This is a genomic window from Streptomyces sp. NPDC006733 (assembly GCF_040636125.1).
Lineage (GTDB): Bacteria > Actinomycetota > Actinomycetes > Streptomycetales > Streptomycetaceae > Actinacidiphila.
The window spans coordinates 1-56,753 of sequence record NZ_JBEYJD010000041.1; the positions used below are offsets into that span (position 1 = coordinate 1).

Consider the following 56,753-nt stretch of genomic DNA (forward strand, 5'->3'; position numbering starts at 1 on the left):
CCCTCCCACCGCGTCCGGTCACCCCACCAAGCCCCCCCCCCCCCCCCCCGACACCGGTCAGGGGCCCTCCCCGCACGGTGGTGATCGCAAGCCCGGTGACCCGTTCGCGGGGTCGCGGTGCGGGTGCAGTCCGGCGCGGTCGGAGCCAAGGCGGCCACGGGCTGGTCCTACGCGTCGTGACGGAGGAACTCCTCGACCGCAGGAAGGGCGGTGGGCCACTACTCCGGCCCGCTGCCCGTCCTGCGGTCACACCGGTTATTTGACGCCGAGCAACTGCTCCAGCGGGTCGATCGCGAAGTAGACACTGAACAGCGCGGCGACCACCCACACCAGGAGGTGGACCTCACGGGCCTTGCCGAGCGCCGCCTTGATGACGACGTAGGAGACGAAGCCCGCGCCGATGCCGTTGGTGATGCTGTAGGTGAACGGCATGACCGCAATGGTCAAGAACGCCGGGATGGCGACGTCGTACTGCGTCCAGTCGATGGTGCGAGCCTGCGTCATCAGCAGGAACCCGACGGCGACGAGCGCGGGTGCGGCCGCCTGGGAGGGCACCACCGTCGCGAGCGGCGACAGGAACAGGGCCACGGCGAACAGCGCCCCGGTGACCACACTCGCCAGTCCGGTGCGCGCGCCCTCGCCGACGCCCGCGGTGGACTCGACGTAGGCGGTGTTGGAGGACGCCGAGGCCGCGCCGCCCGCGATGGCCGCCGCGCCGTCGATGAACAGCACCCGCCCGAGGTGGGGCACCGTGCCGTCCTGGTCGAGCAATCCGGCCTCGCTGGTGACCCCGACGACCGTGCCCATCGTGTCGAAGAAGTCGCTGAGGATCAGGGTGAAGACGAACAGCGCCGCCGTCACGAAGCCGACCTCGGCGAAGCCCCCGAAGAGGCTGAAGTGGCCCAGCAGTCCGAAGTCGGGCGCGGCCACCACGTCGTCGGGCACCTTCGGGGTCGTCAGGCCCCAGGCGCCGGCGGGCAGGTCGGCGACGGCCTGCACCACGATCGCCAGCACGGTCATGGTCACGATGCTGATCAGGATCGCCCCCCGCACCCCGCGCGCCAGCAGAGCGACGGTCAGCAGGACACCGAGGCAGAAGATGAGGACCGGCCAGCCGGCCAGCACCCCGGAGCCGCCCAGTTGCACCGGCACCGTGGTCTTGGCGATGTCCGGGATACGGCTGGTGAACCCGGCGTCCACGAAACCGATGAACGCGATGAACAGGCCGATGCCCACCCCGATGGCCTGTTTGATCGACGGCGGGATGGCGTGCATGATCGCCTCGCGCAGCCCGGTCGCGACCAGGACGCAGATCAAGATGCCTTCCAACACCACCAGGCCCATCGCGTCGGGCCAGCTCATCCGGGGCGCGATCTGGAAGGCGACGACGGCGTTGAGGCCGAGGCCCGCCGCTATGGCCAGGGGCAGGTTGCCGCCCACCCCCATGATCGCGGTCATCACGGCGGCGACCAGCGCGGTGGAGGTGACCAGTTGCCCGGTCGAGAGGTGGTGGCCGTACTTGTCCGTAGCGCTTCCGAGGATGATCGGGTTCAGGACCAGGATGTAGGCCATCGTGAAGAAGGTGGCCAACCCACCGCGCAGTTCCCGGCCGATGCTGGAGCCGCGTTCCGAGATCCGGAAGTAGCGGTCCAGGGGGCTGGTGGGCGGTGGGGTGTCGGACGGCGGTTCCGCTGTCGTGACGGCAGGTCTGGACATGGCACTCCTCGGTGGCGCACCCGGGCGGGATGCAACATTTCGTGGAACGTGGGGCACACGGATTGTGCCTCTCGCCGTGCCCCCATGGGTTTCAGTCGGGTTACCCCACGTCACAGCCGCGTTGCGGCCGGCGGGACCGTCCCGGCGGTGCGGGCAGCGCCGGGACGCTGCCTTCGTCAACTCCGACCCCGGGCCACCTCGGCTGGGTAGATGGGGGCGATCGGGGCGTACGGGTCGTGCGGGGTGCGGATCGCCAGGCCGGCGGGGTGAAGGGGGCTGGGCTGCAACCGCGGGGGGTGGGGTCGGGTGTCCATCAGAAGGGTAGGAGAGGTCATGAATGCCGATACCGTCACCGCTATCTGTGCCACCGCTATTGCGTCCGCCTCCTTCGTTGTCTCCGTCCAACAAGGAGACTGAGGCGGCCCGCGGCGTTGCGGGTGACGTCGCAGGTGTTCCGGATCGGACGTGAGCCAAGCCCGCTGCAGGGGAGCGCAGGCGTGGTGCGGGCCCGGCGGCCGGCAGGACGCGACAATCGGCGCTTGCGTGGCCGTAGAACGGGTGCGTTGCCCGCAAAGCGGTTGGGTCAGCTCGGATGCATGACCGGTGCCGACGGTGGATCGTCGATCTGGGCGGGGGCCGTCCGGGGGCGGCAGTACAGGAGCTGCTTGGGTGAGGTGCTCGTGAACGGGGATTGATCGTAGTCTCCGTAGCGCTGCACGACGTCGAGGCCGGCCAGCCGGCAGAGCGCCGCGAGTTCCTCGGGAAAGAAGCAGCGCATGCTGACCTTCTTGGTGCGTACGCAGACGCCGCCGCTCAGGTAGTCCAGCGTGAAGCGCAGCACTTGGGTGGCGGCGTCGTAGCTGGTCCTCGCTTGTACGTCGAGCTGTGTCCCGTCCCGTTCCACGACCGACTTGTGGCGGTAGGGCGACTCGGGCAGCCGGCACAGCTTCGCCATGTCGGGGTTGAACACGTCCAGGATCAGGGTCCCGCCCGGTCGCAGCACCTTTCGCGCCGAGGTGAGGAACGCGACCACGGAATCCAGGTCGTGCAGGTGCTGCATCGCGTTGGTTGCTGAGAACACCAGGGCGAAGCGCCTGTCGGAGTGGATGGTGCGGCAGTCCTGTTCCAGCCACTCGACCGGAAGTTGCTCGTCCTGGGACCGCTGACGGGCCCGGGCGAGCATCGAGGGCATGATGTCCAGTCCGGTGACCTCGATGCCCGCCCGAGCGATCGGCAAGGTGATGCGCCCGGTGCCGCAGGCGACCTCCAGGACCGGGCCGCCCGCCTGGATCGCTTGGTCGAGGAAGAATGGGATGTCGTGGGTCCGGGCGGCGAACTCCTGATCGTAGAAGTCCGCGTCGTCGTACACGGCCAGGTCTTCCAGAGCTCTCATCGTGCCACCGCCGTCGTCGGGCCGAGTGCGTCGGTAAGGCTGGTCAGGACGGAGCCGGACCAGCTGCTGTCCCCGAAGGCGCTGACCGGCAGGGCCAGCACGCCGTACTCGTGCTGGAGTGTCTGCGCGGGGATGTCCACCGGGAAGAAGTAGTTGCCGCGGCAGGTCCGGCTCGCGGTGGGAATGGCCCCGAGCACGTCGTCCGGCAACCGTTCGAACAGGCGCTCCGCGCGTGCGGCCAGGTCGTCGGCGACCTGCCGGGGCAGGTCGCTGTGCTCGGTCAGCAGGTGGTCGGCGAGCCGGAGCTGGTCGGGCGTCGGCGGATCCGCCCGGAACGCGTCGGCCAGGTCGGTGTGGCCCGGATCGAGCAGGACCACGCCGAACGTGCGCGGCCACAGCCATCCTTTGGTGACCGAATGCAGCAGGATCGCGGCGCCGGTGTCCAGCAGTCGCCGGGTGCCGGGCGCGAACGGGGCTCCCAGGTCGTAGACGCTGTCGATCAGCAGGCGGCGGTGTGGGGATACCCGCAACCACGCCGTCAGCGCGGCGCACTCGGCATCGGACAGGTATCGGCCGAGCGGCTTGCTGGGGTTGGCGAGCAGCAGGTATTCGGGCCGGTGGTCCGCCGGCGACTGCGGCAGGGCCGGCGCCGGCAGCGTCGGGTAGGACGCGGGCGCCAGGCCCGCTGCGCCGGCCAGTTCGAAGTAGACCGGGTACACGTCGCTGGGCAGCCACAGCTTCGCTTGCTGGGTGTGCAGCCAGCGGAAGACCACGCTGAGCCCGTGGCGGACCCCGCGGCCGACCAGGGCGTGGCCGGACCACTCCTCCGGCAGCTCGAAGCGCCGCAGCCAGGCACGGGCGAGATCGCACCGGTACACCGGACCCACGTCGGTCGGCGGACTCGGTCGCAGCGGGGCCAGCGCCCGGTAGACGTTGGTCTCGGCGGCGTCCAGCAGCGACGCGGAGGCACTCAGTTGCTGCTGCCGGAATTCCTGGAACGCGTCGAACCTCATGCTGTGGCACCTTCCGGCACGATCTCGCTGGCCCGGTCTTCCAGGGAGGCGTAGCAGCGGCCGTCGGCCAGGACGTTCCAGCTGCGGGCGATGCCGTTGGTGCGTTCCCACAGCAGGCTGGGTTCGGTGTACGCGGCGATCCGCATCGGCTGTCCGTCCCAGCTGCCGTGGTAGACCGGCGCGCCCCAGGGCAGGCGGCTGGCCAGGTCGAAGCCGTGCTGCTCGGCGAACCGGGTGACGATGGACAACGACACCTGGTGCTCGCGGCTCCAGACGTTGGCGGCGCGGTCGAAGTAGAGCGACTCGGTGCTGGTGGAGACGTAGAGCTCTTTGAAGCAGACTTCCTCGACCCCGAGAGCCGCGGCCCACGAATGGTACTCGGCGACGCCGGCCGCGTCGGCGACGCCGCCGTGCTGGAGCACGCAGATCAGTCTCATGCGCAGCCCCGGCCAGCGGTCACGTTCCCCGCGCCAGGTGTCGATCACCGAGCTCACCGGGGTGCGCAGCATCATCAGCCGCTCGCTGACGGCGTCGTCGTGGTGGTGCCGGGAGACCGCCAGCACGCTCAGGCCGGCGGTGCTCAGGGCGGCGAGGCGGTCGGCCCGGTCCGCGTGCCGGCCCTTGGCCAGGGTGTGCGCGTTGGTGATCAGGACGACCTTCGGGAAGGCCGCCGAGCAGGCGGAGACCAGGCGCAGTTGCTGGTCGAACGGTATGAGCGTGGGCTCCCCGCCGCCGGTGATCACTGCCCGTTCGGCTCCGGCCGCTCGGGCGCGCTCCAGCCAGTGGGCGACCGCATCCCACGGGACCCGGGCCGGTGCTTGGTCGCTGGAGATCGAAGCCGAGGAGAAGCAGAAAGAGCAGCGAGCTTGGCAGGCGGAGGCGACCGGCAGAAGCGACACCGAGCGCGGTCGTGTGTCGGCGTAGCTGCGCTGCGCCGATGCGTGCAGGTGCAGGGAGGCTGCCATCGCATCCTCGACGGTTGTCGGGCGCAGGGTGACGTCGTTGTCCACGGGGTCGAGCTCGTGGACTGCTGACAGCCGGATGCGAGCCTCGTGCAGTTCCATGCCGAGGCCGGTCGATTCGTTGGGGACCAGCGTGGCGGGGTCCACTGCGGTTTCCAGCACCAGCAGCCGGTCACCGGGAATGGCCAGGCGGTCCAGCAAGCGGCGCGCCTTGCCGATGCCGATTCCCAGCTCCGCACGGGTCAGCAGGTGGAACCGGTCGGGATAGGTACTCTCCGGAATCCCCGCCTTACCGTAGGCGAACGCGTACTTGTCGAAGCCCTTCGCGAAGTTCGACAGGACGATCACGTGGAAGCGCTGGTCGCTATGGTTCATCCCGACATCATGCATGACCGGGCCCGGACGGCTTGGGCCGGACCGCAGGTGGGACGCGGTGCCCCGGTCCGAGCCGCGCTCAACGACGCACCCCGTCCCGTCGCGGCCTACGGCACGGCCACCGGTGACCTGCGGGCGACGGATGAGGATGCTCCGAGCCGAGCACTCTCCTGGTCGACCATGACCGGGTGAGGGGCGGAAGAGCCTGCGCCGACTTACCGACTTGGCCTTGCCCGGGGCCGCGCCACCCGCACGAGGGGCGTTGTCGAGGCGACTTCCGTGGCGACCGGCGTGCGGTCACAGGCTGAAGGGGGTTGCCGTTCACGGGGCTTGCGCCAGGCCTCCGGCGGAGCAGGAGGCCGTGTTGGCGCCACCTCAGCTGGTGCGGGCCGGACGATGCCTGGTCGCGGAGGGTTCCTGCTCGGCAGGTGTCGGCAGGACCGCCAGGGCGGTGTCGGCGATGGTGCGCAGCGTCTGCGGGGCCAGTCCGGCCTTGCCGACCGCCTCGATACCGCGCACTACCGTCAGCAGTAGGGCTGCCAACTGCTCCGGATCCGCCGCGCGGTCGATGTCGCCGTGGCGCTGGGCTGCGCTGATCTCCGTCTGCAGCAGGGTGAGCAGGGCGGTCATGGTGGCGGCCGACTGGGCGGCGACTGTGGGATCGTGCTGGGCCAGTTCCGCTGCGCCCTTGGCCACCAGGCACCCGCGGCGTTCGGTGTCGGCGGCGGCGTTCTCCGCCATCAGGTGCACGTATCCCGACAGCCGGGCCAGGGCTTCGGCGTCCGGGCCGCCAGCCAGCCGTTCTTCGGCCACCTCGACGACTGCGGTGCACCAGTCGTCGAACACCCGGTGGAACAGCTTGCCCTTGTCGCCGAACGCGCCGTACAGGCTGCCCTTGCCCAGGCCGGTCGCCTGGGCGATGTCGTCCATGCGGGTTCCGGCAAAGCCGGTCGTCCAGAACTGTTCCCGGGCCCGCTCCAGGACGTGGTGTTCGTCGAATGCGCGTGGTCTCGGCATGGTGCCAGCCTACTCATTCTTGACTCGATCGTCCAGAACCGCCTACGTTATGGACGATCCGTTCCACAACCGAAGGGGTTCGACATGCCAGGCGTGCTGCAGGAGAAGGTGGCCGTGATCACCGGAGGGAGCAGCGGGATCGGGCTGGCCATCGCCCACCGCTTCGTTCGAGAGGGCGCGCGGGTCTTCGTGACCGGCCGGGACGCCGACCGCCTCGACGCGGCGGTCAAGGAGCTGGGCCCCGCGGCCACCGGCGTACGGTCCGATGTCTCGGTCCTGGCCGACCTGGACGCGCTCTACGCACAAGTCCGCGAAGAGGCCGGACGCATCGACGTGCTGGTGGCCAACGCGGGCATCGTCGCGGACGCCGCGCTGGGCGCCCACACCGAGGCGAACGTCGACCTGACACTCGCCGTCAACCTCAAGGGCCCACTGTTCACCGTCCAAAAGGCGCTTCCGCTCCTGACGGAGAACGCCTCCATCCTGGTCGTCGGCTCCAGCAACAGCGTGCGGCCCAATGAGCACCTCGAGGTCTACAGCGCCTCCAAGGCAGCGCTGAGCAACCTCGTGCACAACTGGGCCCGGCAATCGCGCGAGCGCCGATTCCGGGTCAACGTCCTCAGCCCGGGACCCACGCGGACCCCGGCGCTGCTGCGCGCCGCGGGCCCGGACGCCGACCAGTTCGCCGAAGCCGTCGTGCCCCTGGGGCGGCTGGCCGACCCCGAGGAGATCGCCGAGGCCGCGCTCTTCCTGGCTTCGGACGCCGCATCGTTCGTCACCGGCGCCGAACTCTTCGTCGACGGCGGCTACACCCGGGTCTGAAAGACGGCCGGTGGTGCGCATCCGGCTCCCTCGAAGGGGCGGGGCGCACCTCCGGCCGCACGGGGCGTCGTCCGAGGCACCGCCCGGCCGAGGTGCCGGTCCTGCACCGTTCGACTTCCCGAGGGACAGGCGCCCCGGGCCCGGCAGGTCCCTGCGGCCGGACGCGCAGAGCGGTCAGGAGGTGCGGGGGATCCAGTCGCTGCCGCCCAGGGGGTAGTCGTAGCCGGGACGGTCGGCGGCGGTGCTGGTACGGAACGGGGTGCCGTTGTTGTCGGCGCGGACGGTGCCGTGGCGGCCGCCGCTCGACCAGTCGAGGGTCAGGCTCCAGCGCACGTCGTGCGCCTTGGTGTGGGCGGTGACGTAGAAGACCTCGGGATCGGACTGGCTGACGCTGTACGGGAACCCGCGCTGGCCGTTTTTGATCGTGACGGTGGGGCTACCGCTGTCCAGGTCGATGTCGAAGGACTTCGTCTCGACCCCTCCCCCGCAACCGACGCCCATCGCATAGTCGTTCCAGGCCAGCGGCGCGTTCCTGGACACGATGCTCACGTGCAGTGCTTCCAGGACGACGGTCTGCGCGCCGGTGCCCTGGACGGTGAGGGCGACCCGCTGCTCGTCGGCGGAGACCGCGCCGTACGAAGCCGCCCAGCGTGGCGCGTTCTCCTCGTTGGCGGGCGGGCCCATCTGCGCGGGGGCGCTGTCGACGAGGAAGCGCTGGCTGCACGGGCTGTCGTAGACGTAGGGGCGGGTGCGGACGGTGAGCGGAACCGCGCTGCTGCCCGGGATCAGCGCGGCCGAGGTGCGGGGTGCCGCCGTGCCCGGCGCGGTGGAGGTTCCGGCGGCGCCCTGGTCACCGGTCGCGCTACGCGCCTGGGGGGTCGATGGGCCCGGCGTGCTCGGCGTGGGGGCGCGCTGCGGGGCGGAGGCGTTCAGTGTCGTCTGGTGGGCCGGGCCCAGGTTTGCGGTCGCGCTCGTGCCGCCGTCGCCGGCCCACAGCGGACGCGCCGCGAGCACCGAGGCCACCAGCACGGCCGCGGCGGCGGACGCGACGAGCACCGGACGGCGCCGTCGCGGTCCGGCGGACGCGCCCGGGCGGGTGACGACGACCGGCTCGTCGGGCTCGTCCGGCGCAACCTGGGCGGCGGCTCCGGGTGCCCCGGCCGCCTCGCCGGGCTCGGCCGCGTCCGGCTCGCCGGGCGCGAGGCCCGCGGCCCCGGCTCCGACCTCCGCGCCGTCCCCGCTCTCGCGCCGCTCCTGCGACGCGGCCGCCCGGCCCGCGTCCGCCAGGATCCAGCGGCGGTGCAGTTCCACGAGTTCCTGCGGCGTCGCCTTGCACACCCGCGCGAAGCGCTCCAGTGGCGCGTAGTCGTTGGGGACCGCCGCGCCGTGGCAGTACCGGTGCAGCGTCGACGTGCTCATGTGCAGCCGCTTCGCGAGCGTCCCGTAACTCAGTTCCGAGCGGTCCTTGAGCTCCCGCAGCAGCGCCGCGAACCCCTCGGCCGACTCGGCCCCTGCCGACCCTGCCACGCGTTCCCCCATCCCGAAGCGATCCTCCCTGTCCCGTTCCAGCGTTCCAGGCGCCTCGTATTCGCCCTGCTCACAGCCTATTTCACCGTTTCAGCATCCCCAACTGCCCGGCGGGCGTGGCGGCTGGGACGGATCACCGCACAAGCTCCTGCCATCCAAGCACCACCCCAGGGTCACCAGCGAACGAGGTACACACCATGTCCGGTATCCGCACCCGCGCCATCCGTCTGGCCACCACCGCCGCAACCGTCGCGATCGCCGCGCTCTCCCTGACCGCCTGCGGCGACGACGGAGGGGGCGTGCGCGGTGAGTCCGGAGGGACGAGCCACGCGGGGTCCACCGCGCCCAGCGGCAGTGCTTCCGCCCCGGGCCCCTCCGTAGCGCCCTCCGTGGCCAACCCCTCGTCATCGCAAGCGCCCGGCACGTCCGGGCCTGCGGGGTCCGGTGGCCCGAAGCCGACGACGCGGCACACCACCGCCGGGGCTCCGGACGCCGCCGGCAACCCGATCACCTGCGAGGGCTCCAACACCAAGACCGTGGCGGCCCCGTTGAACCGCCCGGTCAACCACATGCTGCTCACCGTCACCAACACCGGCAGCAAGACCTGCTACCTCTACGCCTACCCGGCGCTGCGGTTCACCGGGGCGCAGGCGGTGCCTCCCGTCATCGACGACTCCCACCCGCAGGCCGTGGTGACGCTGACCCCGGGACAGTCCGGTTACGCCCTGGTGAACCTGTCCGCCGCGGACGGCAGCGGCACGAACGGCTACACCGCGAAGTCCCTGACGGTCTACTTCTACGGCCGGTCCGGCACCGAGAGCGTGGGCGCCGCCGCCCACCCGTCACTGCCCGCCAAGGGCCTGTACCTCGACAGCACGCTCAAGACCACGTACTGGCAGCAGTCGATGGACGACGCCTTGAACTGGTGACGCACCGGCTGCGCCGCCCCGGGTGACACACCGGCTAGGACCGTCGAGGAGTTCACGGCCCAGCCAGTGCCACTGGCTGCACCCGGGGCGTCGGCCGAGTATTGATCGTGCCCGCCCACGACGGCACTGTCAGACAGGACGCGACGGTGGCTGACGAGACCGTCCACCGCCTGCGTCAGGCCACGATCGCGGCCGGCGCTGTCCGCGATCGGGCGTTCATGCACCCGGTCAAAGGCGCCGGCTACCGCGCCCAGGGTGCTCGAAGGATCTGACGGCACCTGAACCGCCGGGGCCACCGCGCGGCCCTGTCATTGTCGCCGCCGGCTCGCACGGTTGAACCGCGCAGCGCGGGTGACGACCCTGGGCCGCGGCCACCGGCCGCCTCAGGACGGGGAAGCGTCACGCTCATCCGCCGCAGGCGCGCCGATCAACTGCTCGATGCGTGAGGTGGACAGTCCGGCAACGCGAGCCCGGTCGACCATCGCGGGACGCGCTTGGAGCATCTGGCGGAAGGCCAGGAGCTCGGCATGCGCCTCCGCCACGGGTGGGACGGACGAGACGCGAACGATCTCTGCGGCTTCTTCGTCGGTGACGGGGACTTCCAGCCGCTCGACGCCGGCGGGGATGAGATCAGCGTCGGAGGAAGCCACGACGCGTACCGTCGCGTTGGACGCTGCCTCATGAGCCTGCAGCCAACCGTGCACGGCCGCTGTGTCCCATACGGCAAGATCGGGTAGCCGACCGGCGTCAACTCCCGGCGCCGCGCATCCGTCTCCGCCGGCGAGAACAATCACCAGAAATGCTGAACCGGTCACGATGCCACCTATCTCCAATACAGCCCTGAACAGCAGCATATCGCCCGCCCGGACGCGCAAACTCACCGTCCAATCGTTCGCATGGATCCTAGTCATGAGCACGGCGGCGGCATGGCCGAACGCGAGGCGGGTGTTCTCGCCACGGTCACCCGCAGGGGTCCGCGGAGGGGCGAGGGCGAAGGACTGCGCAGCAGCCGCCCCAACGCCCACGAGAGGTCCCTATCCCGCCACCGCTGCCCGGAACGCGGCCGTAGCAATGGCGTATCGAAGCACACCGGGCAGTTCCCGACCGTTTCCCGCGCGCGGTTCACAGAGCAGCGCAGTGGATCCCCTGAGGAGGCGGGGCCGGTTCTGCCGTCGGCGTCGATCTCAGCGCCCGGCTCGGCGGAGTCCGGGCGACCCGCAGAGGGCCCGCGGTCAGCCGACCGCCGGCGTGCCCCTCGCCCCTGTCGCGACGAGGAACTTGCCGGTCGGCCCGAACTCGCCTGTGCGGCGCCGGGAAACCGACGTACCGTTGAGCCCGGCCACCCGGCACAGGCGGGATCGGAGTCGCGCGACATCGTGTCCGATATTCAAGAGCCCACAAGCACGTCCGGCCAGGAGCTGTGGAGAGCCACCCCGTGCGGAGGGTGCGCCCGCAAGGTCTCCCCGGAGATGGCGCAGCGGTTGGCCCGGCTGGGCAAGGTCGAGGATTTTTCGTCGTTCATGGGGGACGTGGCGGTCGTCGAGCCGAGTGTCGGCCAAAGTCTCGCGCTGACCATCGACTTCATCACGCCGGTCGTACCGTCGCCTGGGGACTACGGCCGGATCGCCGCTGCCAATGCCTTGTCGGATGCCTATGTGGCGGGGGCGGTGCCGCGTTTCGCGCTCGGTGTGGCCTGCGTGCCGCCGGGCGCGGCGGCCGAGGACTTCGCCCTGGCGTTCGAGGCCGCAGCCGCATACCTCGCTGAGGCAGGATGCGTGCTCGTCGGCGGCCACTCGGTGGTCGACCCGGAGCCCAAGCTGGGTTTCGCGGTGGTGGCGGTGCCCAACAGCAGCGGGCGGCTGCTCGCTGCCGGCGCGCGCCCCGATGATGTGCTGGTCCTGACCAAACCGTTGGGGGTCGGTGTGCTGACCTCTGCGTTCCGCGCCGGGATGATCGCCGAAGCGGCGCTGCGGCCCGCGGTGGATTCCATGGTGGCGTCCAACGCCTTCGTGATCCCGGTGCTGCAGAGCCCGCTCGGCGCAGGCATCCACTGCGCCACGGACGTGACGGGCTACGGTCTGCTCGGACACCTCAAGGAGCTGTGTGTCCGAAGCGGTGTGGGCGCGGAGATCTCCTGCGCGGCCCTCCCCGTGCTTCCCGGTGTCGTCGAGTTGGCCGCGACCGGCACCTCCACCTCCGCGTTCGCCACCAACGCGCAGTACGTGGCGGAGGAGTGCGGGGACGCCTTGCAGGCCCGCACGCTCGCCGAGCAGATCATCCTGACCGACCCGCAGACATCGGGCGGGGTCCTCCTGGCCGTGGCCGGTGACCAGGTCGACGACCTGCTGGCCGTGCTGCCCGACAAGGCGGGATCAGCCTGCGTGATCGGGCGCGTCACCGACCGTCCCGGGCAGATCGGCATCGTCGACTGAGCCGGCGGCGGGATCCTCGCGTGCGCCCTCCAGCAGCCGCTGCCGCATCCCCACGCGGAGCACCCAGCGCGCGGTCGCCGGCGGAACCATGGACTCGTACCTCGCGTCCCCCGCCGCCACCAGCCGCCTGACCTCCGTGCCGGAGTAGACCCGGGCCCGATCCTGGTACAGCACCTCCACCGGGTATCCGGCGGCGCGCAGCAGAGCCACTTTCTCCCGGTTCCACTCCTCGTAGATCGTGGTCAGGATCGGCAGCGTGCGCGGCAGGAATTCCGGGAGAACCGCCAGATCCTCGATGGGGAACGGGACCACGGCGAACTCCTCGGACGGCACGCCGCAGTCGAGCAGCACCTCACGGATCATTGCCTGCCGCTCGAAGAAGGTCATCGGGTTGCTGGTCGGCTCCACCCGGTGCGGCGCGTTGGAGGACACGACCTGCAGGCGGGAGCGCACGAACTGCGCCACCCCGACGTACAGGAAGCGGCAGCGTTCCTTGGCGGCGAGCAGGTACTCGACGTGGCCGAGATGAACCGGCTGAAACCGCCCGTGGACCGAGGCAACGTCGTAGATCTCCGTCATCGGGGTGACCTCCTTGAGCGGGGGGTCTCCTCAGTTGAGGAGGAAGCGCCGATGATGCCAGGCAAGGCGCAGTAAAGCAGCCCCGGCCACCTCCAGCGGGAGATCTTGCACCGTGCGGTCGATCCCGGTCTCGGTAAAGGGAAACAGCGTGGACGCGGGTGACGCGCTCCCCTCGGGACGCGCCAGCCGGCCCTCGGTGTTGGCCGTGACCATCGCCACGGCCAGGTCGTCCCAGAGTCCCGAGTCGATGACCATGACCGTCAGCAGGTCCGTCGCCAAGGTGAGGGGGTCGGTACCCAAGCCCAGCGCGTAGGTGCGCACGCGGCCGCGTCGGCGCTCCTCGTCGAGGCGGACGGCCACCGGCCAGGCCGCGTAGTCGATCGGCTGCGTCCGGTCGGGGTTCTCGGCCTCGCCGAGCAGTTCCTCGGCGAACTCGCGCAGCACGCAGCGCCACAACGAGAAGTCATTGGCCCGGCTGCCGGGGCAGTCGCTCGCCGGCTGGAAGATCCCCACCGGGATCACCATGTACATGCCGCCTGCCTGGCCGACCTTGGCCGGGTCCCGCCAGTGCAGCGGGAACTGCGCGCACCCCGTGGCGGCATCGTGCCGCAGCACCAACGTGGCCACCGCGAGGTTGACCGGGCGCCGGTCCAGCCGGCAGGGGGTTCCGATCGCGTCCCTCAGCGGTGTCCCGGGAACGCGGCCCAGCCGGGAGGCCGTGTACTCGTGGGCGCAGGCCTCGCCGAGGTCGATCCCGTCGAAGTAGGTCCCTGAGGTGAAGCGCATCCGCGCCGCTCCGGCGGCTCCGGACAGATCCGCCAGCCGCAACCGGTAGGTCGACCGGTTCTGGAAGACCGCGGGCGCCGCCAGTTCCGCCATCGCCGCCGAGTAGGAACGGAACGGACTGCCGTCCGACTGCCGGGGCACCAGGCAACTGTTCCGGACAGCCGACCGCAAGTCGGCCTCCCGCCCGGACGACTCCTCGGCGGAGTCCCACTCCATCCGGATGGCGTCCATCTCCAGGGGCAGGACCGGCAGCCACTCCGGACGGGTCAGCAGCGCCGTACGAGCGACCGTGGGGATCGCCTGGTAGCAGTCACCCGCCGCGACCGAGAGCTCGTGGCGGTGCTGCTGCAGGTGGGAGCGGACGGTCAGCCACTCCTGCTGCGTGGCAAGCGGCGCCTCCCGAACCCCCACATCTTCGAAGCTCACGACGCCACTTCTCCGTTCCCTAGAGCAGCCTGATCCGCCAGGACATGCCGCCGCGAGATCTGCGTGTCGTGGTGCGCATCGCCGAGCACCCTCTGCCGCCGGGCATACGTGTCCTGGTCCAGGTGGTACGCCTGCTCAACTTCTCCCAGCGCGAAGAGGTCACGGGCCAGATTGTGTGCCGAGTCCAAGGTGTGCGGGTGGTCCTGCCCCAGCACCCGCAGGCGACGCGCCAGCACGTTCTCGTCCAGGCTCCGCGCCTCGGCGGGTCGGTTCAGTGCGAACAGGTCACGCGCCAGGCTGTTGCTGGAGTCCAGGGTGTGGGGGTGGTCCTGCCCCAGCGTCCTGCGACGCCGTTCCAGGACGACCTCGTCCAGGGCGCACGCCTCCTCCGTCCGGCCCAGGATGCGCAGGTCGCGGGCGAGGTTGATACCGGAGATCAGCGTGTGCAGGTGCTCGGGTCCGAGGAGGCGGCGCCGGCGGTCGTAGGTGTCCTCGTCGACCTGGCGGGCCCGCTCGGCCTCCCCCGCCGCGCGCAGGTCCCGGGCCACGTTGTTCGCCGAGATCAGGGTCTGTTGGTCGTCCGGACCGAGCAGCCGGCGTCGGCGCAGGTAGGTGTCCTCATGCAGAGCGAGCGCCCTGCGTACCTCGCCCAGGTCGTACCAGGCGCGGGCCACACTGTTCGCGGCCCACATCGTGTAGTAGTCGTCCGGGCCGTCCTCGCTGAGCCAACGCTCGTACAGCGCCGTCGCCATCGCCAGACCCGGTTCGGTCACGGCCCGCGTCAGCAGGTACCAGGTGGCGTTGCAGGCGAGGGCCCGCAGGGCGGGGTTGGCGCTGCCCGCCGGGTCGACGGCGAGCAGATGCGGCAACAGCCGGGCCCAGGACGTCCACGAGGCGGGATGGGCCGGATCGCCGGGATCCGCCGCGACGAGCACGTCGTCGATCATGGAGCGGGCTCGCTCCGCCTCATCGGCCGTCAACTGCGCCCGTACGATCGCCTGCGTCAGCCGGTGCAGCACAATCCCGTCGGTGCTGGGCTTGCCCATCCCGAAGTTGGTGATCGTCCCGATGCACTGGCGCAGCGCCACCGGGTCGTCGGCACTCAGCGCAGCCAGCCGGGCGAACGGATCGTCCGCAGCGCCGCGCGGTGCCCGGGCCAGCGCGAGCAGGCTGAGCGGGACCGGCTCGGGAGCCAGGAAGGCGCACAGCAGCATCATCCCCAAGGCAGCGGGGTCGACGGCGGACAGCCGCTTCGTCGCCAGCGCCACCGTGGCCACCAACGACCGCGGGTAGGTCGTCGGCTGGCCGGTGTTGAGCAGCGCGGGGGCTCGGGCCGCCAGCGAGTCCAGGTACTCGGCCGGCCGGCATCCCGTCTCGGTGAGGTACCCGCCCGCCTGGGCGAGGGCCAGGGGCAGGTCTCCCAGTTGTTCCGCCAACCGGTCGGCGTCGGCCGCATCGAGGGCGGGATCCGCGGTCCGCAGCAGCGCGATCGACTCTGCCCGTTGCAGTACGTCCACGTCCACCGGTCGGGCCAGTTCCCCCCAGCGCTGGTGACGGGAGGTGATGATCACGTGGCCCGGTCCTTGCGGCAGCCAGGCCACCAGGTCGTGCGGCGATTCGGCATTGTCGAAGATCACCAGCCAGTCGGCGGTGTGCTGCAGATGCGACCGCACAGCCCGGACGGCGGTGGGAGTGTCCGCCCCCACCTCGGCCACCTTCAGCTCGATCGCCAGCTCGGCGTACTGTTCGCCGATCAGATCGGTGCGTTCGGCATCGATCCAGCAGATCAGCCCGTAGTCGCCACTGTTGCGGTGGGCGAACTCCACCGCGATCTGCGTCTTTCCGACGCCGCCCCAGCCCCGGAGCGCCTGCACCACCGCACGGTGGTCACGCCGCAGCCGGGCACGGAGATCGTCCAGTACGTCCTGTCGGCCCGTGAAGCTTCGATTGCGGGGCGGTACCTGCCAGAGCAGCAGGCGGTGGCGGCCTGCCGCGGCCCGGTGGCCCGCAGGATCGGTCGGCGCAAAGAAGTTGAGCTGGATCGGCACATTGGCGGTCGGCGGCGGATTCTGCCCCGGTCGCCCCGGCGCCGGCGGGCCCTCCGGGTCAAGGGCACCCAGATCGGCCAGCAAGGTGGCGAGCCGCGCCCTGGCGTCCGGATCCTGCCGCAGGAGGTCCTCGAACGACGCCCGCCAGTCGCGCTCCAGGTCCAGGCGGGCCCTGTCCCGGCCCGGCCCGCCCGCGTCCCGGAGCTCGCGGTGGGCCCGCGCCAGGTCCGCCCCGGTGGGTGCCCCGTGCAGGCCGGGGAACACCCGCTCGACGGCCACCGACGCGGCGTGAAGCGACCCGTCCGCCCCGGACAGCGCGGTGCACAGGGCCGATGCCGCCGCGGCCGCGAGAGTGGTCTCCTGATCGGACAGCATGACGTGCGACTCCCACCACCGCTCGCTCGGCCCAGACCGCTAGCTGAACCGGTTGACCTGCAGATTCCCCGACGCCTGATTGACCTGGACCCCTGAGGCGCCGCGCAGGTCGATTCCGCCCGCCGCGGCCTGCTCCTTCAGCTCGTTCAGCTGCTCGAGGACGTCCGCCAGTGCCCTCGCGAACTGCGGGTCCTTCTCGGCCGCGTCCTCCAGCGCCAGCATCACCCGCGTGCGCGTCCGGTCGGCCACCGCGTCGCCGTCCCGCGCCTCTTCCTCCAGGGCCCGCAGGGCGCTGTCCTCGCCGAGCTGCGCGGCGACCACGCCATGGAGGCGGTCGAGGCCGACGTCCAGCGCCGCGTCCACCTCACCGTCGAGCCGACCCGCGACATGCCGTGCCTTGCGCACCGCCCAGGCAATCAGGTATCCGGCTGCCAGTTCCAGACCAATCATGGCGAGGGCCCTCTCGTACACGGTCGCGCGGCTGCGTCTTTCGAGATTAACGGCGTTCAGCCTCGCGGAACCCGGTGGAGGAGCAAATAATGCCCTACAGGCAGCGCATGTGACGTTGCACCAGGAGGTCCTATGGCCGACCGTCGCGCCCGGGAACGGGCGCTGACGCTGGTGGCGGGCAGCCCCTTTTCCGACTCGGGTGTTGGCACGCTGGCCGGCCGCTATGCGGATCTGCTCGAAGGCGTCGGTTGGCGTACGCGAATCCTCGCGCCGGTCGGTGTCGCACACCGCGAGAACGGGCGCCAGGTCGAACAGCGTTCCTATGCGGGACTCTTCGCGGAGGCCGGCGACGTGGCGCGGAGCGGCGTCCGCGTCCTGGTCCTGGGCCTGCCGCGCGAGCGCGGGCCGGCCCAGCAGGCAATCAGCGCCCTGGCCCAACTCCCGCGCGCCGCACTGCTGTGGGAGCGGCCCAACACGCCGAACAGTGCGGTGGGCTCCGATCTGTCGGGCCTCGACGAGCTGCGCCACGTCTGGACCCTGAACGCGCGCCATGCCCTCACCCTGCGCCGGCAGCTGCCGCACGCCACTGTCTCCGTCGCGCCCATCTCCCTCCCGCCCGCCTTCTTCGCCGACACCCCCATGCCGCGGCCCGTCCCGCATCCTTACGCGGTGTACCTGGGACGATTCGCCGACTGGAAAGGCGCGCCCCGGCTCGCCGAGGTCTGGGCCGACCGGGTCTATCCCCGGACCGGAACCGTCCTCCTGATGATCGGGCACGGGCTCGAGCCCGGCACGAAGGGCGAGACCGCCGTCGTCGAGATCGCGCAGCGCCATCCCGAGCGCCTGTCGCTGATCCAGACCTCGGAGATCACAGCCCGGGTGGCCCTGCTGCGCCACGCAGACGCCGCGATCTTCCCGGGCCGGTACGAACACCTGCCGCAAGCCCTGATCGAGGCGATGGCCGTCGGAGTCCCGACGGTCTGCACCGCGATCGACGGCTACGCCCCGGTCGCACGCCACCGAGAGACCAGCCTGCTGATCGACCTGGATCTCGACGGCCTCGAGGCGGCCGTTGTGGAACTGCGTGACAACGCGAGCTTGCGAGCGAGCCTGTCAGCTCGGGCCCGGCGGGAAGTCCAGCAGTCCTTCACGGCGCAGCCCTCGACACTCCGCCTGGAAGCGCTGCTGGACGCGCTCTGCTGACGTGCGTGTGCGGACAGGGTGCGTTGCCGTCAGGCGGGTGCCCGCCGCAGCCGCACGAAGCCATGATCCCCGCAACCGGCGTCCCGCATCGCCCAGCCGAGGACTTCGGTGAGCCAGGCCAGCAGCTCGATCGACCACTCGTGGACGGTGCAGTCGGCGTGTGCGAGGAAGTCCAGCGGAACGTACTGAGAGCCGCGGAACTCCACCGGTCCCGGATCGGGCCGGTCACCCCGTTCCAGGACAGCGGCGTCACCCAGCCAGGTCTGCGCGGCGCCGAGGACGGCATCGGCCCGGGCGCTGTCGGTTGAGGACGCGTACAGCTCGATGCCGATCACTTCTGACCAGGCGGGGTCGGAGAACGCGAACCAGTCCCGGTCGTAGGCGAACTCGATCGGTTCACCGGTGAACTCGCCCAGGGGCAGCAGGAAATCCCCCTGGACGATGCTGGGCGTGCCCACCCGCCCGAGCACCCGCTCCAGCAAGGTGCCGATGGGCTGCAGCGGCACCCGGCCCTCTCCGGTGTCGGCCGTGTCGACCTGCAGCCAGAGCAGCTCCGGTGCCTCGGAGCTGCCGGTCCACGCGTCACCGGCGTCGTGGTGACGCCAGCGGATACGGGAGGACTCCTTCGAGCGGTGGAATGCTGCCATCCCCTGCATGACGCTCTGCCGGACGATCAGGATGAACGCGTCGTCGTCCGCGCCGTCCGCGTACCGGCGACCGACCCAGTCGTGCAGTTCGATCGAGCCCATCAGGCTGACGATCAGCGTCGACTCCATACCGGTCAAAGGCATCGCTTGTCGCTTCGCGGCTACGAGGTGGGAAGGCAGGGGTACGCCTTCGGCGTTGTCACGGCCTGTTCGGCGCTGTCCGCGTGACCGATGAGGTCGACGTCAATCCGCGTGCGGTACGTGTACGTCTTCCCTGCCGGGATCGGACCCGCCGCGCACACCATGCGGGCCGTCGCCCGCCGGGCGCTGCCGCCACCCGGATAGACCGTCTTCGTGCCCTGACCGACCACCCGCCAACTGCTGCCGGACTTCACCTCCAGCCAGATGGTCACCTTGGCCTTGGTGGCTTTCGTGGTGCCCTTGATCCACCAGCCATGCCCGGACATGGCGGCGGGCGAGTTCTTCGTCCACGTGGAGTAATGGACCTCATCGCCGTCCGTCAGGAACAGGCCGATGTCCGCAGCCCGCGCCTCCGGTCCAGTCTGGTGCACCACAACAGGGCTGGGCGCCGGCGGCGACAGCGCTGCCGCGCTGGCCGTGGCACAGGACGATCCGACGAGTGAGGCCACCGCGAGCGACACGCTCGCAGCCCATCGAAAGGCGCGCATACTTCCCCTCAACAGATGACGGCCCGCCGGTCGCGCGGACCCGCGATGGACGCTAACACAGGATTTGCGCCAGGTCGGAGAGGCACCGGCGGTGTGGCGGTAGGCAGTTCACCCTCGGCGGGCCGCAGGCGGGACGGCCGCCCTGACCCTCCGCACGCTGAGGGCCATCCGACCGGAGTTCCGTGCGGGTCGCGAGTTCCGGCGCCGTGGCCCGCAGGAAGTGACCTCCGCTCAGCGGGGTGCGGGGCCTCGGTACCGCGCCGCTCCTCGACGCTGACGCCCCGCAGCCCTGCCGTCGCCTCTCCGCCAGGGTGGACCACGCCCGATCCCGACTCCTGAGCACCGCCCGAGCGGGAAATATCACATCGCTCAGTGCGCCACTTGTGGCCGTCACCAGCGCCTTTTAGGGTGGCCAGGTCGTGGTGTTCGGGAAGACCGGTGCTGTCTCCGCCAAGGGGACAAAGGCCGGAGCGGCCCTCGCCACTGTGATCGGGGAGTGCTCGTCCCCTTCCGCCCCCGGCGGTGTCACTGGCCGAAAGGCCGGGAAGGCAGGGACGAGCGCGGTGATCCGTCAGCCAGGAGACCGGCCACGGCATCTCACGAAGTGATCCACGAGGTGTTGGAGCGTGACCGTATGACTCTGCCTGAGCAGAGCCCTGCTCGCGGCCGGGCAGCCTTCCACTGGCGGCGCCAGGACACCGTCCGCACCGCCGGGCTGCTGGCGGTGATTCTCGCCCTGCACGTCGTCGCCTTCGGCGTGTTGCTGGTGCTGGTGGTGCCCAACAACTACCGCGTCGGGTCCGAGGCGTTCGGCCTCGGACTGGGGGTGACCGCCTACACCCTGGGTATGAGGCACGCCTTCGACGCCGACCACATCGCCGCCATCGACAACACCACCCGCAAGCTGATGGCCGACGGCAAGCGCCCGGTGTCGGTCGGCTTCTGGTTCGCCCTCGGCCACTCCAGCGTGGTGGTCGCCATGGCCGCGCTGGTGGCCTGCGGCGCGCAACTGGCCGGAACGCTGATGAACGACGACTCCGCAACGCATCAGACGCTCGGGGTGATCGGCACCAGCGTCTCCGGAACGTTCCTGTACGCGATCGCCGCTCTCAACCTGGTGGCGCTGCTGGGCATCCTGCGCATCTTCAAAGCGATGCGGGGCGGCAACTACGACGAGGCCGCGCTCGAAGCGCACCTGGACTCACGGGGATTCATGAACCGTGTCCTGGGGCGGCTGACGAAATCCATCACCCGACCGGGCCAGATGTATCCGATCGGGCTGCTGTTCGGCTTGGGCTTCGACACCGCAACCGAGGTGACGTTGATGGTGATGGCCGGAAGCGGCGCCGCGGCGGGGCTGCCCTGGTACGCGATCGTGTGCCTGCCGCTGCTGTTCGCCGCCGGGATGAGCCTGTTCGACACCCTCGACGGAACGTTCATGAACTTCGCCTACCAGTGGGCCTTCTCCAACCCGGTGCGGAAGGTGTTCTACAACCTGGCCATCACCGGCCTGTCGATCGCGGTGGCCTTTGTCATCGGCACCATCGAGCTGGTCGGGGTCCTGCACGACAAGCTCCAACTGACGGATGCGCTCACCGGCTGGGTGGCCGGACTGGACCTGGACAACGTCGGCTACGTCATTGTCGGACTGTTCGTCCTCGTCTGGGCGGCAGCCCTGTCCTACTGGCGGCTGGCGAAGGTCGAGGAGCGCTGGACGGTGCGGGCTGCGGAAGGCAGCTGAGCTCTCAACCGCAGTCGGGGGTTGCCCTCCACCCGTTCCCGGACGGAGCGCCTTCGCGGTGCCTCGTACCGTGCCCTTCGGGGCACGGTACGAGCGCGGTCAGATGGTCGGGATCCCCTGCCAGGGGGTGTCGGCGTCGGCGTCGCCGGGCGCGCGCAGCGCCTCTTCGACGGTGTTGGCGAGGACGAAGACCTGCAGGGCCCCGGTGAGTTCCAGGACATGTCGCACCGAGCCGCTGATCGCGGCCAGGACAAGTGCCGCACCGTCCCGTCTGGCGTGCTCGCGGAGCCGCAGGAAGCGGTTGAGGCCCTGGGAGTCGCAGAAGGTCACCCCGGAGCACTCCAGGACCAGCCGTCCGCACCCGTCGCCCAGCGCGCGGCCCGCCGCGTCGCCCAAGAGCTGCTCGGTGTTGCAGTCGAGCTCCCCGGACACCGCCAGGACGACCACGCCCTGCCGGACGGGGCCGATCGGACGCACCCGCAACGGCTCCATCGTGACCACCCCTGCCCTCTCGCCTCCACCACTTACGAGACCCTCTTCCACCGCGTCGAACCGTGTGGACGGTATCTGTCTACCCCAGGTGGAACGACACAGTCCCCCCTGCCCAGAGGACGGGTACGCCCGGTGCCGTGCCTCGCGTCGCGGGGCGGATCCGTCCGCCGCGGGCGGGCAGCAGGTGGTCGAGCAGGTGCCGATGGTTCGTCTCCTCCCGAACGCCCCGCGCACCATCCTTCTGCAGGGCCTCCCCCAGCAGCTGTCCCACCTCACCGCCGACGCGTTGCGGCCCTGACGAGCCCGAGCACAGCCGGTTGGCCGTCAGGGGGAGCGCTGCAGGCACCAGCCGGCCGTCGAAGGTGTCGGGGGGCGGCCACGAAACCTGGGCCGGTTCCCTGCCCGGCGCTGTGCGGGGGCTGTCGCAGGGTCGGGGTGACCGGTGATCGCCGGTACCCGACCGGTTGCAGCGTCACGGCAGGTGATCGGGAGCGGGCTCATCCCGAGTCTTCGCTCGCCGGGGCGGGCAGGGCGGGCACGCCGAGGGCCAGGAGCGCGGTGTCGTCGTCGAGCCCTTCGCCGAAGCCGGCCAGCAGCCCGGTCAGGGAAGTGATCAACGCCTGCGGGCCCGCAGGCGGCTGGGAGGCGACGAAGGCGCTCAGGGCGTCCTCCCCGTAGAGCTCGCGCCGGGGTCCGGTGCGGGCCTCGGTCAGGCCGTCGGTGTACAGCAGCAGGGTGTCGCCCGGCAGCAGCTGGGTGCGGGTGGGGATGAACCGGGCGTGGGGCAGGACGCCGATGAGCATCCCGCCGGGGGTGGGGAGATAGGCGGCGGTGCCGTCCGCGCGCTGGACCAGGGCCGAGGGGTGGCCGCCGGAGGCGAGGTGCACCCCCACCTGCGCGCCCCCCAGCTGCAGGGTGCCGAATATGGCGGTGCAGTAGCGGGTGTCGCCGCTGGAGTACCGCTCGTGCAGCACCGTGTTCAAGGTGGTCAGCACGGTGACGGGGTCGGGGTCGTGCAGGGCGGCGGCGCGCAGCGTGTAGCGCGTCAGCGAGGTCAGCGCGGCGGCCTGGGGGCCTTTGCCGCAGACGTCGCCGAGGAAGAACGCCCACCGGTCCACGCCCAGCGGGAACAGGTCGTAGAAGTCGCCGCCGAGCAGGACCGGAGATGCCGTGTGGTAGTGCGAGCTGGCCTCCAGGCCGGGAACTGCGGGCAGTGCGGCAGGCAGCAGGCTCTGCTGCAGGACAGTCAGCGCTTCCTGGAGCCGTTCCCGGTCGGCGTCCGCCTGCGCGCGGGCCTCCTCGGCCTGCTCGCGCGTGTCGTCCGCCTGCCGGCGCGCGTCCTCGGCCGCCTTGCGGCCGCGCAGCAGTTCCATCTCGTAGGCGCGCCGGTCGCGGGCGTCGAAGACGGTGGTACGGATCAGCAGCGGCTTCCCCTCGCCGCTGACCTTCACCTTCGAGGTGACCAGCACGGGCATGCGCTGCTTGCCGGCGGTCTTGAGGTCCAGGGCGACACCGCTGACTTCGCCCTTCATCTGCAGCAGCGGTGCGAAGTGCGTCTCGTGGTACAGCTTGCCGCCCACCGTGAGCAGATCGGTGAAGCGCATTCGTCCCACGACCTGCCGCCGGTCGAGGCCGAGCCAGTCCAGCAAGGTGGTGTTGATCTTCGCGATGGTGCCGTCCATCATCGTCGACAGGTACCCGCACGGAGCCTGCTCGTACAACTCCTCCGCGCTGTCCTCCAGCATCGAGGTGAAGAGCGCGTCGGTGGCGTCGACGTCCGGCTCCCCGTCCGAGTCCTGATCGGTGCGGCACATCATCGGCTCCCTCCGATGAAGCCGGTGATCGCCCCGACGGTGGCTTCGGGTGCGCTCAACTGCGGGCAGTGCCCCGTCGCCTCCAGGGTCACCAGGCAGCTGCCGGGGATCGCCGCGTGCACGTACGCGCCGACCTCGCGGGGGGCGATCGCGTCCTGCCGGCACTCCAGAACCAGCGTCGGCACCGCGACCGTTGTGAGATCGGCGCGGCTGTCGGACAGGAACGTCGTCCGGGCGAAGACGCGGGCCATCTCCGGATCCGTCGCACAGAACGAGGCGGTCAGCTCCTGGCCCAGCTCCGGCCGGTCCGCGTTCCCCATGATCACCGGTGCCATGGCCGCTGACCAGCCCAGGTAGTTGGATTCCAACGACTCCAGCAGCTCGTCGATATCGTCCGCGCTGAACCCGCCCCGGTAGTTCCCGTCGTCGACGTAGCGCGGCGAGGGGGCGACCATCACCAGCCGGCCGAATCGCTGGGGTGCCATGGCGGCCGCCAGCACGCCGACCATCGCGCTGACCGAATGTCCCACAAACGTCGCATCCCGCAGGTCCAGCTCCTGGCAGACGTCCAGCACGTCCCGCGCGTAGCCCTGCAAGGAGCTGTAGCGCTGCTCGTCCCAGGCCGAAGGATCCGCTTGGCCCGAGCCCACGTAGTCGAAGAGCACCACGCGGAAGTCCTCGGCCAGAGCGGGGAGCACCAGGCGCCACATGTTCTGGTCGCAGCCGAACCCGTGCGCCAGCAGCAGCACCGGCCCATCTGCCCGACCGGTGACGGTGATGTTGTTCCTTCGACGGATGTCCATACCCGTCAGTTTTCCATCAGCCCGCGCCGCCGGAAGCAGGGGCTCCGTTCCGGGGCTGCCCCCGGTGCGCGGGCTTCCTTCGAGGATGCGGTCGAACCGTACCCGGCTCACGGCGACGGGGTCCGACCCACACGGAGCCGGACGGGCGTGGCGGGCTCGGTCGACGTATCCATAGGCCATTCCTTCGCTGTGGGTCCCCCGTATGCACGCGCACCTACCCGCTGCGGCGCAGGGCACGCCCGGTTGACGCAGGGAGGAAGGGGCGGCGAGTTGGCCGGCGCGACGGCCCTGCGGGCGCGGTGCGTGATCGGCGCGCCACCGGGCATACCCGGGTGCTTCTGTTCAAATCGCCCTCGTGGCACGGGGTCCGGGCCTCGTGGCACGGGGTCCGGGCCCACCTCACCCGGGCATGGTGGCATCACCCGGTCGCATCGGGGGCAGGCGCTTCGCAGTTCGCCCTTGGGTGAGCGGTGGTTGCCGAAGCGGGGAATGCGAGAATGGCCGCAGTCTCGGACGGGAAACAGGAGGGGCCTCGGATGCAGGAGACGCCACAGGATGGGCGCACCATGTCCCGGCAAGCGCGGCTGCAGGCTGTGGCGTCGTACGACGGGAAGTCCCCCGTGATCGGGGAGGCTCGCCAGTTCACCGCTGCCTTCTTGGACCGGGCCCTCGCTCGGGGCGTGGCCGTGGGCGCGGTGCGGCGGGGGGATGCTCTGCTGGTGGTCAGTGAGCTGGTGACCAATGCCGTACGGCACGCACCGGGGCCGTGCACCCTCGCCCTCGACCTGCAGGACGGCCGGTTGGAGATCGCCGTGTCCGACACCTCGGCGCGGGCGCTCGAGCCGCAGCCCTTCGAGCCGCGGCGTATCGCGCAGCACGGTTTGGAGATCGTCCTGGCCCTGTGCGCGGACCTGAGCACCGATGTCACCGATGCCGGAAAGATCGTCCGAGCCCACCTCCCGGTGGTCTGATCTTGTCCCGGCGCTTGGCAGGCCCCTGCGGAAGTTGACATCGGCCGGACCTCTGCGTTGGGCTGAGGTCCAGGCGGCTCACACGGTCGGCGGCAGCCGCAAGCCGCTCAGGAAGGTGGCACCTTGCACAGCGAACGCATCCAGATCCGCCGGTCCCGCACCGCCCGGGGCATCAGCGTCCTGGTCCCCTCCGGGGAACTGGATTTCAACAGCGCCCCGGCCCTGCAGGCCGCCATCACCGCGGCCGGCCGGCTGCCCTGCGCCGTCGTGGACCTGAGCCACATCACGTTCATCGACTCCACCGGGATCACCGCCCTGCTGGGCGCCGGCCGCACCCTTGAGGAAGCCGGGGGCTGGCTGCGGCTGTGCAGCATCCCCGAAACGCCCCTGCGCGCCATAGAGCTCGTCGGCGTGGACCAGGTCATCGACGTGTACCCCACCTTGGACGCGGCCCTGCAGACGTAGGCAGCGCCCCGCCGGCCCTGACCGACCCGGCGTGGGCTTCCCTGGCGGCGGAGCCGCCTGGTTCAGCCCTCCTCGCCCGGGCCGTGCCACTCGCAGAACAGGACCGTCGCGTCGTCTTCCAGCCGCCCATGGTGGTAGTCCATGACGGCGTGCATGAGGCGGCGCAGGGTCTCGTCGACGGGCAGGTTGTCGGCGTGGTGGCGGATGATGAAATCGGTGAAGCGTTCCACCCCGAATTCCTGGCCGTCGGTGTCGCGGGCTTCGGTGATGCCGTCGGTGAACAGCAGCAGCCGGTCGCCGGGCTCCAACTGCTCGGTGCACTGCCGGATCGGCAGATTCAATCCGCTGCCCATCGGGCCGGCCGGCGGGCAGTGCAGGGTGCTGGCCCAGCGGCCGCCGCGGATCAGGACCGGCAACAGGTGGCCGCGGTTGACCCAGCTGAACCGACCGGTGTCCAGTTCCAGGTCGGCGAGGATGCCGGTGGCGTAGCGGCTGTGCCCGAACTGCTCGACCAGGGTGTCCTCGATGGCTTTGCTGGCTTCGGGGATGGTGGCGCCGGCCCGGCGGTGGCTGCGGCAGGTGGACATCGCGAGCGCCGCGGTCAGCCCCGCCGAGGTGTCGTGGCCCATGGCGTCGAAGACCGCCAGGTGCAGCGTGTCACCGGCCAGCGCGTATTCGAAGGCATCCCCGGCCACCTGGTAGGCCGGTTCCATGAACGCGCTGATGGTGGCCCGCTGGTCGGAGAACGTGCGCGGCGGCATCAGCGCCCACTGCAGTTCCGCCGGCACCCCCATCGGCCGGGTGCGCGTCAGCCGGGCGTGGGAGTCGCTGTTGGCGCGCTTGGAGACCAGCAGCAGCCCGGCGATCGACGCCAGGGCCCGCATCACCTCCTCGTCGGGCCGGTCCTCGCCGGGGCCGGGCTCGACGTGCAGCACCCCCAAGCGTTCGGTGCCGTCCAGCACCGGTACCCAGCACGCGCCGCCGCGCGCCGGCACGATGAGCTGGGTGAGCTGGAAGGCACGGCCCGGCAAGGTGCCCTCGATACGGCACTCCTCGCCGCCTTCACCCGCGGTCAGCCCGTTGCCGGTGACCTCGCGCAGCACCTCCTCCTGCAGGTCCGCCACGAACAGCCTCGCCCCGCCCGCTCCCGCCTCCTGGGCGGCGGCGTCCAGCAGGCGGGGCAACCGCTCGAACGGCGCTGTGTGACTGGCGTGCAGCAGGGTCGTCAGCGCCCGCGCCAGGACCGCGGCCGTCACGTCTGCCACAGCAGTCCCACTGGCTGCAGCACTGTGACGCCCACTGCGCCGGCGTCCCACGCGTCCGTCATGATCTGTCTCCTACCGCAGGCAAGCACCGCCAGGTCACCCCGGCTCCATGGCGGGGCGGTCGGGGAGAGCACCCTCGCCCCTTGACCATGGTGCGCCTACCCCGACCGGCGACCCCGCCCCGAACGGAAAGAACCCTACGTCGCGCCGCTCACCCGCGCGGTCGCGCCGGCACCGATACCCGGCTGCCGGGACACGGCGAGTCCCGGCTCCCCGCCTGGGCGCGGCCCCTTGGAACGCACCGGCCCGGCATGACCGTATGACTTCGATCACCACCGCCGGCGCAGCCGTCACACCGAGGCCGTCTGCCCCACGCGCGTCACGGCTCGGCCGTTTCTGCGGGCGGTGAGGCCCTCAGCGACCTACTGCGGCCGCGTAGGAGGAAGCCTCGGCGGACACGGGACGGAGCGTCATGCCTTCCGGCGGAGCTGATCGGTGTGCTGGGTGATGATGTCGATGCGTTCCGCGAGGTCGCGATGGCCGGCTTGCAGGTGGGTGCGGGAGTCGGTCAGCGGTGCGAGGAGGTGGACGGCCTCGCTGTGGGCCAGAGCGTCGGCGAGTTGCGCGAGGGGAGTTTCGGCGCGGGCCGGGAGGTCGGTGAGGGCGGTGATCTGGCCGGCGAGCTGGCGCAGGTCGGCGGCGTTGTCGCGGGCCCACGCGGTGACGGTGCGGTCGGCGGCGCGACGGTTGCGGGTGGCTTGGACGCGTTGTTCGCCGGTGGCGCCGGGCGCCCCGGGACGCACGCGCAGGTAGCGGCGTTCCGCGGCCTGGCGGCTGGCGACCCCGAGGGGCGGGGCGAGGTCGGCCCAGCTGGCGCCCGCGTCGCGGGCGGCCTCGATCAACGCCGGTTCCCAGCCGGCGAGCTGCGCGCGCAGTTCCCGCAGGAGCAGGAGGGCCGCCAAGGCCTGCTCGCAGCCGGCCGGCTCGTCGCGCGGGTGCGGTTCGGGGCGGGGCGCATGCGCGCCGAGGACCGCCTCGTGGATCTGATGCAGGGCGGTCGCGGCGGCGGGCAGGGAGGCGGGTTCGGTGGGGTGCGAGGCCGGCATGGGGCAGTCCTTTCGCGAGCGTCACCCTTCTGACGACACTGCGGTTGTCATCGCTTGGATGACATGTTACAACGGATGCACCTTGCAGCGCATTGGCAGTTCCTGCCTGAACCAACTGGAGGTGTTTCGCGATGTTGATGCGCACTGACCCGTTCCGCGAGATGGACCGGATCGTCCAGCAGCTGACGGGGACGTCGGGGACGTGGTCGAAGCCGTCCGTCATGCCGATGGACGCCTACCGCGACGGGGAGCAGTACGTCATCGCCTTCGACCTGCCCGGCGTGCGTACCGAGGCGCTGGATATCGCCGTCGAGCGCAACATGCTGACCGTCAAGGCGGAACGCAGGCCCGTCGACCAGGGCGACGTGCAGGTCGAGCTGGCCGAACGGCCCCTGGGGGTGTTCTCCCGGCAGGTGATGCTCGCCGACACCTTGGACACCGAGCGCATCCAGGCCGACTACGACGCGGGCGTGCTGACCCTGCGCATCCCGATCGCCGAGCGCGCCAAGCCCCGCAAGGTCAGCATCGGCAGCGCCGAGAACCGCCAGCAGATCAGCAGCTCTGCGGCCTGACCGACCGCGGAGGACGGGGCGCCCCTCTCCCGCGTTCCCGTCCTCCGCCCGGCCACCCGCACCGGACTCCGAAGGTCCCCATGGTCCTGCGACACGAATCCTTCCTCGAGAACGTCCAAGAACGGGGCGAGTACGCCACACGCCAGGAAGCCGACCACGCGGCCCGGGTCGTTCTGGCGCTCCTGGGGGCACACCTGGTCGGCCAGGTCCGCGCGGAGCTGGCCGCCCGGCTGCCGGAAGCCTTCGCGCTGATCCTGCTCAACCCGTTGCAGGCCGCCGAGCCGCTGACTCCCGAACGGTTCGTGCGAGCCACCGCGGCCTGGATCGAAGGGGCCACCGAGCACACCGCGCTCTGGGACGTCAGCGCCGTACTCAGCACGGCCGCCGATACGGCCGGAGACGACCTCACCGCCCGGATCCTGCTCCAACTCCCCCCGGGCTACGCCCCGCTGTTCGGCCACCCCCGCCACACCTGACCCCTCGCCAGGCGCTGCGCTGTCCCTGCAGCCGCCGGATCACGCGGGCGGTCCGTTCCGCCATGCCCACCCGACCCCCTCGCATGAGAAAGGCGACCACCGATGCTCCCTCCCCAGTCCGCACCCGCCACGACCAGCGTCGCCACGCCCTACGAGCAGCTGCTGGAACAGATCCGGTACAACGGCGCCTACCCGACCCGGGAGCACGCCGCGGAGGTCACCCACGCCGTCCTGGCCGCCCTCGGCCGGCAGCTCACCGGCGACGAACGCGTCGACCTCGCCGCCTGCCTGCCCGTCGAGGCCGCCCTCACCTTCACCGCCCAGATCCCCACCGTCCGCCCCCGCACCGGCCAGCAACTCGTCCAGGACCTCGCCGCCCGCACCGGAGGAACACCCGCCACCGCACGCTGGGACGCCGGCACCGTCCTCACCACCATCGCCCACCGCATCGACCCCCACCTCCTCGACCGCATCCTCGCCCAACTGCCCACCGGCTACGCCCTGCTCTTCGGCCGCGCCGAGCTCCTCCGAACCGCCTAGCGCGTCCGCGGTGCGCCCCGACGGGGTCTCCCGGATGGTTGCCGGGCGCAAGGGCGGGTGCGGCGGAGGCCGTCATCGGCGTGCCGTGCGACCGGCGTGGATGGTGGCGGCCCGGATCCCCCGCGACCCAGCTCCATGGCCGCGGTTCTGGACTACCCGCGCGGCGCCGCCGATCGCGCTGGAGGTGACGGCGCACGCCGATGGCCCAGCGGGAAGCGGAAGGGTCGCGGTCCGCGATGTGATGGCGGCCGCTGGGCGGGTTCCGGTGGCTCCGGCCGGGAGGGACCCCCGAGCCGTCGGCGTCGGGCGGGGGCGCGCCCCCGCCCCGGACCTGCGAACTTCCGCCGGTGTCGGAAGCCGGTCAGGCGGGGAGCTGCTTGATCCCTTCGGGCGCGGGTAGGCGCACGAAGTGCTGAGGATGCTGTGGGTCGTGCTGGTGGGATGTCTTGCGGTGGCAGGTGCCGCTCTGGCAGTGGTGGTGTCGCCGTGGTGGTGGTTTGCCGGGGGCCCGCTGCTGGCCCTGCTGGCGCTCGCGGTGTGGGATCTGCTGCAGCGGCGGCATTCGGTGCTGCGGAACTATCCGGTGCTGGGCCATCTGCGGTTCGCCCTGGAGAGCATCCGCCCCGAGCTGCGGCAGTACTTCGTGGAGAGCAACGTCGAAGGCCGGCCCTTCGACCGCGACACCCGCAGCATCGTCTACGAGCGGGCCAAGGGCACCGACGCCGAGGAGGCCTTCGGCACTGAGCAGGACCTGTACGCCACCGGCAGTGAGTTCCTGATCCCCTCGATGGCGCCGCGTCCGGTGCGCACCGAGGTGCCGCGGGTACGCATCGGCGGACCGGACTGCACCCAGCCCTACGACATGGCGCTGCTGAACGTGTCCGCGATGAGCTTCGGGTCGCTGTCCTCGAACGCGATCCTCGCGCTGAACACCGGGGCCGCGCTGGGCGGATTCGCCCACGACACCGGCGAGGGCGGCCTGTCCGACTATCACCTGCGACCGGGCGGCGACCTGGTCTGGGAGATCGGGACCGGCTACTTCGGCTGCCGCACCGACCAGGGCGACTTCGACCCCGGGCTGTTCACCGAGAAAGCCGCGCACGAACACGTGCGGTGCGTGTCGCTGAAGCTCAGCCAGGGCGCGAAGCCCGGCATCGGCGGTGTCCTGCCCGGTGCCAAGGTCACCGCGGAGATCGCCCAGGTCCGCGGAGTCCCGCAGGGCAGGACCATCACCTCGCCGCCGTACCATCGGGTCTTCTCCACCCCGCGGGAACTGGTCGTGTTCGTCGGGCGGATGCGGGAGCTGGCAGGCGGCAAGCCGACCGGGTTCAAGCTGTGCGTCGGCTCGCGCACCCAGTTCCTGGCGGTGTGCAAGGCGATGGTCGACGAGGGCATCACCCCGGACTTCATCATCGTCGACGGCGCCGAGGGCGGTACCGGAGCTGCACCGCTGGAGTTCGCCGACAACATCGGCATGCCACTGACCGACGGTCTGACCACCGTCCACCAGGCGCTGGTGGGCGCGGGGCTGCGCGACCGCATCAAGGTCGGTGCGAGCGGGAAGGTCGCCACCGGCAGCGACCTGGTCAAGCGGCTGCTGCAAGGCGCCGACTACACCAACGCCGCCCGCGCGATGATGTTCGCGGTGGGCTGCATCCAGGCCCAGCGCTGCCACACCAACACCTGCCCCACCGGCGTGACGACCCAGGACCCGCGCCGGGCCCGCGCCCTGCACGTGGCCGACAAGTCTCAGCGGGTGCAGCGTTTCCAGGAAGCCACGGTCAAGAGCGCCCTGCAGATCATGGCCTCGATGGGTGTGGACAGCCCCGCCGAGCTGGCCCCGCACATGCTGCTCCGCCGCATGGACCCCGTCACCGTCCGCTCGTACGCCGAGCTGTACCCGCCGCTGGCACCGGGTGAGCTGCTCCACCAGGCGCCGCAGTCCTGGGCAGCGGACTGGAAGGCGGCGGACCCCGACCGCTTCACCGTCTGACCCGCGCCCCCCTCGCCGTCCCCGCCCGCAGCCTGAACCGGAGGTTCCATCCCGTGGCACGCACCGTAGCCCGAGTGATCATCGACGCCCTGCACGAACTCGAGGTCGGACACGTCTTCGGCGTGGTCGGCGACGCGCTCAACCCCCTGACGGACGCCATCCGCACCACCGACGGCCTGGAGTGGGTGGGCTGCCGCCACGAGGAGGCCGCCGCGTTCGCGGCAAGTGCCCAGTCGCAGCTGTCGGGGAAGCTGGGGGTGTGCATGGGCACCGTCGGCCCCGGATCGATCCATCTGCTCAACGGCCTGTACGACGCCGCGAAGAGCCGCACCCCGGTCCTGGCCATCGCCGGACAGGTACCGCTGGCCGAAGTGGGCAGCGACTACTTCCAGGAGGTCGACAACGACCTGCTCTTCCGCGACGTGGCCGTCTACCGCGCCACGGTCACCTCCCCCGACCAGATGCCGCGCCTGCTGGAGGCGGCGGTGCGCGCCGCGATCGGCCACGGCGGCGTCGCGGTCCTGACGGTCCCGGGCGACCTCGGCGACCAGGAGCTGACCCAGGACCGCGCCGCGCGCTTCCCCCGCACCCGCCAGCTCACCCGCCCCGACGAGCCCGGCATTCTGGAAGCGGCCGAGATCGTCAACGCCGCCGAAAAGGTGACCTTGCTGGTGGGCCGGGGTGCCCGCGACGCCCGCCAGGAGGTCCTGGCTCTGGCCGAGCACCTCAGCGCACCCATGGTGCTCACCCTCAAGGCCAAGGAGGGGTTCGAGGGCGAGAACCCCTACCAGGTCGGGCAGACGGGCCTGATCGGCAACCCGGCCGCCGCCGGCGCCCTCGATGAGTGCGACACCCTGCTCATGCTCGGCACCGACTTCCCGTACCGCGACTGGTATCCCACCGACTGCCGGGTCGTGCAGATCGACACCCAGGAACAGAACCTCGGCAAGCGGGTACCCATCGACGCCGGACTGGCCGGCGACACCGGCGCCACCCTGCGCGCCCTGCTGCCGCACCTTCGCGCGAAGGCGGACCGCAAGCACCTCGACTCCGCGCGCGAGCACTTCGCCACCTGGCAGGCGGGCCAGCAGCGGCTGGCCGATCCCGCCCATGACACCAAGCGCTGGACCGGCCGGCTGCGCGGCGCGCTGGACAACCGTGACCACGACATCCGCCCCGAGGCCCTGGCCGCCGTCATCGACACCTGCGCCGACGACGACGCGATCTTCACCTCCGACACGGGCATGGCCACCGTGTGGCTGTCGCGGTTCGTCACCATGCACGGCGACCGCCGCCTCATCGGCTCCTACAACCTCGGCTCCATGGCCAACGCCATGCCCATGGCCCTGGGAGCGCAGCTGTGGGCGCCGGACCGCCAGGTCGTGGCGTTCTGCGGTGACGGCGGCATCAGCATGCTGCTGGGCGACCTCATGACGATCAAGACCTACCAGCTGCCGGTGAAGCTGGTGGTCTTCGACAACCGCCGACTGGGCATGGTCAAACTCGAGCAGGAACAGGCCGGGCTGCCCGAGTTCGGTACCGAGCTCGACAATCCCGACTTCGCCGCGGTCGCCACGGCCCTGGGACTGACCGGCATCCGGGTCACCGACCCGGCCACGCTGGCCGACAGTGTCCGCCGCGCCTTCGCCACCCCGGGCCCGGTCCTCCTGGACGTGCTGACCAACCCGCAGGAGGTCGCCGTTCCCGGCAAGCCCACCGTGCAGCAGGGCTGGGGATTCGCTATCGCCAAGGTCAAAGAACTCCTGCAAAGCCACGAAGGCTGACCACCGCAGCGGCCGCACATCCTGCGACCGGAGCCGCTTGGGCCCGGGACGGTGCCGTGCTCACCCGATGAGCGGGCGCTGTCCCGGCGGCCGCCGGTCACGGGCGCGACCCCGGGAGCGCTCGCGCCGGGCCCCCTGACCACCTCGAGCGCTGGGACGGAGCCCGCCGGTTGGCGCGTTGAGGGGGTGTCCGGGCCGGGCGTGGTGCCTCCTACCGCCCAAGGGTCGGGTGGTGCCACAGTGGAGGCCATGAACGAACACCCCCCACGGGGCGGCCGCGCGGCGGCCGGCCAGGCGAGGTTGCGGCCGGCCGGACTCCGGAGCGCCTGGTGATCGATGCGGATCGGGTCGAACTGGCCGCGGGTGTGCACGAACCGGCGTCGGGCCAGGCCTCCTTCATGGAGGCCGTTTCCTGTGTCGCGGGCGAGGCGTGGTCGGACCGGCCGGCCTGCGTCTCTCCACTGATCGGTGTCTTCTGCAGGGCGTGGAACGACGCCCTGCCGGACTCGGACCGTACGCGCGTGCTGCGGCCCTTCATCCGTCGCGTCATCGGCACGGCGACCATCCTCGACATGGAACAGCTGGGCCTTCTGGCCACCCTCGTCACCGAGGACGCGATGCGCCACTCCCCTTGCATGCCTGCCGACTGCAGGCGCGCGTGGATGTGCATCGACTGGCTCATCCGCACCTACGCAGCCACCTGGCTCCGGCTGGCAGGCGAAGACACCGCCCTCCTGGACGCGCTGCCCGAGGTCACCTCCGCTCGGCGCGACGACTGCCGTCACGGCCGCGGTGGCCGCGGCTACGTCCAGTACGGCGAGATCCTCATCGAGGCGCTCCGTTCCGAGACCGCCACGCTGTGGACGGATTGCCAGGACATCATCGTGCAGGCCGGCGCGGTCGCCGGCGCGGACGCGGCGCTGGAGGCCGTTCGCCGGGTTCCCGAACTCGCCCCCGACGCACCGGAAGGCCAGGTCACCGGTGCCGCCGCGCTGGCGACGAGCGTCGCTCGGAGCGCCATGATGACGGTCGTGATCAGGGCCGTCGGGGCCGAGGAATGGAAGCAGTTGCAGGCCGACCGCCGTGCGACGCTGCCGGTGGCCCGGCACGCCGCTTGGCAAGCCGCTCAGCAGGTGTTGCGGACGGCGCCCGCCCCGTCGGTGCGCGCGGCCAAGCGGGCCGCCCGGCGTGCCACCGGACCGGACGCGCGCCGCCTCCAGAAAGGGCGCGACGACGTGGCGCGTCGCGATGCCGAGGACGTCACTCGGCTCGCACTGCGGCGTCTTCCCGGGCCCTACGTGTGGATCCGTGCCAAAGGCGCGGGCTTGGCCGTCGTGCTGCACTCCCGGAAGGCCCTGAGCCGCTACGGGCCCGAGGAACTCCGCAGTGCTGTCAAGGAGGCCGCCGTGCGCGCCTACCGCGAGGTCTGGGACAACGCTCCGTGGCAGCCGGCGATGGCCGTCGCGCAGGAGACCGCCCGGCAGGCGCTCGCTCCCACCACCGCCGAGCTGCAGGACTCCGCCGCGGCCCTGCTCGGTCGCCTGGCCGCACGCTGATCGGCCGACAGACGGGATCACGGCGATGCGGCCACCCGCCGGCTGCAACTCCCAGCAGGGGAAGCTCGAAACCTGACAGCTCGACGCCTCGCAGGCGTCGACAGCGGCCCCAGGCGTCGTGCGCGCTCACCGACACCGCCATCCGCCGGTTGTCCGCACCCGCCGGGCTGACCCCTTGAGACCCCCTGCCCGAGCACCGGCTTGCGGCACCACGCCTCCGGCACCCGCACGGATGTCTACCGCGCTGGTTTGACGACACATCCGGTGCCGGTGCCCTACGCTGCGCCGATGCGCAGCGCCAGGGTACGGGTCGGACAGCTGGTCGGAAGGCATCTTTGGGCGGTTGACCTGGTGCTGGCGGTTTCGCTCACGGCGGTCACGATCATCTTCGCCGTGGAGTCCGAGACGCACGGGTGGCGGGCGTACGACGCGTTCGCTGCCCTGCTGACGGTGGCGGTGAACCTGCCGGTGGCCCTGCGCCGCCGGTGGCCCTGGCCGGTGTTGCTGGTCAGCAGCTCCGCACTGGCCTGCTACCTGGCTGCGGGCTTCCCGCCGTCGGAGAACCTCTGGGCGCCGATGCTGGCGTTGTACACCGTGCTGGTGTGCCGGCCACCGCGTGCGGCGCCGGTCGCGGCCGCCTTGGTGGGCACGCTGTGGGTGTGGGCCGGCTTCGCGTCTCGCACCACCGGTGAGGTCGCTTTCGGCCAGGCGACGATCGGCGTGGGCGTCGTCTGGGCGTTCGGCGCGAGGATGCGCGAGTCCGCCGAGCTGAACGATCGGCTGGCCCTGCTGGCGGAGGAACTGCGGCGGGAGCAGGCGGCGCGGGCGCACCATGCGGTGACTGAGGAGCGGTTGCGGATCGCCCCCGAGCTGCACGATGTGGTGGCGCACCATATGACGGTCGGGTCAGTTCAGGCCGGGCTGGCCCGGTACGTGTTCGAGCGCGATCCGGACACCGCCAGCGCCGCCCTGGACACCATCGGCACCTCGATCCACGAGGCGTTGGAGGAGATGCGGGGCCTGCTGGAGCTGCTGCGCGTGCGGGCACCGGAGCCGTCGGCGCCGCACCGGGTCTGCGGGCCGGCCCCAGGGACGGAGCGGCTGTCGGAACTCGCGGCGCGGATGCGGGCGGCCGGACTGCTGGTCGAGATGAGCGTGACCGGGTCTCCGTACCCCTTGCCGACCGGTGCCGATCTGGCGGTGTACCGGATCGTGCAGGAGAGCTTGACCAACGTGCTCAAGCACGCCGGCCCGGTCAAGGTTCAGGTCCTGCTGCACTACGGCCCACAGGGCCTCATCGGCTGGATCATCGACGACGGCACCGGTACCGGAGTGACGGATCCGATCGGCCCGGGCGGGCACGGAACTGTGGGGATGCAGGAACGCGTCCATCTCTACGGTGGGACCCTGCACGCCGGCCATCGGAGCGGCGGCGGCTACCAGGTGGTGTTCACCCTGCCGGCCCAAGCCCCCGACGGCAGCCCCGGCCCCGGTCGTGGGGATCCGGCCGACTGACGGGGAGCTGAGCTGTGACAACCGTGCTGGTCGTCGACGACCAGGTCCTGGTCCGCAGTGGACTGGCGGCCCTGATCCGGGCAGCTCCCGGCCTGGACGTGGTCAGCGAGGCCGGCGACGGGGCGACGGGGCGACGGCCTCGGGCAGCAGACCCACCTTCACGGCCTTCGTCTCGATCGGTGCACCTTGATCGGAGCACATGATCAGACGAAGGCTGTGTTCCTGTCCCAGAAATCCCTATGCAGGTGATCACGTTCGAGGCGCATTTCGATCCCTGTGGGTACAACGTCGGGCATTGATCAGGAAGCGGTGGCGGTCTTGGGGTCTTCTTGGGGAGACTCCTGAGCATGCCTGACAACTCGCTTCGTCGCCAGCCTGACAGGTGCGAGGCCCAGGTCGTCGCGGACGGGCTCCGGGTAGTCGACGGTCTCGCGACCACCGAGTCCGAAGCCGTCTTGACCGCCCATCGTGACCGGCATCAGCGGTTGCGTCGTGCGGTGACACTGGTCGAGCTGGAAGGCCCCTCCACGGTCCAAGTCGCAGCATCGAACTTGTTGATCATGTCGGGCACGCTCACCACTGCTCTAGCGGCCATGGCTGCGAACGCCAGCTCGGAAAACCGCCGCAAGTTCCAAGAATCGTTGCGCGCCTACATCCGGCTGATCACGCCCTTCGTTGACGCAGCTGCCGCTGCGCTCAATGAGACGTAAGTGGGCTGGTGAGCACGATCCGGAGCAACTGGGCCTTAAGGAACAAGGCCAGAACCTGTTCCTGATCCATGCATGGCAGTCGTTGGCGAACGTTGCATTGCGCAAATGTTCAAGAATTCCGGCGGAGGTCCGGCAAGGATCGAGGCGGTCACACGAGCCAACTGTGGGATCGCGCCGGGCGGTCGGCGGTCCGGACCCATCCGGGTTCACGGGGTCGCCGCCTGCGCCTGGCATCCTCATCGGCAACGCAGCAAGGAGACCCATGAAACGCCTACTGATAGTGATCACGGCCGCTCTGGCGGCGTTCGCGTTCATGATCACCGGTGCGAACGCGGCCACCGCCGTATCCACCGGCCGGAGCGACGCGTGCAACTCGTACGCCTGTGGAAGCGGGACGTTCACCTCCACCGACGCCTACACCCTCAAGGGCGCGATGTCCGTGAAGCTGACCTGCGGCAAGGGACAGAACCTGGCGGCGATCAAGATCATTGTCGAGGGTGTGGACGGCAAGCAGCAGAGTGGGGCGCAGCACACCATCGGCAAGTGCGGCCAGCTGACGCTCTTCTCGAACCTCACGTGGCATCAGGCCAGCGCGATCCGCTGGTGGCGGGTGCTGGTGAACTCCACCAACGGCCAGGGTCCGAGCGGATACCACGAGACATACGGGAACCTGGTCTATCCGTAGGCCCCGCTGCGGATCACCGTCGATCGCCGTCCTACCCGTCGAGGCCGGATCACCCGCGAGGCCCCGGAGCTCCTGCAGCCGGACGTGGCCGTGATCTGCGATACCGAGACCACCGACCTATACGGGCAGACAATAGAGGTCGCCGTGATCAACGCGGCAACCGGCAGGAAGTTGATGGACACGTTGGTGAAGCCCATTGCGACGATCACGCCGGGCACCTCCTGAAAAGGCCGGGTTCCAGGATTCCCGGAAGACGTTGAGGTCCAACCCATAGGTCTCTGGGCACCTGGCGGGTATCTGGCCGGTGTGTTTTCCGCTAGTGCGAGAAGCCTCGCCGATGTTCGGCGGGGCTTCTCGCACGGTGTGGGCTCAGGTAGCGTCGGGCAGGGATTCAGGGCCCTTGGTGACGTCCCGTGCGTCCAGGGACGGGCTGTTGCGGCGCCGGCAGTCCATGATGCTGAAGATCAGCTGAACGAATGCCACCGCCGCTGCGGCTACTGCGGCGCCGTGAGGACGCGGTCCTCGGGCGGCCCCCCGACGAACTCGATCACGGCGGTGCTCCTGGTGGGGGCCGGCCGCTTGCGCCAGCGGCCTGGCCCTTCGGTCCGGACGGTCAGAGCGCCAGTGCCGAGTGCAACTCGCTGAACCGCTCCCGCAGGTCCCCCGTGGCGATCGGATCGATCTCCATCTGCAACTGACACGTGGTGTCGTCACCGTTGGGAGTCAGGCGCGCGAAGAAGGCGAAGCCGTCCCCGGCCGGCACCGCGGTCAACCGCAGCGGATTGTTCCGGCCGGGAGTGAGCGCCGCCGAGAAGGACGCACCCGACGGCGCGCACAGGCCCGAGAGCATCCGCGAAGCGAAGTCCACGACCTCCTCTGCGCTGAGATCCGCCTCGAAGTCAGCGGTGAGGTGAGAGAACCAGTCCGCGGCAATTTGCCAGCTGTCCTCACCGGTTCGCGTCAGTTCCACCCACGCCCCATCGCCGCCGAGCCGTATCTGCGGCCGTTCCATCGTCGCCCTTCGACCATCGCGCCTGTGTTCACGATCCTAGGGGGCGGGCCTCCGCCATCAGGCGTCCTCGCAGCTCGTCCGCCCTCCCCCACACCCGGCGAAGCGGCCTGGCCGGAGGGTTGGCTAGTCGAGCGCCGGATGGACCTCCGGATGGACCTCCGGATGAGCGTCCCACCAGGCGCGGTGGAACGGGTTGTTGTCGACGTTGGCCAGGTAGGCGTGGGCTGCCGCGTGGTAGAGCCGGTCGGCCTGCTCGGCCGGGACCGCGGAGCGGTTCCAGGCCAGGCGGATGCGGCCGGTGATCGGGGTGCCGATGAGCGGCCGCATCACCGTGCCCGCGGTCGCGGGTGCGGTCGGCTGGCTGAGGGCGACCGCGCGGCCTGCGGCGATCAGGCTGTAGTGCATCTGGCGGTCGCCGATGCGGTAGCGCAGCGAGGGGACGAACCCGGCCTTGGCGCAGGCTCCGATCAGGGCCTCGGGGCCGCCGTCGTCGTCCTCCACCAGGGTCATCCACAACTCGTCGGACAGGTCGGCCAACGCGATCTGTTCCTGGTCGGCGAGCGGATGCTTGACCGACATCCGGATACAGAAGGGCTCCTTCGGGATCAGGGTCCGGGCCAGGACGCCCTCGGGGAGCGGGACCTCGTGGTCGTTCACCTCGCCGTAGGCGATGGCGTCGTACTGCCCGGCGCCGAGCATCCGGGCCAGCGCGGTCACCGAGTCCTCCAGGTCCACGGTGATCTCCTGGCCGGGCAGGAACCGGTCCGTCTGTTCGAGCAGGCCATCGAGCAGCACCAGCAGAATGCAGCCCAGCCGCAGTGGAGCGCCGGTGGAGATGGCCCGGGCCTCCGTGCCCAGCGCGTCCATCTCGCTGAGCACCCGGCGCGCCCGGGCGAGGACGAACTGGCCCAGCGGGGTGGGTTCGACCCCGTGCCGGCTGCGCACGAACAGCTCTCCGCCGGTGACCCGCTCGACCCGGCGCAACTGGGCGGAAAGTGCAGGCTGGGACACCCCCAGCAGGCGCGCCGCACGACCCAGACTTCCCGCTTCCGCAATCCGGCAGACAGCTTGCAGGTGTCTCAATTCCAGCTGCATCCGAGCAGCGTACGCAGTGCGCCGCCGCCGCACCATAACCCACGTCTTATGCCCGAAGGGATGACCCGCAATTGCCATGTCCACACCCATACTCGGCGGCGACGAACCAGTCTCCCCCCACGAACGGAGTGGACGTTGCACCCCACAAGACTGACCGCGGCGGTGGCAGCGCTCGCGCTGACCGCCAGCCTTGCCGGTGCCCTCGCCGGCACGGCATCGGCGGCGCAGCAAGCCAAGCCCTCACCGGCGCAGAAGGCCACCCCTCTCTCGCGCGCGGTCGCTGCCGCCGACCGGGCCGTCACGAGCGGTCTCGACACCCTGGTCAACTCCCCGCAGGAGCAGTACGAAAGACGCCTGGTCACCCCCTGGGTGAAGGATCTGTACTCCATCTCCTACGACCGCAGCTACCGCGGCCTGCCGGTCGTCGGCGGTGACGCGGTCGTGCTCGCGGACGGCAGCGGCGACGTGCGCGCCCTGCAGTCCGCGTCGTCCGTCCCGATCCACGTGTCGACCACCGCGTCCGTCACGGCGAAGACGGCCGAGGCCGCCTCGCGGGCGAAGCTCGCCACGGTCGACAAGGTGCTCAGCAACCGGCTCGTGGTCAAGCTCAAGGACGGCCAGCAGGCCCTGGCCTGGGAGACCGTCCTGTCGGGCCGGACGAAGTCCGCGCCCAGCAAGCTGCACGTCTTCGTGGACGCCCGGACCGGCAAGGTCCTCGACACCCACGACGAGGTGGAGGCCGGCACCGCCAACAGCAAGTGGAACGGCCCGGCCCCCGTCACCATCGACACCACCAACTCGGGCGGCACCTACTCGCTGCGTGACCCGAGCAGGACCGGCCTGAGCTGCGCGGACTACAGCACCGGCACGGTCTTCTCGAAGTCCTCGGACAGCTGGGGTACGGGCAATCCCACCAGCAAGGAAACCGGCTGCGCGGACCTGATGTTCGCCGCGCAGAAGCAGTGGGACATGCTCAGCCAGTGGCTCGGCCGCAACGGCGTCAACGGCAGCGGACGCAGCTTCCCCGCCAAGGTCGGCCTGAACGAGCTCAACGCCTACTGGGACGGCAGCTCGGTCACCATCGGCCACAACAGCGCCAACGAGTGGATCTCCGGCATCGACGTGGTGGCCCACGAGTACGGGCACGCCATCGACTCCACCACCCCCGGCGGCACCAGCGGCCAGGAGGCCGGGCTCGGCGAGGGCACCGGCGACATCTTCGGCGCGCTGACCGAGGCGTTCGCCAACGAGCCGTCCCCCTACGACACCCCGGACTACACGGTCGGCGAGGTCATCAACCTCCAGGGCCGCGGCCCGATCCGCAACATGTACAACCCGCCGGCCGTCAACAACGACCCGGCCTGCTACAGCTCCGCGATACCGGGCACCGAGGTCCACGCGGCCGCGGGGCCCATCAACCACTGGTTCTACCTGCTCGCCGAGGGCACCAATCCCGGCGGCGGCAAGCCGAACAGCAGCACCTGCAACTCCACCACGCTGACCGGCGTGGGCGTCCAGACCGCCGGCAAGATCTTCTACGGCGGCATGCTGCTCAAGACCAGCAGCATGTCCTACAAGAAGTACCGCACGGCGACGCTGAGCGCGGCCAAGTCGCTCGACCTCGCGACCTGCAACCTGTTCAGCAAGACCAAGGCCGCCTGGGACGGCATCAGCGTGCCCGCCCAGGCCGGTGACCCGACCTGCACCCCGAGCGGTCAGAACAACGACTTCTCGATGACGCTGAGCCCGGCGTCGGGCACCGTCCAGCAGGGCGGCTCGACCACCACCACGGTCGGCACCACGACCACCACCGGCACGGCCCAGTCGGTCACCCTCACCGCCAGCGGCCTGCCGTCCGGCGTCTCGGCCTCCTTCAACCCGGCCACCGTGCAGTCCGGCCAGTCCTCGGTGCTGACGCTGTCGGCCACCGCCAACGCGACGCCCGGCGCGGCCACCGTGGTCGTCAAGGGCCAGGGCACCACCCTGTCCCACACCGTCGACTACACGCTCAACGTCGGCGGCACCACGCCCGGCACCGACCCGCCGAACATCAACGTCGCCAACATCCAGGCGCACCTGACACAGCTCAACACCATCGCCTCCCAGAACGGCGGCAACCGCCGCGCCGGCAGCGGCGGGTACACCCAGTCGCTCGCCTACGTGAAGGGCAAGCTGCAGGCCGCCGGGTACACCGTCTCCGAGCAGGCCTGCTCCAGCTGCACCTACCCGTCGAACAACCTGATCGCCGACTGGCCCGGCGGCCCCGCCGACCAGACCGTGATGTTCGGCGCGCACCTCGACAGCGTCTCGGCCGGCCCCGGCATCAACGACAACGGATCCGGCTCGGCGACCCTGCTGGAGAACGCGCTCGTCCTCGCGCAGCAGAACCCCACCATGACCAAGCACGTGCGCTTCGGCTGGTGGACCGACGAGGAGCAGGGCCTGAACGGCTCGAAGTTCTACGTCAACCAGCTGAGCAGCACACAGCGTGCCGCCATCAAGGGCTACTACAACTTCGACATGGTCGGCTCGCCCAACGGCGGCTACTTCATCAACAACGTCAACTCCACGACCGCCGCGCCGCTCAAGGCGTACTGGGCCTCGCTGAACCTCGCCCCCGAGGAGAACGTCGAGGGCCAGGGCCGCAGTGACGACGCGTCCTTCCAGGCGGCCGGCATCCCCACCTCCGGCTACGCGGCCGGCGCCAGCGCCCGCAAGACCTCCGCGCAGGCGGCCAAGTGGGGCGGCACCGCCAACGCCGCCTACGACGCGTGCTACCACAGCTCCTGCGACACCACGAGCAACGTCAGCGGCACGGTCCTGGACCGCAGCGCCGACGGCGTCGCGTACGCCATCTGGAAGACGGCCGTCGGGAGCACCACCCCGGACCAGGACTTCTCCATCGGCGTCAACCCGTCCTCCGGCAGTGCCAACCCGGGCGGCAGCACCAGCGCCACGGTCAACACCACCACCGTCAGCGGTGCCGCGCAGACGGTCAACCTGTCGGTCTCCGGCGCGCCCGCCGGCGTGACCGCGACCGTCAGCCCGTCCTCCGTGCAGTCCGGCAGCAGCGCGACGCTCTCCGTGCAGGTCGGCGCCAGCGCCCAGCCGGGCACCTCCACCTTGACGGTCACCGGGGTCGGCACCGCCACCCACAGCACCACCTACACCCTGACGGTGGGCGGCACCAGCACCTGCACCCCGCGCCAGCTCGTCGTCAACGGTGGCTTCGAGAACGGCACCACCCCGTGGACCACCACCACGAACGTCATCACCAACCAGGCCGGACAGGCGCCGCACGGCGGCACCTACAAGGCCTGGCTGAACGGCTACGGCACCCCCCGCACGGACAGCGCCTCCCAGTCGCTGACCATCCCGGCCGGGTGCACCAGCAACCAGCTGTCGTTCTTCCTGCACATCGACACCGACGAGACCGAGGCTGTCGCCTACGACAACTTCACCGTCTCGATCGGCGGCCAGACGCTGGAGACCTTGTCCAACCTGGACGCCAACTCCGGCTACACGCAGAAGACCTACGACGTGTCGGGCTTCGCCGGCCAGACCGTCGTCCTGCAGTTCAACGGCGTGGAGGACCAGTCCCTGCAGACCTCCTTCGTCGTGGACGACGTCACCCTCCAGGTGAGCTGACGCCCGCCTGAGCTTGTGGTGAGCATGCCCTGAGGGGCGTCTGTCCCGGCCGTGCGGCCGGGACAGACGCCCCTCGGCCGTGTGCGGCGCGGGCGTAGCCGTTGCCGGCAGCGGCGCTCAGTCGTGGAGGGTGCGCAGCGCCGCGGCGACAGCGGCCTGCGCGGTGCGGGCGGTCAGGGAGACCCGCTCGTACAGGCCGCCGTCGTGGGGCAGACCCACCAGGCGCAGCGCGGCGACGGGAACGCCGGCGGCGGCGAGGGCGGCGGCATAGGCTTCGCCGTCGCCGCGGAAGGGGTCGTATTCGGCGGTGAGGATGTAGGCGGGGGGCAGGTCGTGCAGGTCGTCGGCGAGCAGCGGGGAGGCGTAGGGGCTGCGCCGGTCCTCGGGCCGGGGGACGTAGTCGGCGATCATGCGGTGCAGGTCCGCCCACTGCGCGGCGGTCAGCTCCAGCGCGTCGCGGTCCAGGTGGGCGAGCGTGAGGTCCAGTCCGGGCACTTCGAGGAGCTGCAGCGCCAGGGGGTGCCGGGCCCGGTCGCGGTTGACGTGGGTCAGCGCGGCCACGAGGTTGCCGCCGGCGGACTGCCCTGACAGCGCGACTCGGGCGGGGTCGACGCCCAGCGCGCCGGCCTCGCGCACGAGCCACTCCAGCGCGGCCCAGCCCTGTTCGAGCGCGGCCGGGTAGGGGTGTTCGGGGGCGAGCGCGTAGGAGATCGCTGCGACGACGATGTTCGCGGTGGCCGCCCGTGTCGCGCAGTGGGCGTCGACGCTGGGGTGGTGGATGCCGCCCTGGCGCCAGCCGCCGCCGAAGAAGTGCAGGCAGACCGGCAGGTGCAGGTCCGCGGTCGGCTCGCGCGGGTAGTACAGGCGCACGAGGACGTCCGGGTGGCCGGGCACCGGCACGAGGTGGTCGCGGGTCGGCAGTCGGGGGCCGGTGCGGCCCAGGTGCGGGAAGACCGCCTGCTCGTAGGCGAGGGCGCGCTCGCGCTGTTCTCGCGGGTCGTCCGCGACCGGCGGGGCGGGGATGCCCAGGGCGGTGAGGGCCGTGCGGAGGTGGGCGTCGAGGGGCATGGCGGGTTTCCGATCAGGAGGTGGTGGGCGTGGGGCGGGCGACCCGGCCGCGCAGGAAGTCGCTGACGCGGTCCTGCCAGGCCCGCGCGCGGGCGGAGGTCCGGGTGATGGAGGTGGAGCCGTGCAGGTGGCCGGGGGCGCGCCAGGTCGCGACGGGGACGCCGGCTGCGGCCAGGCGGGCGGCGTAGCGCTCCCCGGAGTCGCGCAGGGGGTCGAGTTCGGCGGTGAGGACCAGCGCGGGGGGCAGCCCGGTGAGGTCGGGGATCTCCGCGGGGGCGGTCCAGGCGGTGGTGGGGGCGGGGCCCAGGTACTGCGCGCGGACCGCGGTGAGGTCGCCGAAGTCGGACAGCGCGCTGAACTGCTGGTACGACGCGTCCTGGGTGATGTGCAGGCTGACCCCGGGGACCTCGAGCACCTGGTGGTCCAGGTGCAGGCCGCGGTCGCGGGCGTGGGCCGCGACGAGGCCGGCGAGGTTGCCGCCCGCGGAGATGCCGCCGACGCCGATGCGGTCGGGGGCGATCCCGAAGTCCGGGGCCGTCGCGACGAGCCAGGTCAGCGCGTCCAGGCAGTCCTCGAGTCCGGCCGGGAAGGGGTGCTCGGGGGCGAGCCGGTACTCCACGGCGAACAGGTCGGCGCCGCTGGCGACGCACCGGTGGCGCAGCAGGCGGTCGTTGACCACCTCGTGGACGCTGCCCAGGACGAAGCCGCCGCCGTGCAGGGACAGGTGGGCGAGGGGGGTGCGGTCCGCGTCGCCCGGTGGGCGGTAGTGCAGGACTGTGACGGCGCCGGTGCGGGTCGGCACGCGGTGGGCGGTGACCTGGCAGTGCGCGGGGCCGGGCAGCGTGAACCAGCGGGCGAGGGCGTCCGAGAGCTCCTGGGCGGCGTGGCGGCGCCGGGCCGGGTCGGCCGACTGCAGGCCGGGCAGCGCCTGGGCGATCTCCGCCAGGTCCACGAGCCAGTCCACGACCGCGGGCTCGCAGCCCGCGGCGCGGGCGAGCGGGGGGAGATGGTCCATCGAACTCCTGTCACAAGGCGGCGGCCCGGCACGTCGGGCCGCCGCATCGGGCGGGTCGGGCGGGGCGATCACGTCCCCGGGGGGCAGGGGGTCTGATCGGCTACGATGCTCGCGTGGGAGGCATGGGCGTGACGATCTATCAGGTGGCCGAGGCCGCCGGGGTGAGCATTTCCACGGTCTCGCTGGCGCTGAACCACCCGGCCCGGGTCAACCCCCAGACCCGCGAGCGGGTCATCCAGGTCGCGGGGGAACTGGGCTACCGGTCCGGCGCCGTGGCCTCGGAGCGGGCCCGCCGCAGCAGCGGCCGAATCGCGGTGATGGCGCCGTTCAGCAGCTACGAGTCGTATCGGACGCGGCTGGTGGGCATCCTCGACGGGTTGGCTCCGCACCACATCGAGGTCGTGGTCCACGACGCGCCGCCGGCCACCGAGCCCGCCTCTCCCCTGCTGGAGACGCTGCCGGTACGCGGCGATGTCGACGGTCTGCTGTTGATGGGCATTCCGCTCGGCGACGAGGGCGCCGACCGCCTGCACCGGTGGGGGCCGCCGACCGTGCTGGTCGACTCGGTCAGCGCCGCGTTCACCAGCGTCACCTTCGACGACGAGCAGGCCGGCTATCTGCTGGCCCGGCACCTGCTCGACCGGGGCCACCGGCGCCTGGCCTACCTGCACGAGCCCTACCATTCGCCGGTGCTGACCTCGGCCGGCCAGCTGCGGCTCAACGGCGTGGCCCGCGCGCTGGGCGAGACCGCGGGGGCCGAGCCCGCGATCGACGACGTCGCGCTGGCGGGCAACGACGTGGCCGCGGCGCGGGCGGGCGCCGCCGCCTTCGCCGGCCGCGCCGACCGGCCGAGCGCGGTCATCGCCCACCATGACCTGCTGGCGGCGGGCTTCCTCGCGGGGCTGCGCGCCGCCGGGACGCGCACGCCCGAGGAGGTGGCGGTCGCCGGCTTCGACGACGGGCCCCTCGCGGAGGTACTCGGCCTCACCACCGTCCGGCAGCCGTTCGCCGACTCCGGGCACCGCGCCGCCGAACTGCTGCTCTCCTTGATCCAGCATCCGCGGCAGACCCCGGTGCGCACGCTGCTCGCCCCGCAGCTGGTCGTCCGGGAGACCACCTGAGCGCGGACCGCTCCCCCGGCAGGGCGCCGTGGCGCGGGGCGCTTGCGCGGTAGGCCTGCGGCCCCCGTGCGGGGCGGGCGGCCGACGCGGCCGTCACCGTCACCGGGATCCTTCCCACAGCAGCCGCTCCGCGCGGGCCGGATCGTCGACCGGGCCGCTGGCGGTGTCGAAGTGCATCGTGGTCCGGCGGTCGGGGGTGTAGGGGTCCCAGCCCGGTCCGCGCCCGTGCGCGAAGGCGACCCACGCGTCGTGCATGGCGGTGGCCAGGTGCTGGGGCGGTTTGTCGCCCAGCAGGCCGACCATGGCGGGGAAGGCGGCCAGGTTGTCGTGGACGAAGGGCAGATCCAAGGTGTGGTCGGAGCCGCTGCCCGGCGGCAGGGCGGGGCTCTGCCAGGCGAACTCGTACGCGTGGTGGGCGCCTTGGTGGGCCTCCAGGACGCGCAGCGTGGGAATGCGGAAGGCCCAGTCGGTCCAGGCCGCCTGGACCAGTTCGGGCAGCTCCGCCGCGGGGCGTGACCCCTGGTAGACGGCCAGGTCCTGGGCGGTGAGTCCGAAGGCCTCCAGGGCCCGGCCGGCGAAGTGCTCGTTGAGGATCCCGAGGTGCGCGCGGAGCGCCATGAAGCCCACCGCCTCGTCACGGGTGGTCCCGGCCAGCACCTCGACGTCCGCGGAGGCGCCCGCGGCCAGGGCGGTCAGTACGTCCTGCGGCAGCGTCTCCTCGTCGATCACCGTCCGGAAGGGGCTGAGCAGGAAGGACTGCGGGCCCCAGCGGTCCACCTCGTTGAACTCCAGCAGGAACTGCAGCACCGCGTGCTGGGTGGCCTCGGGGTCCGCGCCGGCGAACCCCTCCGCGGTGGCGGGCACACCCAGGATCTCCGCCAGGCGGGCGGCCGCCTCCTGGGCCTGGGTGCGGGACACCGCCGTCATCGAGCAGCCGCTCTGGGAGACGGCCCGACGGAACAGGCCCCGCGCGGAGGGCATCGCCAGCAGGCTCAGGACGCTGACGGCGCCGGCGGACTGGCCGAAGATGGTGACATTGTCGCTGTCTCCGCCGAACGCGGCGATGTTGTCGCGCACCCACTCCAAGGCGGCCACCTGGTCGCGCAGCCCCAGGTTGGCGGGGCGGTCAGGGAGCGGGAGGAATCCGTCGACGTTCAGGCGGTAGTTGATCGCCACGTAGACGACTCCGTCGCGGGCGAAGGCGGACCCCTCGTGGGCCGGGGCGGATCCGGCGCCGGTCGCGTAGCCGCCGCCGTGGATCCACACCATGACCGGCAGTCCGCGCAGGGAGCGGCTCGGGTCCGGGGTCCACACGTCCAGGGTCAGGCAGTCCTCGCCCGTGGTGGCGGGGCCGAAGTGGTGGCCCAGGGGGTTGCCGGGGATGCTCGGCTGGGGGCAGCCGGGACCGGGGGTGGTGGCGTCCCGCACGCCCTGCCACGCGGACGGGGGCTGGGGCGCGGCGAAGCGCAGCGGGCCGCGGGGCGGGGCGGCATAGGGGATGGCCCGGAAGACCGCGCCCCCGTCGGTCAGCCGTCCTCGGATCCGTCCCGTTGCCAGCTGTGTCTCGACATCCATGGGTAGGTCCTCTCGCCGAACATGATAGCTAATGAAGATTAACTTAGGAGATTGCACGGCGGACCTGTCAAGGGGTGGCCGCATCCGAACCAACCACGCGGAGTACCCAGAGACGTGCCGCATCACGGTCTCGTGGCGGGCAGGGCGCCCATTGAGTGACGCCTCCCGCCAGTTCAACTAGTCGTGATTCACTACTGCGCGTTCGGCGCGTCGACCCACCGCGTATCGAAGTGCTTTACACAAACCTCTTGACGTCCCTGTGTCGGGACTGTTTCCTTCGGGAGACCTTCTCGCCTCCCGCAGGATTCCGGAGATGCGCATGCCCCTGCCGACCCGACGCCCCCGTCACCGCTGGATCCTCCCCAAGAGCCTCGCCGCGGGCCTGACCGCGGCCCTTGTCACCAGCGCCTGCAGCGCCGGCGGCACCGCCGCGCCGGGCACCGCGCACGCCACGCCCGCGGGGGTGGGCAACCTGCTGACCATGGCCTACCAGGCGGCCCCGGCCACCTTGGATCCCGCCAAGGTCGATCAGGCGTTCGCCGGTTTCGTCAGCCCCGCCTACGAGCCGCTGATCCGTCGCGCGTCCGACGGCTCGCTCCAGCCCGGCCTCGCGACGTCCTGGGCGTACGTGGGCACGGGCAACAAGACCTTCGAGCTGACCCTGCGCGACCACGTCACGTTCGCCGACGGAACCGCGCTGACCGCGCAGGGCGTCGTCCAGCACTTCCAGTACATCCAAAGGGCGGGCGGCACGGCGGCCGCCCTGCTGGCGGGTGCCGTCATCACCGCGCCCGGCGACCGCACCGTACGCCTCACCTTCGCCCTGCCCAACCCGGTCGCGCCCGACATCATGACGCAGGACTACGTCATCGGGGACGTCATCAGCCCCACGGCGCTCACCGCGCCCGCCGCCCTCGCCACGACGACATCGGGGGCGGGCCCCTACGCGCTCGACCCCGCGGCCACCGTCGCCGGCGACCACTACGCGTTCGTGGCCAACCCGCGGTACTGGAACAAGGCCCAGGTGCACTACAAGCGCATCGTCCTGCGGGTCATCGCCAACCCCAACACCGCGCTCAACGCGCTCAAGACCGGGCAGGTGGACGCGGCGGCCACCGACTTCTCGATCAGCTCGTCGGCGAAGACCGCCGGCCTGCAGATCGTGCAGACCCCCTTCGTCATCCAGGGCATCGCCCTCCTCGACCGGGACGGCAGCCTGCTCAAGCCCCTCGGGGACGTGCGGGTGCGGCGCGCGGTCAACTACGCGATCGACCGCGGCGCCATCAGCAAGGCCCTGCTGGGCGAGTACGGCGTGCCGACCACCCAGTTCACCGTCCCCGGCGGTGAGGGCTACGTCCGCGCCAACGCCACCGCCTACCCCTACGATCCCGCCAAGGCCCGCCAGTTGCTCGCCGAGGCCGGGTACCCCGACGGGTTCACCCTGCCGATGCTCTCCTCGCCCTTCGCCGGGATTGGGACCATGGCCCAGGCGCTGAGCGATCAGCTCGGCAAGGTCGGCATCCGTGTGAAGCTGCGCACGCTGACCAACCCGAACGCCTACGTGAGCGAACTCGCCGGCGGAAAGACCGCCTCCGCCGCGGTGGGCTACGGCTACCAGCCGACGTATCTGGAGGGGCTGGGGCTGTTCCTGCCCACCGCCCCGGTGTTCAACCCGCGCAAGAGCGCGTCCCCGCAGCTGACCGCCCTGTTCGGCAAACTCGCCGTCGCCGCGCAGGCGCAGCGGCCCGCCGCCGCCCAGGCCGTGCAGGCCTGGCTGGTCGACAACGCCTGGTTCGCGCCCGTGGCGGCCAGTCCCGTCTTCTACTACGCCCGACCCACCGTGGGCGGGGTGAAGGTGTCGCCGAACAGCCCCATGGCCAACCTCGCGGACTGGTACCCGGTCCGCTGACGCTCCCACCCATCCCCCTCACGCCCGGCCGGCGCGCGGCAGACGCCACCGACCGCACCGGAAGGAGGCCCCATGCGCCGCATCCTCCGATGGCTCCTCACCTCGGCCGTCCTGACCTTCACCGTCTCCGCGCTGACCTTCGTCCTGGTCTCGCTCACCCCCGGCGACGCCGCGCGCACCATCCTGGGCCGTGACGCCACCCCCGAGCAGTACCAGCAGCTGCGGGCTCAACTCGGCCTGAACGACCCGCTGGCCGTGCAGTACGGGCACTGGCTCGTGCACGCCGTCCACGGCGACCTCGGCACCGCCCTGTCGACCGGACAGCCGGTCCTTCTGACCTTGCAACAGCGCCTGGGCCCCTCCCTCAGCCTGATCCTCGGGGCCCTGGTCGTCTCCGCCCTGCTGGGCGTCGGCCTGGGCGTGCTGAGCGCCGTGCGCGGCGGGGCCGTGGGCCGCGCACTGGACCTGGTGTCCATGGTGGGCATGGCCCTGCCCGCGTTCTGGCTCGGCCTGGTCCTGGTCGCCGCCTTCGCGGTGGCGCTGCCGCTGCTGCCAGCCAGCGGCTACGTCCCCTTCGCCGACTCCCCCTGGCAGTGGGCCCGCTCCCTGGCCCTGCCGGTCCTGACCCTCGGCATCGGCGGCTGCGCGACGATCGCGAAACAGACCCGCGACGCCATGCTCGCCGAGCTGCGCCGCGACTACATCGTCCTGCTGCGGGCGCACGGGCTGCCGCAGCGCACCGTCGTGCTGCGGCACGCGCTGAAGAACGCCGCCATCCCCGTGGTGACCGTTCTGGGACTGCTGCTGGTGGGCCTGCTCAGCGGCACCGTGCTGGCCGAGACGGTGTACGTGGTGCCCGGCCTGGGCAGCACCGCCGTCCTGGCCACCCAGGCGCACGACCTCCCCCTCATCCAGGGCGTGGCGCTGTGCTTCACCGTCGTCGTGGTCCTCGTCAACCTGCTGGTCGAACTGCTCTACGGCTGGCTCGATCCCCGGAGCAGCCGATGACCCGCGCACCCTCACCGCCCGCCGCCCGGCCCGCACCGCCGGCCACCCCCTCCGTCACCCGCCGTCTGCTGCGCCGCCCGGCGGCCCTGATCGCCGTGGCCTTCCTGACCGCGGTGCTCACCGCGGTCGCGCTGGCACCGCTGGTGGCGCCGTACGATCCACTGGCGCAGGACCTGCAGCACATCCTGGCGCCGCCGCACCCGGCGCACCCGCTGGGCACCGACACCCTCGGACGGGACGTGCTCAGCCGCCTGCTGTACGGCGGCCGCAGCACCCTCACCGGCGTGGCCGAGGCCCTGGCGGTGCTGCTCGCGGTCGGCATCCCCGTGGGCGTGAGCTGCGGCTACGTCCAGGGCGCCTACGACACCTGTGTGATGCGCGTCGTCGAGGTCCTCCAGTCGGTCCCGGTCATCGTCCTGCTGCTGGTCGTCCTGTCGGTCTTCGCGGACAACGAGTCCGCGGCCATGATCACGCTCGGGCTGCTGGGATCCCCCGGCCTGATCCGCGTCCTGCGGGCCGGCACCCTGGTGCTGCGCGACGTGCTCTACGTCCGGGCCGCGCGCTCGACCGGGCTGACCGAACTCCAGCTGGTGCGCCAGCACATCCTGCCGCGCCTGGTGGGGCCGGTCATCATCCAAAGCTCCCTGTTCGCCTCCTCGGTGGTGCTCGCCGAGACCGGCCTGGGCTACCTCGGCTTCGGCATCCAGCCCCCCGCAGCGTCCTGGGGGAACATGGTCAGCGAGGCCGCCGGGGTGATCGACCGTCAGGCGTGGCTGCTGGTGCCCTCGGGCGTACTCATCGCGCTGCTGGTGCTCGCCCTGGGGGTGCTGGGCGACAGTATGCGTGACGCCTTCGCCGACGCGTGGGGCGGCGTGCCCGGCAGCCGCCCCACCGGCCGCCGGGGCCGCGGGGAGCCGGCGCCTGCCGCCCCGGCCGCTGCCGGTCGCGCCCCGGACCGGGACGCGCTGCTGTCGGTGCGCGGGCTGACCGTCGCCTTCCCCGCGGGCGGCCACCGCGTCACCGTCGTGCGCGGCGTCGACCTGGACGTCCGCCCCGGCCAGGTCATCGGCCTGGTGGGCGAGTCCGGGTGCGGCAAGACCGTCACCGCCATGGCCGTGCTCGGACTCCTGCGCGGCGGCGGGCACATCGTCGCCGGGCAGGTCCACTTCGCCGGCAAGGACCTGGCCCGCTCCAGCGAGGCGGAGCTGCGGGCCGTCCGCGGAGCGGGCATCGGACTGATCGCCCAGGACCCCGTCGGCAGTCTGGACCCCGCCTTCACCATCGGCGCCCAGCTCGCCGAGGTCATCCGGCTGCACGCCCGGTGTTCGCGGCGGCAGGCCCGGGCCCGCGCCGTCGACCTGCTGGAGCAGGTCCGGCTCCCGGAGCCCGCCGCCGTGGCCGGCCGCTACCCGCACCAGGTCTCCGGCGGCATGGCCCAACGCGTCGGCATCGCGCTGGCCCTGGCGGGCAGCCCGCGTCTGCTGATCGCCGACGAACCCACCACCGCCCTCGACGTCACCGTGCAGGCGGAGATCCTCGATCTGCTGCTCGCTCTGCGGGACTGCGAGGGCATGGCCCTGATCCTGGTCACCCACGACTGGGGCGTGCTGGCCGACGTCTGCGACGACGCGGTCGTCATGTACGCGGGCGAGATCGTCGAACACGCCCGGGTCGACGACCTCTTCGAGCGCCCCGCGCACCCCTACACCGCGGGCCTGCTCGCCGCCAACCCCGCCCTCAGGGGCCGCGGCGACCGCCTCGAGACCATCGCCGGCACCGTACCGCCGCCCGGCACCTGGCCCGCCGGCTGCCACTTCCAGGACCGCTGCCACTTGGTGCAGGACCCCTGCCGCACCGGCCCGGTGCCCCTCGAGATCCTGCCCGACGGCCGGAGCAGCCGATGCCTGCGGCACGACGAAGCCGCTCTAGTGGACAAGGTCAGCCCATGACACGCGCCCTCCCCGCCCCGCACCGTCCCCAGGCCGCCGTCGACCCGCCGCTCCTGCACGTCAGCGCACTGACCGTGACCTATCCCCAGGGCAGGCGCCGGCCGCCGTTGCGCGCGGTCGACACCGTCGACCTCCAGCTGGCCGCGGGCCGCACCCTGGGCGTGGTCGGGGAGTCAGGCTCCGGCAAGAGCACTCTCGGTGCCGCGATCCTCGGTCTCGTCGCCCCCCGTGAGGGCTCCGTGACCTTCCGCGGGCGGGACATCACCCACCTGGGCGGCGCGCAGCTCCGGGCGCTCGCCCCCGACCTGCAAGTGGTCTTCCAGGACCCCTACGGCTCCCTCAACCCCACCCGCACCATCGGTGCGACCCTCGCCGAGCCGCTGCGCCTGCACCGCAGATGGGATGCCGAGCGGGCCCGGGACCGGGTGGAGGACGTGCTGTCCCGGGTGGGCCTGCCGCCCGGCACGGCCCAGCGCTACCCCGCCCAGTTCTCCGGCGGCCAGCGCCAGCGCATCGCCATCGCCCGCGCCCTGACGATGGAACCCGCCCTCGTCGTCTGCGACGAGCCGGTCAGCGCTCTGGACCTGTCCGTCCAGGCCCAGGTCCTCAACCTGCTGGCCGACCTCCAGGCGGAGCTGGGCCTGGCCTACCTGTTCATCTCCCACGACCTGGCGGTCGTCCGGCACATCTGCGACGACGTGGTGGTCCTGTACCGCGGGCGCGTCGTGGAGTCGGGACCCGCCGCGCGGATCTACCAGCACCCCCAGCACCCGTACACCCGGGCGCTGGTGAACGCGGCGCCGCTGCCCGACCCGGCTGCCCAGCGCGCCCGCCGCCTCCAGCGGGCCGCACCGACACTGACACCGCCACCGCCGGGCGTCGGCCCCGCCGGGGCGGCGGGCTGCCCGTACGCACCGCGCTGCCCGCTCGTCCAACCGGCCTGTCTGACGGCCGTTCCCGCCCTGGCTCCGTCCGCCGCGGACAGGGAGCACTTGGTGGCCTGCGTGCGGCGGGACGAACCCAGCTGACGGGCGGTCGCGCACCGGCCGCGGCCCGTCGACCCGCTCAGCGGGCGGCGCGGCTGCCCGGGACCTTCCACCACAACAGCCAGGCACCCGTGCCGTAGAGCACCAGGTTGATCACCATCTCGCGGGGCACGTCGCTCAGGCCGGTCTCGGTCGCGCCGCCGAACATCGCGGGCACGACCACGTGCTTGACGACGGCGTACAGGCCCAGATCGAACACGACGAACACCGCCCAGCCCACCGCCGGATGCCAGCGGGGCCGGGGCACCGCGTTGATCAGTGAGAACACGCCGGTGATGGCCAGAACCGTGGGCAGCAGCCGCGAGGGCACCGTGTCGAGATAGTTCCACGGAAGGGAGGAGCCGATGATCCACAGCAGTGCCATGCAGCCGATGAAGCGCAGCACCACCGCCCCGAGGGGGCTGACGGCCGCCGGGGCCCCGACCGGGGACGCGGGGGCGGTCGGCTGGACGGGGAAACCCCCACCCGCAGGCGAGAAGTACGGCCCCGGCGCCCGGCCGCCGACGGACGGGGCGTGCGACGGCTGCGGCGGCAGCCACGCCCCGGCGGGCGCCGGCGTCACCCGGGCGGTCGGGGTCGGCACGGCCGTTCCGGTGCGGGCCAGCTCCTCCAGCGCGGACAATGTCCGCTCGGCGGCCGGCCGCCGGGCCGGGTCCTTCGTCAGCAGCGCGGCCAGCAGAGGCGCGAGCGCACCGGCACGGACCGCCGGGCGCGGTTCCTTGGTGACGACGGCGATGACGAGCGAGCTGAAGGTGTCCCCGTGGAACGCCGGTGCGCCCTCGACCGCGCTGTAGAGCGTCGCGCCCAGCGACCACAGGTCACCGGCCGGCGTCGGCGGGTGACCTTCCAGTTGCTCGGGGGCCATGAAGGACGGGGTGCCGATGACCGTACCGGTACGGGTCAGGGCCGTGGTCGCGTCGGCCAGGTGCGCGATCCCGAAATCGGTGATGATCACCCGGTCGCCCATCAGCAGGACATTGTCCGGCTTGAGGTCGCGGTGGACGATGCCGGCCTGGTGCGCCAGGTGGAGCGCCTTCACCAGTGCCGCCCCGATCTCGGCGACCCGCTGGACCGGCAGCGCGCCGCCCTGGGCGATCAGTGCTCCCAGCGACGTCCCGGTGACGAGTTCCATCACGATCACGGGCGCGCCCTCGTGCTCGACCACGTCGTGGACGGTGATGATCCCCGGATGGTTCAGCCGCGCGGCCGCGCGCGCCTCGCGCGCCACACGGTGCAGGAGGTGCTCGCGTTCACCGCTGGGCAATCCCGGCGGGAGCAGCACCTCCTTGACCGCCACGTCCCGCTCGAGCGCCTGGTCCCACCCCCGCCACACCCGGCCCATACCGCCTTGGCCGATCAGCTCGACAAGCTGGTACCGGCTCCCGATGAGTGCCCCGCTCACTGCGTCCACGGGACGTCACCCTAACGGGATGTCGCCCGGGGCGACGGCCCTTTCGATCAGTGGTGCCGACGCCGCGGGACCCGATGCCTGCGGCACCGGCGGTCGCTGCGCTCACCGTTGACAACCGGAGCGCGGCACAGGGTGCCGCCCCGGGTCGTCAGCCGCAGGGGCTGGCGCCCTGTCCTCGCACAGGTTTGTGGCCCACTCCCCCACCGGCCGAGGGCATCGACGGGTGACCGGGCGTGGTGCTGTGGCGCTTGCCGCCGGCGCCCGAGCGGCGTCACACGATTCGAGGGTGCGGCGTCGGCGCTACCCGTCCTCCTGGGTGTATGCGCAGGTCCGGACCGCGTCGAGGTGAAGTTCGAAGGGCCCGAAGCACTCCGCGGTGAGCGTGCCCGTTCGAGCTCCGCAGGGACTGGCGCGGTTCGGTCCTTGCATTCCGTCCGGCCCACAGCATCCGGCACCGTTCTCCCATCCGGGCAGCGACTGCGGCACGGACGCATCGGCAGGGTGCAGAACGACCGTGTTGCGAGCACCGTCCGAGATGACGAAGGCGCCGGACACGGCCCTGGGGGCCCCGCGGGCCGGGACGGCATGGGGTCGTCCTGATCCTCCTGCCGGACGAACGGTCCCCCCACGGCTCGGTCTCGATCGCGAAGTAGCCCTGGGGAACCGTTGGTGGGGCTTGACGTGCCCTTTTGGGCTCTAGGTCGAGGGCTGGAACACTCGAAACGGCGGGCCGCGCCGTCAAGTCCGCCCTCAGAGCGTTGCCCCATTCGGAGCAGTGGAAGACCGTCCATGAGAGCCGGTGTAGCGGTGTACCGCTGCACCCGGCATCCGATGTTCCTCGATCGGAGCGGGAACGCGGCAGGGAGACAACGGCGTGCGCGCGGTCCTCCCGCCCTGTGTTGAGCGCCCAGCGACGTCGACGGGGGCGGCTGCAGGTGGGGCGAGCACTCCAGTACGGCACCGGCCAACTCGGCGGGGCCCAGGCCGGGGTAGCCGGTGTGGGCTTGTCGGTGGCGGTG

47 protein-coding genes, 1 pseudogene and 1 riboswitch are annotated in these 56,753 nt (G+C 71.5%); of the genes and pseudogenes, 24 read left to right on the forward strand and 24 right to left on the reverse strand.

Going from position 1 to position 56,753, the window contains the following annotated elements; genetic code table 11:
* Nucleotides 1–255: 255 nt before the first annotated feature.
* The 5 genes from ABZ721_RS30540 to ABZ721_RS30560 all read right to left on the reverse strand — a co-directional run bounded on the left by ABZ721_RS30540 (nucleotide 256) and on the right by ABZ721_RS30560 (nucleotide 6,476).
* Nucleotides 256–1,716, reverse strand: a complete 1,461-nt coding sequence (locus ABZ721_RS30540; protein WP_358791994.1) for an NCS2 family permease — start codon at nucleotides 1,714–1,716, stop codon at nucleotides 256–258.
* Nucleotides 1,717–2,299: 583 nt separating this feature from the next.
* Nucleotides 2,300–3,109: a class I SAM-dependent methyltransferase gene (locus ABZ721_RS30545; protein WP_358791995.1), complete on the reverse strand. Its 810-nt coding sequence runs from the start codon at nucleotides 3,107–3,109 to the stop codon at nucleotides 2,300–2,302.
* Nucleotides 3,106–4,122, reverse strand: coding sequence for an aminotransferase class I/II-fold pyridoxal phosphate-dependent enzyme (locus ABZ721_RS30550; RefSeq protein ID WP_358791996.1), 1,017 nt, complete (start codon nucleotides 4,120–4,122; stop codon nucleotides 3,106–3,108). The genes ABZ721_RS30545 and ABZ721_RS30550 overlap by 4 nt, the downstream gene beginning before the upstream one ends.
* Nucleotides 4,119–5,459, reverse strand: a complete 1,341-nt coding sequence (locus ABZ721_RS30555) for a radical SAM protein (RefSeq protein ID WP_358791997.1) — start codon at nucleotides 5,457–5,459, stop codon at nucleotides 4,119–4,121. Before ABZ721_RS30555 ends, ABZ721_RS30550 begins: the two co-directional genes overlap by 4 nt.
* Nucleotides 5,460–5,834: 375 nt before the next feature.
* On the reverse strand, nucleotides 5,835–6,476 hold the full coding sequence (locus tag ABZ721_RS30560) for a TetR/AcrR family transcriptional regulator (RefSeq protein WP_358791998.1): 642 nt from the start codon (nucleotides 6,474–6,476) through the stop codon (nucleotides 5,835–5,837).
* 84 nt (nucleotides 6,477–6,560) lie between these two features.
* On the opposite strand from ABZ721_RS30560, the gene ABZ721_RS30565 reads away from it, so the two are divergent.
* A complete protein-coding gene (locus ABZ721_RS30565; protein ID WP_358791999.1) occupies nucleotides 6,561–7,298 on the forward strand; it encodes an SDR family oxidoreductase in 738 nt (245 codons plus the stop codon).
* 174 nt (nucleotides 7,299–7,472) lie between these two features.
* Here the strand turns inward: ABZ721_RS30565 and ABZ721_RS30570 are convergent, their stop codons facing one another.
* On the reverse strand, nucleotides 7,473–8,825 hold the full coding sequence (locus ABZ721_RS30570) for a helix-turn-helix domain-containing protein (protein ID WP_358792000.1): 1,353 nt from the start codon (nucleotides 8,823–8,825) through the stop codon (nucleotides 7,473–7,475).
* Nucleotides 8,826–9,022: 197 nt separating this feature from the next.
* Here ABZ721_RS30570 and ABZ721_RS30575 point away from each other — a divergent pair, with 197 nt between their 5' ends.
* Nucleotides 9,023–9,754, forward strand: coding sequence for a DUF4232 domain-containing protein (locus ABZ721_RS30575; RefSeq protein ID WP_358792001.1), 732 nt, complete (start codon nucleotides 9,023–9,025; stop codon nucleotides 9,752–9,754).
* Between the two features lie 146 nt (nucleotides 9,755–9,900).
* Nucleotides 9,901–10,026: a hypothetical protein gene (locus ABZ721_RS30580; RefSeq protein ID WP_358792002.1), complete on the forward strand. Its 126-nt coding sequence runs from the start codon at nucleotides 9,901–9,903 to the stop codon at nucleotides 10,024–10,026.
* 111 nt (nucleotides 10,027–10,137) lie between these two features.
* On the opposite strand, the gene ABZ721_RS30585 is transcribed toward ABZ721_RS30580, so the two are convergent.
* Complete coding sequence (locus ABZ721_RS30585) at nucleotides 10,138–10,635, reverse strand: DUF6003 family protein (protein WP_358792003.1); 498 nt, start codon at nucleotides 10,633–10,635, stop codon at nucleotides 10,138–10,140.
* Between the two features lie 45 nt (nucleotides 10,636–10,680).
* On the opposite strand from ABZ721_RS30585, the gene selD reads away from it, so the two are divergent.
* Nucleotides 10,681–12,186 (forward strand): selenide, water dikinase SelD, encoded by a 1,506-nt coding sequence (gene selD, locus ABZ721_RS30590; protein WP_358792060.1) that lies wholly within the window; start codon nucleotides 10,681–10,683, stop codon nucleotides 12,184–12,186.
* Here selD and ABZ721_RS30595 read toward each other — a convergent pair.
* The 4 genes from ABZ721_RS30595 to ABZ721_RS30610 are packed head-to-tail and all read right to left on the reverse strand — an operon-like array spanning nucleotide 12,127 to nucleotide 16,850.
* Nucleotides 12,127–12,765, reverse strand: coding sequence for a hypothetical protein (locus ABZ721_RS30595; protein WP_358792004.1), 639 nt, complete (start codon nucleotides 12,763–12,765; stop codon nucleotides 12,127–12,129). The two genes, selD and ABZ721_RS30595, sit on opposite strands and share 60 nt — an antisense overlap.
* Before the next feature lie 30 nt (nucleotides 12,766–12,795).
* Nucleotides 12,796–13,977 carry a hypothetical protein gene (locus ABZ721_RS30600; protein WP_358792005.1) on the reverse strand — a complete coding sequence of 394 codons (1,182 nt, stop codon included), beginning with the start codon at nucleotides 13,975–13,977 and terminating at the stop codon, nucleotides 12,796–12,798.
* Nucleotides 13,974–16,400: an FxSxx-COOH system tetratricopeptide repeat protein gene (gene fxsT, locus ABZ721_RS30605; RefSeq protein WP_358792006.1), complete on the reverse strand. Its 2,427-nt coding sequence runs from the start codon at nucleotides 16,398–16,400 to the stop codon at nucleotides 13,974–13,976. Before fxsT ends, ABZ721_RS30600 begins: the two co-directional genes overlap by 4 nt.
* A gap of 39 nt (nucleotides 16,401–16,439) precedes the next feature.
* Nucleotides 16,440–16,850 carry a hypothetical protein gene (locus ABZ721_RS30610; protein ID WP_358792007.1) on the reverse strand — a complete coding sequence of 137 codons (411 nt, stop codon included), beginning with the start codon at nucleotides 16,848–16,850 and terminating at the stop codon, nucleotides 16,440–16,442.
* Between the two features lie 132 nt (nucleotides 16,851–16,982).
* Here ABZ721_RS30610 and ABZ721_RS30615 point away from each other — a divergent pair, with 132 nt between their 5' ends.
* Complete coding sequence (locus tag ABZ721_RS30615; protein WP_358792008.1) at nucleotides 16,983–18,053, forward strand: glycosyltransferase; 1,071 nt, start codon at nucleotides 16,983–16,985, stop codon at nucleotides 18,051–18,053.
* A 29-nt stretch (nucleotides 18,054–18,082) separates the two neighbouring features.
* On the opposite strand, the gene ABZ721_RS30620 is transcribed toward ABZ721_RS30615, so the two are convergent.
* Both ABZ721_RS30620 and ABZ721_RS30625 read right to left on the reverse strand, forming a co-directional pair.
* On the reverse strand, nucleotides 18,083–18,844 hold the full coding sequence (locus tag ABZ721_RS30620; RefSeq protein WP_358792009.1) for a hypothetical protein: 762 nt from the start codon (nucleotides 18,842–18,844) through the stop codon (nucleotides 18,083–18,085).
* Between the two features lie 17 nt (nucleotides 18,845–18,861).
* Entirely contained in the window at nucleotides 18,862–19,362 is a 501-nt protein-coding gene (locus tag ABZ721_RS30625) for a hypothetical protein (RefSeq protein ID WP_358792010.1), read from the reverse strand.
* 430 nt (nucleotides 19,363–19,792) lie between these two features.
* A riboswitch (cobalamin riboswitch) is annotated at nucleotides 19,793–19,996 on the forward strand.
* A 27-nt stretch (nucleotides 19,997–20,023) separates the two neighbouring features.
* Between ABZ721_RS30625 and ABZ721_RS30630 the strand changes: the two genes are divergently transcribed.
* Complete coding sequence (locus ABZ721_RS30630) at nucleotides 20,024–21,130, forward strand: HoxN/HupN/NixA family nickel/cobalt transporter (protein ID WP_358792011.1); 1,107 nt, start codon at nucleotides 20,024–20,026, stop codon at nucleotides 21,128–21,130.
* A gap of 99 nt (nucleotides 21,131–21,229) precedes the next feature.
* On the opposite strand, the gene ABZ721_RS30635 is transcribed toward ABZ721_RS30630, so the two are convergent.
* The 3 genes from ABZ721_RS30635 to ABZ721_RS30645 all read right to left on the reverse strand — a co-directional run bounded on the left by ABZ721_RS30635 (nucleotide 21,230) and on the right by ABZ721_RS30645 (nucleotide 24,239).
* Entirely contained in the window at nucleotides 21,230–21,622 is a 393-nt protein-coding gene (locus ABZ721_RS30635) for an STAS domain-containing protein (RefSeq protein ID WP_358792012.1), read from the reverse strand.
* 497 nt (nucleotides 21,623–22,119) lie between these two features.
* Nucleotides 22,120–23,436 carry a SpoIIE family protein phosphatase gene (locus ABZ721_RS30640; RefSeq protein WP_358792013.1) on the reverse strand — a complete coding sequence of 439 codons (1,317 nt, stop codon included), beginning with the start codon at nucleotides 23,434–23,436 and terminating at the stop codon, nucleotides 22,120–22,122.
* The gene (locus tag ABZ721_RS30645; protein WP_358792014.1) at nucleotides 23,436–24,239 is read right to left on the reverse strand and encodes an alpha/beta hydrolase; all 804 of its coding nucleotides are present in this window, start codon (nucleotides 24,237–24,239) and stop codon (nucleotides 23,436–23,438) included. The genes ABZ721_RS30640 and ABZ721_RS30645 overlap by 1 nt, the downstream gene beginning before the upstream one ends.
* Nucleotides 24,240–24,805: 566 nt before the next feature.
* Here ABZ721_RS30645 and ABZ721_RS30650 point away from each other — a divergent pair.
* Entirely contained in the window at nucleotides 24,806–25,210 is a 405-nt protein-coding gene (locus ABZ721_RS30650; RefSeq protein ID WP_358792015.1) for an ATP-binding protein, read from the forward strand.
* Between the two features lie 123 nt (nucleotides 25,211–25,333).
* On the forward strand, nucleotides 25,334–25,675 hold the full coding sequence (locus ABZ721_RS30655; protein WP_358792016.1) for an STAS domain-containing protein: 342 nt from the start codon (nucleotides 25,334–25,336) through the stop codon (nucleotides 25,673–25,675).
* Nucleotides 25,676–25,737: 62 nt separating this feature from the next.
* Here the strand turns inward: ABZ721_RS30655 and ABZ721_RS30660 are convergent, their stop codons facing one another.
* Together ABZ721_RS30660 and ABZ721_RS30665 are read right to left on the reverse strand one after the other, a co-directional pair.
* Nucleotides 25,738–26,931, reverse strand: coding sequence for a PP2C family protein-serine/threonine phosphatase (locus ABZ721_RS30660; protein ID WP_358792017.1), 1,194 nt, complete (start codon nucleotides 26,929–26,931; stop codon nucleotides 25,738–25,740).
* Nucleotides 26,932–27,410: 479 nt separating this feature from the next.
* The gene (locus ABZ721_RS30665; protein ID WP_358792018.1) at nucleotides 27,411–28,046 is read right to left on the reverse strand and encodes a type III effector protein; all 636 of its coding nucleotides are present in this window, start codon (nucleotides 28,044–28,046) and stop codon (nucleotides 27,411–27,413) included.
* Nucleotides 28,047–28,177: 131 nt separating this feature from the next.
* On the opposite strand from ABZ721_RS30665, the gene ABZ721_RS30670 reads away from it, so the two are divergent.
* The 10 genes and pseudogenes from ABZ721_RS30670 to ABZ721_RS30715 all read left to right on the forward strand — a co-directional run bounded on the left by ABZ721_RS30670 (nucleotide 28,178) and on the right by ABZ721_RS30715 (nucleotide 37,877).
* On the forward strand, nucleotides 28,178–28,618 hold the full coding sequence (locus ABZ721_RS30670; RefSeq protein ID WP_358792019.1) for an Hsp20/alpha crystallin family protein: 441 nt from the start codon (nucleotides 28,178–28,180) through the stop codon (nucleotides 28,616–28,618).
* 80 nt (nucleotides 28,619–28,698) lie between these two features.
* Nucleotides 28,699–29,094, forward strand: coding sequence for a DUF2267 domain-containing protein (locus ABZ721_RS30675; RefSeq protein ID WP_358792020.1), 396 nt, complete (start codon nucleotides 28,699–28,701; stop codon nucleotides 29,092–29,094).
* A gap of 102 nt (nucleotides 29,095–29,196) precedes the next feature.
* Complete coding sequence (locus ABZ721_RS30680; protein WP_358792021.1) at nucleotides 29,197–29,634, forward strand: DUF2267 domain-containing protein; 438 nt, start codon at nucleotides 29,197–29,199, stop codon at nucleotides 29,632–29,634.
* Between the two features lie 418 nt (nucleotides 29,635–30,052).
* The gene (locus ABZ721_RS30685; protein ID WP_358792061.1) at nucleotides 30,053–31,627 is read left to right on the forward strand and encodes an FMN-binding glutamate synthase family protein; all 1,575 of its coding nucleotides are present in this window, start codon (nucleotides 30,053–30,055) and stop codon (nucleotides 31,625–31,627) included.
* Between the two features lie 53 nt (nucleotides 31,628–31,680).
* The gene (locus ABZ721_RS30690; protein WP_358792022.1) at nucleotides 31,681–33,411 is read left to right on the forward strand and encodes a thiamine pyrophosphate-dependent enzyme; all 1,731 of its coding nucleotides are present in this window, start codon (nucleotides 31,681–31,683) and stop codon (nucleotides 33,409–33,411) included.
* A 521-nt stretch (nucleotides 33,412–33,932) separates the two neighbouring features.
* Nucleotides 33,933–34,967, forward strand: a complete 1,035-nt coding sequence (locus tag ABZ721_RS30695) for a hypothetical protein (protein WP_358792023.1) — start codon at nucleotides 33,933–33,935, stop codon at nucleotides 34,965–34,967.
* 288 nt (nucleotides 34,968–35,255) lie between these two features.
* Nucleotides 35,256–36,482 carry a histidine kinase gene (locus ABZ721_RS30700; protein WP_358792024.1) on the forward strand — a complete coding sequence of 409 codons (1,227 nt, stop codon included), beginning with the start codon at nucleotides 35,256–35,258 and terminating at the stop codon, nucleotides 36,480–36,482.
* Between the two features lie 14 nt (nucleotides 36,483–36,496).
* Nucleotides 36,497–36,607 (forward strand): annotated as a pseudogene (locus tag ABZ721_RS30705) (DNA-binding response regulator); the annotation flags it as partial.
* 222 nt (nucleotides 36,608–36,829) lie between these two features.
* Nucleotides 36,830–37,192 carry a hypothetical protein gene (locus tag ABZ721_RS30710; RefSeq protein ID WP_358792025.1) on the forward strand — a complete coding sequence of 121 codons (363 nt, stop codon included), beginning with the start codon at nucleotides 36,830–36,832 and terminating at the stop codon, nucleotides 37,190–37,192.
* A 262-nt stretch (nucleotides 37,193–37,454) separates the two neighbouring features.
* Nucleotides 37,455–37,877 carry a hypothetical protein gene (locus tag ABZ721_RS30715; protein WP_358792026.1) on the forward strand — a complete coding sequence of 141 codons (423 nt, stop codon included), beginning with the start codon at nucleotides 37,455–37,457 and terminating at the stop codon, nucleotides 37,875–37,877.
* A 613-nt stretch (nucleotides 37,878–38,490) separates the two neighbouring features.
* Here the strand turns inward: ABZ721_RS30715 and ABZ721_RS30720 are convergent.
* Nucleotides 38,491–38,889 (reverse strand): hypothetical protein, encoded by a 399-nt coding sequence (locus tag ABZ721_RS30720; protein WP_358792027.1) that lies wholly within the window; start codon nucleotides 38,887–38,889, stop codon nucleotides 38,491–38,493.
* A gap of 123 nt (nucleotides 38,890–39,012) precedes the next feature.
* Complete coding sequence (locus ABZ721_RS30725; RefSeq protein WP_358792028.1) at nucleotides 39,013–39,984, reverse strand: LysR family transcriptional regulator; 972 nt, start codon at nucleotides 39,982–39,984, stop codon at nucleotides 39,013–39,015.
* Between the two features lie 162 nt (nucleotides 39,985–40,146).
* Here ABZ721_RS30725 and ABZ721_RS30730 point away from each other — a divergent pair, with 162 nt between their 5' ends.
* A complete protein-coding gene (locus ABZ721_RS30730; RefSeq protein ID WP_358792062.1) occupies nucleotides 40,147–43,632 on the forward strand; it encodes a M28 family peptidase in 3,486 nt (1,161 codons plus the stop codon).
* Nucleotides 43,633–43,749: 117 nt separating this feature from the next.
* Here the strand turns inward: ABZ721_RS30730 and ABZ721_RS30735 are convergent, their stop codons facing one another.
* Both ABZ721_RS30735 and ABZ721_RS30740 read right to left on the reverse strand, forming a co-directional pair.
* Nucleotides 43,750–44,700, reverse strand: a complete 951-nt coding sequence (locus ABZ721_RS30735; protein ID WP_358792029.1) for an alpha/beta hydrolase — start codon at nucleotides 44,698–44,700, stop codon at nucleotides 43,750–43,752.
* A 13-nt stretch (nucleotides 44,701–44,713) separates the two neighbouring features.
* Nucleotides 44,714–45,715: an alpha/beta hydrolase gene (locus ABZ721_RS30740; RefSeq protein ID WP_358792030.1), complete on the reverse strand. Its 1,002-nt coding sequence runs from the start codon at nucleotides 45,713–45,715 to the stop codon at nucleotides 44,714–44,716.
* 128 nt (nucleotides 45,716–45,843) lie between these two features.
* On the opposite strand from ABZ721_RS30740, the gene ABZ721_RS30745 reads away from it, so the two are divergent.
* Nucleotides 45,844–46,836, forward strand: coding sequence for a LacI family DNA-binding transcriptional regulator (locus tag ABZ721_RS30745; RefSeq protein WP_358792031.1), 993 nt, complete (start codon nucleotides 45,844–45,846; stop codon nucleotides 46,834–46,836).
* A 99-nt stretch (nucleotides 46,837–46,935) separates the two neighbouring features.
* Here ABZ721_RS30745 and ABZ721_RS30750 read toward each other — a convergent pair whose 3' ends face one another.
* The gene (locus ABZ721_RS30750; protein WP_358792032.1) at nucleotides 46,936–48,411 is read right to left on the reverse strand and encodes a carboxylesterase family protein; all 1,476 of its coding nucleotides are present in this window, start codon (nucleotides 48,409–48,411) and stop codon (nucleotides 46,936–46,938) included.
* 319 nt (nucleotides 48,412–48,730) lie between these two features.
* On the opposite strand from ABZ721_RS30750, the gene ABZ721_RS30755 reads away from it, so the two are divergent.
* The 4 genes from ABZ721_RS30755 (at nucleotide 48,731) to ABZ721_RS30770 (ending at nucleotide 54,305) form a co-directional block, all read left to right on the forward strand.
* A complete protein-coding gene (locus ABZ721_RS30755) occupies nucleotides 48,731–50,320 on the forward strand; it encodes an ABC transporter substrate-binding protein (RefSeq protein ID WP_358792033.1) in 1,590 nt (529 codons plus the stop codon).
* A 72-nt stretch (nucleotides 50,321–50,392) separates the two neighbouring features.
* On the forward strand, nucleotides 50,393–51,328 hold the full coding sequence (locus tag ABZ721_RS30760; protein ID WP_358792034.1) for an ABC transporter permease: 936 nt from the start codon (nucleotides 50,393–50,395) through the stop codon (nucleotides 51,326–51,328).
* Nucleotides 51,325–53,277 (forward strand): dipeptide/oligopeptide/nickel ABC transporter permease/ATP-binding protein, encoded by a 1,953-nt coding sequence (locus ABZ721_RS30765; protein ID WP_358792035.1) that lies wholly within the window; start codon nucleotides 51,325–51,327, stop codon nucleotides 53,275–53,277. The genes ABZ721_RS30760 and ABZ721_RS30765 overlap by 4 nt, the downstream gene beginning before the upstream one ends.
* Nucleotides 53,274–54,305 carry an oligopeptide/dipeptide ABC transporter ATP-binding protein gene (locus ABZ721_RS30770; RefSeq protein WP_358792036.1) on the forward strand — a complete coding sequence of 344 codons (1,032 nt, stop codon included), beginning with the start codon at nucleotides 53,274–53,276 and terminating at the stop codon, nucleotides 54,303–54,305. The genes ABZ721_RS30765 and ABZ721_RS30770 overlap by 4 nt, the downstream gene beginning before the upstream one ends.
* Nucleotides 54,306–54,342: 37 nt before the next feature.
* Here ABZ721_RS30770 and ABZ721_RS30775 read toward each other — a convergent pair whose 3' ends face one another.
* Entirely contained in the window at nucleotides 54,343–55,734 is a 1,392-nt protein-coding gene (locus ABZ721_RS30775; RefSeq protein ID WP_358792037.1) for a protein kinase, read from the reverse strand.
* Nucleotides 55,735–56,753 lie beyond the last annotated feature (1,019 nt).

Coding starts and splice junctions, on each gene's coding strand:
- ABZ721_RS30545 (WP_358791995.1), bottom strand. CDS start 3,109: ATGAGAGCTCTGGAAGACCTGGCCGTGTACGACGACGCGGACTTCTAC.
- ABZ721_RS30670 (WP_358792019.1), top strand. CDS start 28,178: ATGTTGATGCGCACTGACCCGTTCCGCGAGATGGACCGGATCGTCCAG.
- ABZ721_RS30720 (WP_358792027.1), bottom strand. CDS start 38,889: ATGGAACGGCCGCAGATACGGCTCGGCGGCGATGGGGCGTGGGTGGAA.
- ABZ721_RS30680 (WP_358792021.1), top strand. CDS start 29,197: ATGCTCCCTCCCCAGTCCGCACCCGCCACGACCAGCGTCGCCACGCCC.
- ABZ721_RS30630 (WP_358792011.1), top strand. CDS start 20,024: ATGACTCTGCCTGAGCAGAGCCCTGCTCGCGGCCGGGCAGCCTTCCAC.
- ABZ721_RS30595 (WP_358792004.1), bottom strand. CDS start 12,765: ATGACGGAGATCTACGACGTTGCCTCGGTCCACGGGCGGTTTCAGCCG.
- ABZ721_RS30640 (WP_358792013.1), bottom strand. CDS start 23,436: ATGTGCCGCACCGATCAGGACTCGGACGGGGAGCCGGACGTCGACGCC.
- ABZ721_RS30555 (WP_358791997.1), bottom strand. CDS start 5,459: ATGAACCATAGCGACCAGCGCTTCCACGTGATCGTCCTGTCGAACTTC.
- ABZ721_RS30760 (WP_358792034.1), top strand. CDS start 50,393: ATGCGCCGCATCCTCCGATGGCTCCTCACCTCGGCCGTCCTGACCTTC.
- ABZ721_RS30565 (WP_358791999.1), top strand. CDS start 6,561: ATGCCAGGCGTGCTGCAGGAGAAGGTGGCCGTGATCACCGGAGGGAGC.
- ABZ721_RS30715 (WP_358792026.1), top strand. CDS start 37,455: ATGAAACGCCTACTGATAGTGATCACGGCCGCTCTGGCGGCGTTCGCG.
- ABZ721_RS30700 (WP_358792024.1), top strand. CDS start 35,256: ATGCGCAGCGCCAGGGTACGGGTCGGACAGCTGGTCGGAAGGCATCTT.
- ABZ721_RS30540 (WP_358791994.1), bottom strand. CDS start 1,716: ATGTCCAGACCTGCCGTCACGACAGCGGAACCGCCGTCCGACACCCCA.
- ABZ721_RS30615 (WP_358792008.1), top strand. CDS start 16,983: ATGGCCGACCGTCGCGCCCGGGAACGGGCGCTGACGCTGGTGGCGGGC.
- ABZ721_RS30740 (WP_358792030.1), bottom strand. CDS start 45,715: ATGGACCATCTCCCCCCGCTCGCCCGCGCCGCGGGCTGCGAGCCCGCG.
- ABZ721_RS30735 (WP_358792029.1), bottom strand. CDS start 44,700: ATGCCCCTCGACGCCCACCTCCGCACGGCCCTCACCGCCCTGGGCATC.
- fxsT (WP_358792006.1), bottom strand. CDS start 16,400: ATGCTGTCCGATCAGGAGACCACTCTCGCGGCCGCGGCGGCATCGGCC.
- ABZ721_RS30685 (WP_358792061.1), top strand. CDS start 30,053: ATGCTGTGGGTCGTGCTGGTGGGATGTCTTGCGGTGGCAGGTGCCGCT.
- ABZ721_RS30610 (WP_358792007.1), bottom strand. CDS start 16,850: ATGATTGGTCTGGAACTGGCAGCCGGATACCTGATTGCCTGGGCGGTG.
- selD (WP_358792060.1), top strand. CDS start 10,681: ATGGCCGAACGCGAGGCGGGTGTTCTCGCCACGGTCACCCGCAGGGGT.
- ABZ721_RS30725 (WP_358792028.1), bottom strand. CDS start 39,984: ATGCAGCTGGAATTGAGACACCTGCAAGCTGTCTGCCGGATTGCGGAA.
- ABZ721_RS30650 (WP_358792015.1), top strand. CDS start 24,806: ATGTCCCGGCAAGCGCGGCTGCAGGCTGTGGCGTCGTACGACGGGAAG.
- ABZ721_RS30765 (WP_358792035.1), top strand. CDS start 51,325: ATGACCCGCGCACCCTCACCGCCCGCCGCCCGGCCCGCACCGCCGGCC.
- ABZ721_RS30635 (WP_358792012.1), bottom strand. CDS start 21,622: ATGGAGCCGTTGCGGGTGCGTCCGATCGGCCCCGTCCGGCAGGGCGTG.
- ABZ721_RS30750 (WP_358792032.1), bottom strand. CDS start 48,411: ATGGATGTCGAGACACAGCTGGCAACGGGACGGATCCGAGGACGGCTG.
- ABZ721_RS30755 (WP_358792033.1), top strand. CDS start 48,731: ATGCCCCTGCCGACCCGACGCCCCCGTCACCGCTGGATCCTCCCCAAG.
- ABZ721_RS30560 (WP_358791998.1), bottom strand. CDS start 6,476: ATGCCGAGACCACGCGCATTCGACGAACACCACGTCCTGGAGCGGGCC.
- ABZ721_RS30645 (WP_358792014.1), bottom strand. CDS start 24,239: ATGGACATCCGTCGAAGGAACAACATCACCGTCACCGGTCGGGCAGAT.
- ABZ721_RS30675 (WP_358792020.1), top strand. CDS start 28,699: ATGGTCCTGCGACACGAATCCTTCCTCGAGAACGTCCAAGAACGGGGC.
- ABZ721_RS30770 (WP_358792036.1), top strand. CDS start 53,274: ATGACACGCGCCCTCCCCGCCCCGCACCGTCCCCAGGCCGCCGTCGAC.
- ABZ721_RS30710 (WP_358792025.1), top strand. CDS start 36,830: ATGCCTGACAACTCGCTTCGTCGCCAGCCTGACAGGTGCGAGGCCCAG.
- ABZ721_RS30575 (WP_358792001.1), top strand. CDS start 9,023: ATGTCCGGTATCCGCACCCGCGCCATCCGTCTGGCCACCACCGCCGCA.
- ABZ721_RS30665 (WP_358792018.1), bottom strand. CDS start 28,046: ATGCCGGCCTCGCACCCCACCGAACCCGCCTCCCTGCCCGCCGCCGCG.
- ABZ721_RS30620 (WP_358792009.1), bottom strand. CDS start 18,844: ATGCCTTTGACCGGTATGGAGTCGACGCTGATCGTCAGCCTGATGGGC.
- ABZ721_RS30550 (WP_358791996.1), bottom strand. CDS start 4,122: ATGAGGTTCGACGCGTTCCAGGAATTCCGGCAGCAGCAACTGAGTGCC.